Consider the following 56,826-nt stretch of genomic DNA (forward strand, 5'->3'; position numbering starts at 1 on the left):
GTCCAGCAGTTCTTCGACGGTAACGGCGCCAGCAAGCCCCGGACGAAGTCACGCACCCGACGGCGAGGCTCCGGCCTGCGGAAACGCTGCCCGACCGTCAACATCAGGTCGTCGAACAACACCCGCCACCGCTGGGCGTCTACCCTGTATCCGGCAGCCACCGCTGCATCATGGTCAGTCCACACAACCGTCCATGATCGACGGTGGCTGCCCTCGTTCCCGCATCGCATCGAACCGCAGCTCAGCCAAGGTCAACAACCCCGGCTGGAGTACTAGGTGCCTCACTCGATGACGGGACCTTCGTGACCATCGACACTTACCAGGACGACATTACATGGGGCCTGTGGCGGCGCCGAGCAGCTAGCGACTACTCGGCGGACTGGGCAGGTATGACGGGGATATATCGCATGCGGACCCTGTCGGAGTTGCCCACCGGCGAGGTCGACGGTGTCTCGACGTTCCTGGACGAAGGCGTCCTGGCCGAGGTGGTCTTGCACATTCAGGGCCAATCGCTGCTGTTGATGGCGGGCGAACTGTACGAGTATCCGCAGGAGCGATTGGTGTTCAAACGCTGCGACGAGTCCGTCCTGGTGTTCACTGAGCCCTCGGCGGCCGAATCGGTGGACTGGGTTCCCGAACGGCGAGAGCTAGCCCAAGGCTAAACCTGGTGAGGCCATGATTTCTCCGCGGCGCGCTGTGGAAGCGCATTCCTTCTGCCGCTGTCCGCTCGGGATAGGGCTTGGCACGCCCGTAACGGCGAGGCGTACCCGGACTCGGCCCGGCTCGAACGGGCTGCCACCCTCTTCTGATGCATCAAGGGCGCGGTCATCCGCACCCACCGCATCTTGGGCGAGGACGAAAAGAGTTTTCAACTCCTTCAACTTCTAGCTAGCGGCACTACGACGCCCGAACATGCGATTCCAGAACCGCGACCACTACCTCTGCCCGGACCTGACCGGGCCGGTCTCGTACGCCGTGATCACGGCCCGCACCCGATCGCGTAGGCCGAGCTTGGTGGACACGTTACCGACGTGCGCCTTCGCGGTGTGTTGCCATCATCGCGGCCGCGATCTTTGGATTCGACCCTGCTTCCGCGCGCATCCGCAGGGTTGTCCGCTCTCGGTTGGTCAACCCGGCCAGCCGCTCGATGGGCAGTAGGCGGGTGGCACTACGGCGAAGCCGACTCGTACCAGTTCCTGGTCGGCGACCCACCGCCCTGATCACAGTGGTAGCCGTGTCTCGAACTTCGATCGTCAGTTCCTGCTTCCGCCAGCTCATCCGGGGCGACGCCGGAATGGCGACGCCCCGGATGGCTGCTTCGCCGACCGTGCGGTTGCTGCGCGCTCAGCTGGCGGTGGGCTCCTTGTCGAGGAAGCCGTACACCGCGGAGAGCCGTCCGTCGTCGTCGGCCTTGACCACGTCGAAGCCCACGGCCACCGGCTCGGCTGCCCCGGCTGGGGCGAGGTGCCAGGTGAAGCGGGCAATGTCGTGATGGGTGTCGACCGGCCCGGCCAGGGTGAAGGTCATGCCCGGGAGCTGCGCCTGGACGGCACTGATAAACGCGTTGATCGCCTCGTGTCCCATGAGGCCTATCTTTGGATCCGTATAGGTCGCATTTTCGGTGCAGATATCGCGAACCTTATCGATCCGACGCAGGGGATCAGTCTCATTCCACATGTCGATGTAGTGCTGGACGGTGTTGGCAAGGTCGCTCATGGCTGCGGATCCTCTCGTCTCGGAGGCCACCTGGTGTCCCCGTGGTTCCTGGAGGTTCGCACCGCCGGCGGTGGAGTGTCCATTATCCGCCAGGTAATGGTTGGTCCCGGTGACCTGGTTGGGTTCCCCGTAGCCACGACGATCCGCGTCGCTCTCGGATTGATCGGGTCGGGTTCGCCCGGGGCGTGCGGATGTTGGTTCACGTCGACCGAGACTCGACATTGGGGTGACGTACGGGTCACCCGGACCGGCGCGGAGCCGAGGGGATGGTCCATCGCCGAGTGCCACGTCTACGGTACGCCGGCGCTGGACCGTGGCGGCTGGACCGTCTCGACGTCAGCCGCCGAAAGCGGCAGCCCGGCGAGGAACGCTGTTGACCCGAGCCAGACCACCCGGTGGAGCGCGGTGGCGGGACAAGCCCCCGGGCAGCACTTCCCGGTCGACCTGGGCGCGGCAACCCTTTCACCCGGCTGCTGCTCGACAGCAGCGGCTCCTCGGGGACGGCCCGCGCGGGTACCAGGTCCAGGTGTCATCCACGACCATCGCCACCGGATTCGGACCGGCCAGGTGACCACCGTCAACGTCCCCAGCACCCAAGCCCGGTACCTGCGGCTCCGGCTGACGGGTGGGATGCCAAAACTGGTGGTCCCTGGTCGGCTACTGCTCGTCGAGGAGGGCGCGCAGCTCACGCAACGCCTCGCGGAGCCGGTCGGCGAACGTGTGCATCATCTCGGCGACCGGGCGTGGAGTGCTGAGGTACAGCTGGAACCGGTCCGGCAGCAGCACGTAGGCGATTCCGATGCAACGGCTGCTGGTGGCCCCGAATCCGAAGTAGCGGATCTTCGTCGACGGCGCCGAGCTGGTGCTCAGGTAGTCGTCGCGCATCGTGCGCCACCCCGGCGTTTCGTAGAGTCGGGGCGACTCCGGCACGCCGAGTTCGGCCCCCCGCCGCTGCTGGATGAGCTGTAGCTCCCAGAGGTGCTGCTCCGGTGCGGCACCGGCCTGGCACTGCTTCGCCCGTTCGACATGTTTGTCGGCCGCGGCACGAAACGCCGCCCGGCGCTCCTCCCGGGCTGCGGCGGGATCGTCCATGACCGCGACGAACCGCAGCACTTCGGGCGTGACGACGCGCATCGCCTCGGTTCGCCCCCGCGAGTACTGGCGGGTGGCGATGGACTCGTACGTGGCACCGGTGAACCCCTTGGCGCGTTTGTGCGCGAGCTGGTATCCCAGCTGTACGAAGGCGTCCGGTGACATTCGGAGCCGCTTGACCTCGTCCACCCCGAACTCGTCGATGGGTAGGGTCACGGTGGCGGTGTCCGCGCCGAACTGGGCGAAGGATTGTGCCGCGGTGCCGATCTCGGCTTGCAGCCCGTCATCGAGCACGAAGGTGACCGGCTCGATCGCTGGCACGCCCTGTGCCACCGCACCGGACTGCGCGGCGTGCTCCTCCGGTGTTCCGGCGAGGATCGTGTCGACGAAGCTGAGGATGGTGGTGCCGTCCAGCTCGCAGTGTTCGACGTTGATGCCGGCGGTGCCATCCGCGAAGACTATGAGCGACACCGCCTTGTCGAACCACCGGTTGCCGCTGTCGCCGTGCAGGAGTTGGTCGCAGGCCGCCAGATCGTCGGCGGGGGTCAGGTCCTCCAGGCAGACGCAGAACAGCGCCGTCTCGATGGCCTCCAGCGCCGCGGCGTTGCTGGGGTCGAGCGCGACCAGTCGCTGTCGGGCGGCCGCCCACTCGGCACGGGCCATGGTGGTGAGGTGGCCGGCCGCGGTGGTCATCGCCGCCGGCACGAGGCCGGCCTTCTGCAGCTCCCGCAGGCCCGCCGCCAGGTCATCGAGGGAGTAGGGGCGCCCGTCCGGACCGAGTACGTCCATCCGGAAGGCGTTGCCGTGGCAGAACACCACGATGTGCCGTGCGGTTGCGGGGCCCGGCATCTCGGCGCTGTACGGTGCTCGGACGCTGTCCTGCGTCGGCCCCGGGATACGGGTGGTGGAGAAGAGAAATTTGTTCTGTTCCATCGACAGCGGCTGCCCGCGGGTCACGGCAGGTGGGATGCGCTCCGCGTCGAGCTGGACCTTGTAGTTGACGGTGGCGGCGATGAGCCGCACCGCGCGCTCCACCTGTGGATCGGCGAACCCGCGCAGCGGCGTGTCACGAAACAGGAAGAAGAAGTTGGCGTTCAACGCGATGCGGTCGCGCCGGCCGAGGTAGCGGGCCGGCCAGAAGTAGTCCAGCCAGCTGTGGGTAGCGGTGTCCTCGTTGTACCGCACCAGGTCGGCGTGGAGCTTCGGACCCGGACCGTCGGCCTGCTCGAACTCCCGCACCGCGGCCTCGGTGTCGGCGAACTCCTGCGCTGTCAGCAGCGGCCCGGACCACTCGAGGAAGCGGGCACAGGTCTCCTCCAGCGTGGGTAGCGGTACCGAGGGCAACTTGCCCTCGTTCTCGAACGTACTCACTCGGCCTCCTGGAATGTGCTGCTCGTCGGGCCGCCTTCTGGGCCAGTGGTTGCGGTCAAAGGGTATGCCGTCGGAAGTCCGCCGGGCTGGTTGAAACGCATGGGGTTATCTTCGTGAGCGCTAGTCCAGCAGCTGGTCGACTCGGGTGGCATGACGTTCGGCATCGCGGTGCGTGGGTAGGACCCGGCCGAAGAGCTGCTGCGTACGGGTGACACTGCCCGTCACGCCGGGGCGTTGGGAGTAGGCGAAGATCGCTGTGTGCCGGGCGGTGTCCCCGTGCACGGCACTCACCCGGTGTAGCGCGTACCGCCCCTTGAACAGTTGGAGGTCACCGGGACGCAGAGTCTGGGCTCGTACCGGTGCTCGATCGGCACCGGTGAGCACCGCACGGACCGCGTCGAAGTTCTCCGCACCCGCAGAACGGATGTTCGGGCAGTACTCGAATACGCCCCCGTCCTCCGGCTCCTGGGTCAGTAGGCTGACGGTGAACTCGTTGAGGTCGAAGTGCCACGGATGGTCCATACCGGGCTGCACGACATTGAGTACCAGGCCGGAGAGCGGGTCGGCGAGTTCGTGGAGTGCGGGGAGTTCGAAACAGGCGGCGACGAAGCGTACGAACGACGGGTCGCGGTAGAGCCGGTGGATGACACTGTCGGCGGGGATCAGATCGCGCGGGACGAACGCGTTGCCGCGGCGCATGAGGATGCGACCCGGGTGCTCCGCCGGTAGGTCGGCGTCGAGTTTCGTATTGTAGACGTTGGTTTCCGTAACGTCGTAGTATGCCGACGGGGCAACTGTGGCGCCTTCTCGTCGTAGCGTCTCCCAGCTGGTCGGTCGAATGAACTCCGGCAGCACACTGCAACCGTGGTCCCGCAGTTCGGCGCGGGTTTTTGTGACGACGCGTTCCCATACGTCGCTTCCTGGAGCGGCCAGTGGATAACGCACGGTGTCCACGTCATGCATTCAGATGGTTCCCTTCTTCAATGGCGGCGACATGAAGAATTGCGGAATCCTAACAGGAGTTACCGACCGGCAGCCTCATGTTGGTTACCTTTTTCACAGCCGCACGTGCCGGGCTTCACCGCATCCCGGATCCTGCTGCGCCGGCGGTCATGAGCTCGTTGCTGGGGCGGGCGAAGGCGCCCGCGCGGGCGGCGACGCTCACCTGGTGGGCCGAGCGTGCGGCGAGGCCGCTGTCGGCGGGAGACCGGAGTAGGACGAGGGTGTGGTACAGCGGTGCGGTCGCCGCGATGATCACGGCGCGTGGGTCGGTGTCGGCTGGGACCTCGCCGCGGTCAATGGCGCGTCGCACGATGGCAGCACAGCGCGCGTAGCGATCGGCCCAAAAGGTCCGCAGCGCCTCCGCTGCCTGGGGGGAGCGAAACGAGGCGGCGATCAGCGCGGTGCTGATCGATGAGTCGGTGGTCAGCGCCGCGTGGACCTCACAGTTGACTGCGGCGAGGTCTGTCTCCAGCGAACCGGTCTGTGGCGGGCGCCAGTCGTCGCCGGTCGCGTCGGTCAGGACATCAGCCAGTAGGCCGCCGACGTCCCGCCAGCGCCGGTAGACCGTGGTCCGGTGTACGCCCGACCGGTCGGCCACGGCGTCCATGGTCAGTAGGTCGAAGCCGCCCTCAACCAGCTGCGCGCGGACGGCGTCAAGCACCTTGCGGCGGACGCGCGCACTGCGTCCATTGGGGCGGCGGGGGGATTTATCGGTTGGCGGCGGGGGCTGGGCCATGTCAGCATCTTATCGCTACATCCATAGCTTTAGGGAGGCGTGATGCTCCGCTGAGTGTTCCCCGTGTCCGACCTCCCGCCCCGGCGGGTTCCCGACCTTGACACTTCGGAGCATCCACATGCCCACCCAGATCAGCGTCCAGAGCGTGACCAAGGCGTACGGTGATCGACTTCTGCTTGACGGCGTCACCTTCGCCGTCACCCCCAACCGGCGTACGGGGATCATCGGCGAGAACGGCTCCGGCAAGTCGACGCTGCTGCGCCTGCTCGCCGGCCGAGAGGAGCCGGACGATGGGCAGGTGATTGTCACCGCGGACGGCGGTGTCGGGTACCTCGCCCAGGACATGTACCTGCCGGGGCAGCTGACCGTTCAGCAGGCGATCGATGCCGCCCTGGCCGACCTGCGCGCGATGGAGGCGCGGTTACGGGAACTGGAGCCACGGCTCGCCGGCGGCAACCAGAACGACCTGACCGAGTACGGGAACCTGGCGACCACCTTCGAGCTGCGGGGAGGGTACGAGGCCGACGCCCGGGTCGAGCAGGCGTTGCACGGGCTGGGGCTGACCGCGGTGGAGCGGCACCGTCCGCTTGGCGGCCTCTCCGGCGGGGAGCAGGCGCGCGTGCACCTGGCCTCGGTGCTGGCCGCCAACAGTGAGGTGCTGCTGCTCGACGAACCGACCAACCATCTTGACGACACCGCGTTGAGCTGGCTGGAGGGGTACCTCGGCTCCCGGCGTGGCACCACGGTCGTGGTCTCCCATGACCGGGTCTTCCTGGAGCAGGTTGCCACCGGCCTGATCGAGGTGGACGCGGATCGGCGCACCCTGGTCCGCTACGGCGCCGGGTACGCCGGCTACCTGGTCGAGCGGGCGGCGGCCCGGCAACGCTGGCAGCAGGCGTACGAACAGTGGCAGGCGGAGTCGGACCGGCTGCGGGAGGTTGCGGCGACCACGGCCCGACAGGTGGCGCCCGGCCGGGCGATGAAGGATTGCAACAAGATCGCCTATGACCGCAACGCCGGCCGGGTGCAGCAGTCGGTCGCGAGCCGCGTCCGCAATGCGGAGCTACGACTGCGCCGCCTCCAGGCGGATCCGGTGCCGCCGCCGCCCGACCCGCTTCGGTTCGAGCCGCCCAGGCATCCGGCAGCCGTCGCCGGGGTGCTACTGGCCGCCCGGGAGGTGACGTTCGCCGGTCGGCTCAAGCCCACCACGCTGACCGTCGCGACGGGACAACGCCTGCTGATCCGGGGGCCGAACGGCGCCGGGAAGAGCACGCTGTTGCGGATCCTCGCCGGTGACCTCGCCCCGGACGGTGGTCAGGTGACCCGTTCTGGCCGGATCGGGTACCTCCCACAGGAGGTTTCCACCGCCGAGCCGGAGCGGACCCTGCTGGCCGCCTTCGCGCACGGACGGCCCGGTCCGGCCGAGGAGTACATCTCCAGTCTGCTTTCGCTCGGGCTGTTCACCCCGGAGAGCCTCACCGTGCCGATCGGCCGGCTCTCCACCGGGCAACGCCAACGGCTGGCGGTGGCCCGGCTGTTCAGCGAGCCCGTCGACCTACTGCTGCTGGATGAGCCCACCAACCATCTCTCGCTGGGCCTGGTCGAGGAGTTGGAGGCCGCTCTGGCGGAATACCAGGGTGCCGTCGTGGTGGTCAGTCACGACCGCCGGCTGTGCCGGCGCTGGTCCGGCGAGGCCCGGGAGGTGGCCTGAGGGCACCCCCGGCTGGTAGGGCGAGCGCCACGACGGCGACGAGGGCCAGGATGAGGGCGGTGAACGCGAACGCCTGCGCGTAGCCGTTGACGAGCTCGGCTTTGGTGGACGAATGCTGGCTGGTCAGCGCGATGAGTGCGGTCAGGCCCAGGACGCCACCAAACTGTTTGGCGGCGTTCGCCAACCCGGAGACCGCCCCGGCGTCGGGGCCGGAGACACCGGAGGTCACCACGGCGGTCAGCGGCACGATGAGTAGCCCGCCGCCGACCGACATCACGACGGCCGGACCGAGCACGCCGGACAGGTAGGTGCTGTGGACGGTGAGCTGACTCTGCCACCAGAACCCGGCCGCGGCGATGGCGGTTCCGACGATGACCAGGCTCCGCGCGGCTACGTGTCGCATCAGCCACGGGGTCACGCGCATTCCGACCAGCATCATCAGCAGGGTGTGTGGTAGGAACCCGGCGCCGGCCTGCAATGGGGTGAGTTCGAGTACCTGCTGTAGGTACAGGGTCAGGAAATACCACAGCGGAATCTGGAAGCCCGCCCCGACCAGCAGCATCAGCAGGTTGCCCAGCCAGACTGCCCTGGTTCGCAGCAGCCGCGGTGGCAGGAGTCGTGGCTCCGCGCCGCGTGCCTCGACCACGACGAAGGCGGCCAGGCAGATCAGGCCGACGACCAACGCCACGGCGGCGGTTGGCCCTCGCTGGCTGTGCGGGTAGCTGGCCGTGACGGCGTAGGTCACCGCGATCAGGGCGGTGGTGATCAGGGCAGCACCCTTGACGTCGAGCTGGACCAGTCGGTCGCGTGGTCGCCCTCCGGCCAGCGTGACAGCTGCCAGGGCAATGCAGAACGCGCCGATCGGTACGTTGATCAGCAAGGTTGACCGCCAGGTCAGGTACGCGGTGAGGGCGCCGCTGAGGAGGTTGCCGGCCGCGCCGCCAGCCAGGCTGACCGCGGTCCAGACAGCCAATGCGCGGTTGCGCGCGGAACCAGGCGGAAATGTCGTGGTGAGGATCGTCAGGGTGGCGGGTGCCAGCGTGGCGGCACCCAGGCCCTGGAACGCGCGGGCCCCGATGAGCGCACCGGCGGTGGTGGCGAGCCCGCCGACGAGGCTCGCGGCCGTGAACAGCCCCAGCCCGGAGATCAAGACCAGCTTGCAGCCATACACATCGGCCAGTCGGCCGCCCAGGAGGAGGAAGCCTCCGAACACCAGCGCGTAGGCGTTGGCGACCCAGGGTAGGCCGGACGGAGAAAGGGAGAGGGCCCGTTGGATGGACGGAAGTGCGACGTTGACCACGGATACATCGAGCACCACCAGGAACTGTGCGGTGCAGGCCAGCAGGAGCGCGGCCCGGCCGGAGGGCGCGTCCGAGGTGCGGCGCCGAGCGCGCCGCGTGCCCGGCTTGTCCCCATCCCACCACCTCACGACGCCCCCGATCAAATCAGTGTAACCACATTGCTATACCGCAGACCGTAGTCATGAAGTAGCGTCTGGGCAACCTGGATGGGGAAGGGGGAAGGGGTTGGCGACCGGTCGAACCCGCGGAGTGGGCTTCGAGCATGAGCATCGGCGCAACGAGATCGCCGATGCGGTACTGGCTGTCGTCGCCGAACGTGGTCTGGCGGCCGTGTCCCTGGTCGTGGTGGCCGCGCAGGCCGGCGTGTCGCCCGGCCGGGTGCAGCACTACTTTCCCACCAAGCGAGAACTGGTCGAGGCTGCCTTCGAGCGGGGCAACGCCCTCTCCAGCGATCGGATAGCCGCCAAGGCCAAACCCGATGACCAGGACGTCAGCCGACGACGCCTACTTACCGTGGTGCTCACCGAGCTGATTCCGTACGACGCCGTCACCCGTGCCCACCTGCGGGTACGCCAGTCATTCACCGCGGTGGCGTTGGCCGATGAGGCCATCGCCGCCCGCCTCCGCGTCGACTACGCCAAACTCCACGGCCAACTCGCCGAACTGCTCCGCTGCGACCAGGCCGCTGGCCACCTTCGCGCCGGGACCGATCCCGCGGAGGTGGCCGTAACCCTGGTGGCGCTCGCTGAGGGGCTGGCCTACTACGTGCTTATCGGTGTCTGTCCGGCCGCGGCCGCTCGGGATCAGGTGCTCGCTGCGATCTCCGGGGTCTACGCCGTGGGGTGAGGCGCGGGCACCAGGTCAGTCCGACTCGGGGTGAGTGGAACGCGCGACGCGGAAACCCACGTCGTCCACACGAAACGTCGGGTGGCTCCGGCGCCGTACGGAGGCCCGGCAACTCCAGTGCTCGTCGAACCAGCCGCAACCACGGAGGACCCGGTAGCTGCCGTAGACCTCCGGGTCGTAGTGATCCCAGCACCAGTCCCAGACGTTGCCCAGCATGTCGTGCAGGCCCCAGGCGTTCGGTTGCCGGCCGCCCACCGGGTGGATTCGTTCCCGCGAGTTGCCGCGGTACCAGGCGATCTCGTCCAGCGGTCCGTAGCGGGGGCCGGTCGTACCGGCGCGGCACGCGTGCTCCCACTCGGCTTCGGTCGGCAACCGGTACCCGTCGGCGGAGTGGTCCCACTCGATTTTCCCGTCGCCGGAGATCCGATAGGCGGGCAGTAGCCCGTCCCGTCGAGACCAGGCGTTGCAGCACCGGACGGCATCCCACCAGGAGACCCCCTCGACCGGCAGTTGACCTCCGCGAGCCGTGCTCGGATGGGCGCCGGTGATCGCGGCATACTGCGCCTGTGTGACCGGGAAGCGGGCGAGCTCGTACGGCTTCAGGTCGACTGACCATCGGCGCTGTGTGCGGCGGTCAGAGAGCATAACCTGCCCCGCCGGGACAGCGATCATCAGTTTCTGCTGGCTTCCGTCCACGGGGCGTGGATCGTACCTGCGGTCAAGGCTGCTGTCGTCGGGTTTCCGGCGCGGCCGAAGCCCACCCCGCTGACGTCCGGTCCCGTCCCGTTGGCAGGGCCGCTAGGCTGGGCGGCGCGTGGGACCCATCGGCGGTTGCGCGCTTCGGGTGTTGGTGGTTGGTCTTTGTTGGGGGATTGTGGTGGAAAAAGGGACAATTGTTCGGTTCGATGACGTTCGCGGCTACGGGTTCATCGCACCGTTCGGTGGCGGCGACGACGTCTTCGTGCACGCCAATGACTTCGGTGATCAGCGGCATCAGGTCACCGCCGGCATGCGGGTGAGCTACGAGGTGGTGCAGTCCGAACGGGGCCTGAAGGTCGCGAGCGTGGTGCTGGAGGCGGCCCCGGCGGTGTCGAGCCGTAGTGTGCCGAGTCGCCCGCAGCCGCTGTCCGACGAGGACGGTGAGTGCGATGTGTTGGCGGTCGAGCAGTTCGACAGCGCCGTGACCGAGCTGCTGCTGGCGAACGTGCCCACGATGACCGGTGCGCAGATCGTCGAGGCCCGTCGGGCGCTGGTCGCCATGGCGCGCCAGTACGGCTGGGTCGAGGACTGACCGCTCCGCGCGTGGCAACCCGGGGCCCGCGTCCTCCGACCCTGAGGGCGGGCCCCGGCATGTCGCCGCGCTCTCCCGGGGGCGGGTAGCGGCTCGCCGCGCGCGGCGAGGTAGTCGTCTGGTGATCGATTGGCTGGGACAATCCGGGGATGGATGACAGCGATCAGGGCATCGATCGTGCCGTTGCGGGCGCTGACTTCGTGGAGTGGAACTTCTCGATCATGGCGGATGGTTCGCCGTGGCGCATCGAGGAGGGAATGACGCAGCTGCTCGCCCATCAGGGTGCGGAGGGAGTCGGGCCATCCCTGGCTGTCGCCGCGCGCGAGGATGCCCGGGTCATTCAGGAGTTGGGTCGGCGGGAGACGCCGACGGCGGTGGCGGCGCTGCGGGCGTTCCAGGCGATGAGCCCGGTCGACACGCAGCGGGAACTGGCCGGGCTACACGCCGACCGGCTCATCCGGCAGGGCGTTCCCGACGCCTCCTGGGCGTCCACGATCGGTCGGGTGCGGGTGGAGGGCTGCTGGTGGGCGCACGACCCCTTCGACGAGACCGCCTTCCTGCTGTGCGTCTTCTCCTACGACGGAGACGATGAGCACGGCCTCCTGGCCATGATTGACCTTGCCGTCGATGGTGGCCTGTTTCGGGAGCTGACCCTCGGCATGGACGTGGAGGTGTTGCAGGATGTCCTGCGCCGTGCCGACGGAGTCGATGGTCTGGTCACCGAGCCGGTCGACCCGGCGTATGCCCGGCGGCTGTTCGAGGACGCCGTCGTCACCTCGGATGAGGTGCTGGAAGATCGGGACTACCAGCCGAACCCGGCACCGGCTGCGTACCGGAAGATGCGGGCGCTGACCCTGGCCCGGGCCCGGGCCCTGAGCGTCGCCGCCGCACCACCGGACCCGCTGCCCGACAGCGTGGATGTCGAACTCATGAAGCGGGCGTTCCTCGCCTCCAGCATCGGCTCCAAGCTGCCCGGGGGCGGTGCGACGAGCCAGGCGGTGGACCTCTTCGTGGAGCAGCTCACCGAGCGGGCCTGCTGCCATCCGATGCGGGTCGGCCCGCGCCGGGTGATGGCTGCCCTGGGTCTGCCAGGTCTGACCCGGGACGCCATCGGTGATCCGGAGGTGAGTGGCGTCCTCCCGGACGTTGTCCAGGCCTGGGCGTCCTGGACCGCGGCCGAACGTGGCCTGTCCCGCGACGCCACGGAACGACTTGAACGGGCGTGCGAGCAGGCGTGTGCGCGCCTTCGCTCCACTGATTCGGAGGGTCCGCCGCCCACCTGACCTGTGCTGGGTGGCTGGCCGCGACCGCCGTTCAGCGCTGACGTACGCCCAGGCTACGCGTTGCCGTCGCGAAGGTTGCTAGGGCGAGCAGGAGCGAGGAGTACAGCAGCACGGTCGGGACGGCATCGAGCCACTGGACGAGGACGCCGGCGAGCGCGGGGGCTATCGGTAGCAGGCTTCCGCCGAGGAGGTGCACGGCGGCACTCACCCGTCCCTGGAGGGCGGGCTCGGCGCGGGTGAGGATGTAGCCGATGATCGCGGCGTTGGCCGCGGGGCCGAGAAAGAAGACCAGCGCACCGAGGACACCGATGAGATACGCGGAGTGGGCCACCGCCAACAGCGGAGTCACCATCGCCGCGACCCACCCGAACGCCATGATCAGCGTCCGGGGCGAGAAGCGCGCGACCAGCCGGGGCGCCGCCAACGCGCCCACCAACCCACCGGTGCTGGTAATCGAGAACAGCAGCCCCATGGCAACCGGCCCGGCGCCGTGGCGCTCGGCCAGGAGGACGCAGACCAGCCCGATCGACTGAAAAACGAAGGTGACACCGGCGAACCAGAGCACCGCGCCCCGGGCGAACTGCTCCTGCCACAGCCACCGCAGACCCGCGTTGACGAAACCGCGGCCTCGGCGCGGCCGGTGCTCCCGGGTGTGGTTGTGCAGGGGGCGCCGGATCAGGGCCAGTCCCATCGCGGAGATGAGGTAGGAGACGGCATCCACCAGGAACGGCGCCATCCGGCCGGCGCTGAAGAGTATCCCGCCGAGGGCAGGTCCGACCAGCGTCGCAAGCTGCGTACGGGATTCGTTTCGGGCGGCAGCCTGGGTCACCTGCGCTCGCGCCACGACAAACCGAAGGGCTGCCGTCTCCGCGGGTTGGAAGCAACTGGCCAGGGCTGCCTCCGTGGCTACCACAACCGCAATGTGGACGAATGTGATCTCGTCGACGATGATTGCGATTACCAGGCTGCCCAGCGCCAGCGCGCGTCCCAGATCTGCCGCGATCATGAGAAGTCGCCGGTCGTGTCGGTCCGCCAGGGAGCCCGCTGGGAGTCGACACACCACAGCGGTGATGGCGGCGATTGACGCGACAGCTCCCGCGTGCACTGCCGATCCGGTGATGGCCAGAGTCAGCAGGACGAAGCTAACCGAGGAGACGGCGCTACCCAGCGCGGAAATTGACTGGCTCACCCAGAGGATGACGAAGTCACGGTTCTGGGAGAGTGGGCGTACCGGCGGCCCGGAGGTCGGCGGTGCTTGACTTTCGATCGACGGATCAGCCACGTCCCCCGACGCTAGGCACGGTTTTGATCGGAAGCGTGCGTGATCTGCGTCACTGGACCCGCGAGCCAGTCCGATGTGGAGCTGCCATAGACTGCGCGCGATGATCAAGACGAGACGATTGGCGGTAGCCCTCGTCGGGCTGCTGGCGACGAGCGTGATGATTGGTCCGGCACCGGCCCTCGCGGATCGCGATACCCCGGTCGAGCCACCCAAGGTCGAGCTGGTCCTTGATGTCAGCGGGTCGATGCGGGCCACCGACATCGACGGGCGAAGCCGAATCTCGGTTGCCCAGCAGGCGTTCAACGAGGTGGTGGACGCGCTGCCGGACGAGACTGAACTGGGCATCCGGGTCCTCGGTGCCACCTATCCCGGTGATGACAAGGAGCAGGGCTGCCAGGACACCCAGCAGATCGTGCCGGTCGGACCGGTCGACCGGGTGCAGGCGAAGGCGGCGGTGGCGACGCTTCGGCCGACCGGGTACACCCCGGTCGGGCTGGCGCTGCGCTTGGCCGCCGAGGATCTCGGCACCGGTAGCACCGCCCGGCGGATCGTGCTGATCACCGACGGGGAGGACACCTGCGCCCCACCGGACCCCTGTGAGGTGGCCCGAGAGTTGGCTGCGCAGGGGACGAAGCTGGTCGTGGACACCCTCGGTCTGGCCCCGGACGAGAAGGTACGCCAGCAGCTACTCTGCATCGCCGCGGCCACTGGTGGCACGTACACCGCGGCGCAGAGCGCGGACGAACTGACCGGGCGGATCAAGCAACTGGTCGACCGGGCGCAGGACACGCACACGGTCACGCCGGCCGTGGTCGCCGGCACCTCGGCCTGCGCCGACGCCCCGCTGCTCGGCGCCGGCGTCTACAGCGATCGGGAGAAGTTCTCGGAGCACCGTTGGTATCGGGTACCGGTGCATCCCGGGCAGGAGCTGCGTGCCTCGGTCAGCGTCGCGTTGGACCGGCCGGTCAACCCCGACCATGCGGTGCTGCTGCGGGCGGTGGCCATCGACGGTCGGGAACTGGTGCGTGGCGTGGACGCCGGTAGCGGCCGGACCGACGTCGTCTCCGCCGGTCTGCGCTGGTCGGCCGGGGAGGAGCCGGAGGATGGGCCCTCCCCAACCCCGTCCACCACGATCGAGGCCGAAGCCACCATCGTCTGTCTCGTGGTGAGTAACGCCTTCGCACCCCAGCCGGGGACCCAGACCACGCCGGGGATGCCGGTCGAGTTGACCGTGGACATGGTCGCCTCCTCGCCCGCTCCGGCTGCTCCGGATCTCGGTCGTGGCGTGGTGCTGCTCGTCCTGCTGACGGTGACTGGTCTGCTGGCCGGACTGGCGTCCGGGGTACTCACCCGGTGGTGGGTGGCGACCTGGAGGGAGAAGTGATGCCGGTCCGTTCAATGCGGGGCGGAGCCGTCCTGGCCGCTGTCGGCCTGGCCCTGCTGGTCTCGCCCGGGGTGGCCCGGGCGACCCCGACACCGTCACCGGGGGCGGCCCCGGTGACCCGGGCGGGGACCTCCTTCCTGACCGCCACCGAAATCACCGCCGGGCAGCCGGTGCAGGTGGACGCCGCCACCGGTGACTACCTGTACTGGTCGTTCCCGGCGGTGGCCGGCGAGCGCCACGAGGTCACCGCGACCGTGTCGTTCCCCAAGCAGCGCAGTGGCGAGTCGACGTGGACCGTGGAGGTCTTCGACGGGCTGCGGCGGCGTCAGGCCTGCACCGCTGGTGCCCAGGCCCCGACGGCTACCGCCGAGGCCGAGAGCGTCTCGCTCGGGTGCGCCCTGCGGCAGGTTCGCTCCTGGGCGGAGCCATGGTCGGCCGATCCGCTGCCGGGGACCTACTACGTCCGGCTCTCCGTGGCCGACCTGCCGGAAGAGGACCTTGGCCTGCCGATCGAGGTTGACCTACTGGTCGGCGCGCTGGGTGAGGGGTCCCGCGACGACGGCGTGCTGGCGGAGCCCCTGGTGTTGCCCACCGAGGCCGGCACGATACTCGATGCGGCTCCGACGGAGCCGGTCGAGGGCGACGACGACGGCTTCTTCGGTTGGCTGCCCGAGCTCGGTTCGCGCTGGGCCTGGAGCACGGTCGGCGGCATCCTCGCTGCGGTGGCTGGAGTCGTCGGCTTCGGTCTGACCCGGCGGCCCCGTCGTCGCTGACGGTGCGGGTGTAGGCCGGGAGGGCGCCGCGGACGCGGGCGCCCTCCCGGGCGGTTGGTCACAACGGGCCGGCCCAAGACCCGTACGGGCTGGGCAGGGCGAGCCGGTGGCGAGGGACCACCCCGGTCAGTCCTACGGCAGCAGCTCGTTGATCCGCGCGCGGGGTGGGAAGGCGAGCGCCAGGGTCAGGTCGAGCACGGTGGCGGGGTCAGTGAGCCGCTCCCCGTACAGTTCGCGCAGCTGGCCCATTCGGTAGCGCACGGTCTGCGGGTGCACGAAGAGGTCGGCGGCGACATCGTCGCGGCGGCCGTGGTGCAGCAGCCAGGAGCGCAGCGTCTCGGTCAGTCGTTCGGCGGTGGTGGGTGGCAGCGCCGCCAGCGGCGCCAGCACCCGTGCCCGCAGGTCCGCCAGGCCTTCCGGGTCGTGGCTGAGTAACAGCTCGGCCAGGTGCGCCTCGGTGTCCAGTGGTGCGCCGGCGTCGTCCGGACGCAGCCCCAGGGCGAGCGCCCGGGTGGTCCGCTGCCAGGAGTGGGCGACCTGGGTCCACGGCCGGGGCGGACCGAGCACCGCCCGCCGGTCGTGTAGCAGTCGGGCGAGCTGCCGTCGCCGGTCGCCGTGGGCATCCGGGACGAGTAGTCCGGCGGTCTCGTCGCCGGGCCCATTGCCGGGCAGGTCGTCGGCGCTCTCCAGCGTCTGGCCGGGCAGCAGCTTGAGCACCGGGCGCAGGTTCGACCGGGGCAGCAGCACGGCGGTGAGGGTCTGCGGCGGTGGCCAGTCGGCCCGCTCCGCGCTGCGCAGCAGTACCTCCTCGTCGGCTGCGGTGAGCAGTTGCTGGGTGAGTCGTTCCAGGTTTCGGCGGCGGATGAGGCCGGTACTGGCCAACTCGTCGGCGTGCCCGGCGACGCTGGCGGCGGAGAGCTCGTCGATGTAGGCGAACATCAGCTCGGCGAACTCGGCGACCGTGGCGGCCGGCAGCTGTCCGCGCACGGCGATGGCGGACATCTCCCGCCAGGAAACCCGGGCGCCCACCCGGTACGCGGCGAGTAACGCGTCCACGCTGCGGCCGGAGCGGGCCTCTCCGCTGCCGAGCGCGTACGCGGCCTCAACGGCGGGGGCGAGTGGGGTGCTGGGGTCGGCTCCGTGGGAGCGTTCGACGAGTTGCAGGAAGGTGCCGAGGGCGATCCGTACGGCATTCTCGATCTTGTCCCGCATCTGCCCGGTGAGGGTGCCGGAGTAGCTGGGTACCTCGGCGGTGATCGCGGTGACGGTGTGCTCGGCGAGTAGGGCGAGCCGGTTGCGGAGCTCCGCGGCAACCTGGTCATCCAGGTCCAGCCGGGCCGCCCGCCGGGTTGCCTCGGACCGTTCGGCCACAACCTTGTTCCCTTCGTATAAATTTCTGGGTCGGGTTCACCTTCCCAGGTCAAGATTTTATGCCAGTGTGCCGCCACGATCGGGAGATGACCACCACCGTCCAGCGCCCGTCCGCGCCGGCGTCCCTGCGTCGCGGGCTGCTGCGACTCGCCGCGGCGGTCACCACCCCGCTGCTGCCCGACGACTACCTTGACCTGGTCGCCCCGCTGCGTGCCGGCGCCGACCTACGGGGCCGGATCGTCGAGGTGCGTCCGGAGACCCCGGACGCCGCCACCGTCGTGATCCAGCCGGGGCGAGACTGGCAGGGGCACCGCCCCGGGCAGTACCTCCGGCTCGGCGTGGATGTCAACGGCGTGCGGCAGTGGCGGGCCTACTCGGTGACCTCCGCTCCCGGCGACCGCCACGACCCGATCACGATCACCGTCAAGGCGATACCGGACGGCCTGGTCAGCAACCATCTGGTGCGGCACGCTCATCCCGGCATGATTGTGCAGCTTGACCAGGCGCAGGGCGACTTCGTGCCACCGGCCACCCCGCCGGCGCGGGTGCTGCTGGTGACCGCGGGCAGCGGAATCACCCCCGTTATGGGGATGCTGCGCAGCGGGGCCCTCACCGGGGCGGACGTCACGCTGGTGCACTCGGCGCCCACCGCGGCGGACGTGATCTTCGGTGCGGCGCTGCGGGACCTCGCCGCCGCCGGCTCGCTCCGGCTGGTGGAGCGGCACACCCGGAATGTCGGCCAGCTCAGCCTCGCCGACCTGGCCGCGCTGGTGCCGGACCATCTCGAGCGGGAGACGTGGGCGTGCGGCCCGGCCGGGCTCCTCGACGCCCTTACCGCGCACTGGACCGCTGCCGGCTTCGGCGAACGACTGCACACCGAGCAGTTCCGCCCGACCATCATCGCGCCGGGCGAGGGCGGCACCGTCACCTTCGGTCGCAGCGGGGTGACCGTCGCCGCCGACGGCAGCACCCCGCTGCTGGAGGCGGGGGAAGCGGCCGGTGTGCTGATGCCGTCCGGCTGCCGCATGGGCATCTGCTACGGCTGCGTCCTGCCGCTGCGCCAGGGTGCCGTCCGTGACCTACGTAACGGGTCGCTCACCACGGCGGTTCCCGGTGACGGTGTCCTCGTCCAAACCTGCGTGTCGGCCGCTGCCGGCCCCTGCGACCTCGAACACTGATTCCGGAGTACCGACGTGACCGTCATGCAACGCAAGCCCGTCAACCCGATCGATCACCTCAGTGCCGAAGACATTGAGGTGATCGGAAAGGAACTGGACGCGATCCGGGACCGGGTGCTGGCCGATCTGGGGGAACGGGACGCCCGCTACATCCGCCGGCTGATCCGGACGCAGCGGCGCCTGGAGTTGGGCAGTCGGGCGGTGCTGCTCTTCTCGCTGTTCCCGCCGGCGTGGATCATCGGCACGGCCGGTCTGTCGGTCGCCAAGATCCTGGAGAACATGGAGATCGGGCACAACATCCTGCACGGCCAGTGGGACTGGATGCGGGACCCGAAGATCCATTCCACGACCTGGGAGTGGGACCACGTCTCTCCGGCCGAGCAGTGGAAGCACTCCCACAACGAGCTGCACCACCGCTACACCAACGTGATCGGCAAGGACAACGACCTCGGGTACGGCATCATGCGCGTTGACGAGGACCAGCGGTGGCACCCGCTCCACCTGGGGCAGCCGGTGTGGAACCTGATCAACGCCTGCTTCTTCGAGTACGGCATCGCCGCGTACGACCTGGAGCTGGGGCGTAACCTGAAGAAGGGCCGGCACCGGGATCCGGCGTTCCGGGCTCGGGCCCGAGCCGTCGGCCGTAAGATCCGCCGTCAGGTCCTGAAGGACTACGTGCTGCACCCACTGCTGTCCGGGCCATCGTTTCTGAGCACGCTCGCCGCGACCTTCACCGCGAACCTGGTCCGGAACCTGTGGAGCCACTCCGTGATCATGTGCGGGCACTTCCCGGAGGGCGTGGAGACCTTCGAGAAGACCTCGATCGAGGGGGAGACCCGCGGCGAGTGGTACCTGCGGCAGATGCTCGGCTCGGCGAACATCAGTGGTAGCCGGTTGCTACACATCATGTCCGGCAACCTCTCCCACCAGATCGAGCACCACCTCTTCCCGGACCTGCCGAGCAACCGCTACCGGGAGGTCGCTCCGGAGGTCCGGGCGCTGTTCGACCGGTACGGCCTGAAGTACACCACCGGATCGCTGCCCCGGCAGGTCTTCTCCGCCTGGAAGAAGGTCATCCGGCTGTCGCTGCCCAACCGTCGGCCCCGCGACCGGGCCAGCAACCGGCCGGCGCCGGCGCTGCGTACCTCTGGTGCCTGAACTGGCGTAGGTGAGTGAGCCCGGGCCGCCAAGGCGGCCCGGGCTCACCTGTTCCCCACTGGCCGGGTGTCCCGCTGGCCGACGGCCCCGGGTCGGCCGAGCTCCCGCGACCTGGGCGTGGCTCGGCCCGGGGCCCCGGTCAGGTGGCGAGCAGCCGGTCGCGGACCTCCCGGCGCAGCACCTTGCCGATCTGGGAGCGGGGCAGGTCGTCAACCACCACCACCCGGCGCGGCACCTTGTACGCGGTCAGCTGCTCCCGGCACCTTGCCCGGATGCCCGCCTCGTCGGTGGTGCAGTCGGCGTGCAGCACCACCACGGCGACAACCTCCTCGCCGCCAGCGGCACCGGGCAGGCCGACCGCGGCGGCGTTGCGGATCCCGGGGATCTGCCGCAGCGCCTCCTCCACCTCGGACGGGTAGACGTTGAACCCACCAGTGATGATCAGTTCTTTGATCCGGTCAACGACCCGTACGAAGCCGTCCGAGTTCATCTCCACGATGTCCCCGGTTCGGAGCCAACCGCCGGGCAGCAGCACCGCCGCCGTCTCCTCCGGCCGGCACCAGTACCCGGCGAAGACCTGCGGCCCGCTGATCAGCAACTCGCCCGCCTCGCCGGGGGCGCGGTCCCGGGTCGGGTCCTCCGGGTCAACGATGCGGATGTTGGTGGCGGGGAACGGAATGCCCACGGTGCCGGGCTGCCGGGCCGTCGACACCGGATTCCCCAAGGCCACCGGGGAGGTCTCGGTCATCCCGTACCCCTCGACCAGCAGCCCGCCGGTCACCGACTCCCACAGGCCCACGGTGGCCGGGGGCAGCGACATCGCCCCGGAGATGGCATACCGGACGGAGGTCAGGTCGACGCCGCGTTCCCGGGCGGCGACGGCGAGCTTCTCGTAGATCGGCGGTACTGCCGGCAGGAACGTCGGCGGGCGGCGACGTATCGCCTGGAGGGTCTCGTTCACGTCGAAGCGGGGCAGCAGTACCAGGGTCGCGCCGATGCTGACCGAGAAGGTCAGGCAGAGCGTCAGCCCGTAGGCGTGGAACAGGGGTAGCACGCCGTACACGGTCTCGGCACCGTCGCGGAGTCCCGGCACCCACGCGCGGCCCTGCGCGGCGTTGACACGCAGGTTGCGGTGGGTGAGGATCGCTCCCTTCGGGGTCCCGGTGGTGCCGCCGGTGTACTGCAACAGCGCGGTGTCGTCCGGCTCCGGCGCGGGATGGTCGGCGGCCAACGGTCCGCTGCCGGCCAGCAGGCGTTCCCAGGCCAGGGCGCCCGGTGCGGGGGCGGTGATCGCGGCGCGGGCGGTCCGGGCTCGGGACACCGGTAGCCGCAGCGCCCAGCGCTTGAGCGGGGGTAGGGCCGCGCTGAGATCGACTGCGATGACCGTTTCGACCTTGGTGGTGCCGGCGGTGCGTTGCACCAGTGGCGCGACCTTGTTCCAGACCACGGCGACTCGGGCGCCGTGGTCGGCGAGTTGGTGGGCGAGTTCCTGCTCGGTATAGAGCGGGTTGTGCTCGACCACGATCGCACCGAGTCGCAGCACCGCGTAGAAGGCCACCACGTGTTGCGGGCAGTTTGGCAGGACCAGTGCGACCCGGTCGCCTTGGCCGACGCCGAGGCGGCGGAGCGCCTCAGCGGCCCGGTCCACCTGTGCCGCCAGCTCACGGTAGCTGGTGGTGGCGCCGAAGAAGTCCAGGGCGGTCCGGTCACCGAACCGGTGAACGGCCTCCCGCAGCAGGTCGACCAGGGACTCGTCGGTCGGGGTGATGGTCGTCGGCACCCCCGGTGCGTAGCTACGAAGCCACGGCCGTTCGGCGCTCAGGTTCATGGTGGCCATCCTCCCCACGGTCGTCTACCGGACCGTAACCTACGGTCTGGTAGGAAACCCGGCGAGGTACCTGTCGTCGCACCGCCGATCGAGTGCCCGTGGTCAGTGTCGTCGTTGCGATTGCCGAGTCATCTGGCGCACCTTGACCACCGCCATGATGATCACGACCACCAGCGCGATCGCACCGATAACCATCAGCCATTGGGCCGCCTGCCAGAGCAGTCCCAGCAGGATGAGTGCGGCAGCGACGATGCCGATGACCCAAAGTACTACCCGCATGTCGACCTCCGTCCCGCCCCCGTTGGCGGGGGACGCTCCGCCGCCTTCCCGGCCTGGCCGGCAACATGCCGGATGGGAACCGGCGAGTTCCTGCCCGCGTGGTCAGCGCTCCGTCTGGTGATCCTGCGCGGCGCGGTGCGCTGACCCGGTCGTCCCGGCGGGTCTGCGGCGGCGGCCGGCGACCAGCAGCGCCACCGCCGCGAGGGCGCCGGTGAGGGCGGCTACCAGGATTTTGACCCGGCCATCTCCGGGCACCTGCTGGACCAGGACGAACACGCCCGCGACCACCACGAATCCGCCGAAGGTCCGGCGGAGCACGACCTCGGGCACACGGCCGGCCAGTCGGGCACCGGCGAGGCTGCCGGCGACGGCGGCGGTGGTGACCGCGGCGGCCAGGCCCCAGTCGATGCTGACGCTGGACAGGTATCCGGTCAGACCCGCGAACGACTTCATCGCTATCACGACCAGTGAGGTGCCGGCCGCGACCGGCATCGGCAGACCACCGAGCAGCGTGAGCGCGGGCACCACCAGGAAGCCGCCACCCGCGCCGACCATGCCGGTTACCAGGCCGACCACGACGCCGTCCAGCAGGACCCGCCGCACCGGGAGCTCGCGTGGCACCATACGGCCGTCGGTGCCACGACGACCGCGGATCATCGCGGCCGCCGTGGCGAGCATCATCACCGCGAAGCCGGTGAGCAGGATCGTCGCCGGGACGAACGCGGCCAGCCGGCCACCGACGTAGGCCCCGGCCATGCCGGCGGCCCCGAAGAGCAGGCCGCTACGCCAGCGGATCCGTCCGGCACGGGCATGCGGTAGTACACCGACCGCGCTGGTCACGCCGACCACCAGCAGCGAGGTGGCGATCGCCTCCTTCGGCGGCAGGTCGGCGACGTAGACCAACAGTGGTACGGCGAGGATGGAGCCGCCCCCGCCGAGCAGGCCGAGGCTGAGCCCGATCAGGACGGCCAGCCCGACGGTCAGGGCCAGGGTGAGGCTGATCACGACCGCCGTCCGGTCGGTGTGGCGTCGCGGGTGGGGCTGCTCATGCTCTCCTCGTTCCTGGGCACGCCGATGGGGTGGGCGGGGTCGCCGCTCGTCGCCGGGCGGGGCGGCCGGCTCAGGTACGGGTGGTTTCCCCGCCGATCAGGGGGATTCCGGCCGCCTCGGCCGCTGCGAATCGGTCGTCGATGACGACCACGTCGCGGCCGGCGTTCGCCAACAGCGACCCGGCGGCGGTGGCCCGATAGCCGGAGCCGCAGTGCACCCAGACCGCACCGGTGGGCAGGTCGGCGAGGCGCCGGGGCAGCTCGGGTAGGGGCAGGTGTACGGCGTCGGCGATGTGCCCTGCGGTCCACTCGTTGGCCATTCGCACGTCGAGCACCACGTCGGGGGTGGGCAGCCCGGTGGGGAGCCGCCCGGCACGGGCGGCAGCCAGCGCGGCGAAGTCGGCCAGCGGTAGCTTCCGTAGCTGTTCGCGGTCGGCGGCCCACCGCTCGGCCTCGCCGGTGGCCTGGCCGGCCGGCCGGTCGATGCCGATGCGGGCCAGTTCGCGCTGTGCCTCGGCGATCTGCGCAGAGGTCTCGGCGAGCAGGGTGACCGGTGCGCCCCAGCTAATGAGCCAGCCGAGCCAGGTGGACATCGCTCCGTCCAGGCCGAGGCTGACCGTACCGGCCAGATGGGAGGCGGCGTACGCCCTGCGGTGACGTAGGTCAACAACCCACTCCCCGGCATTGACCCGCCGACGCAACGCGGCGGCGTCGGCGCGGGCGACCGGGGTGAGGTTCACCGGTGCCGGACCGTTGAGGTTGGTGACGCCCATGTGGGCGTAGTAGGCGGGGTAGGCGTCCAACCCGGAGAGGGCTTTGGTAATGAAGTCGTCGGCGGCCAGCCGGAGTACCGGGTTAACCCCCTTCTCCCGGCCGATGGTCGATTCTGGGGCGTCGGTCTGGCTCGCGGAGCAGAAGCTGCCGAACCCGTGGGTCGGCCACACCTCGGCGCCGTCGGGCAGTAGGTCTGCCAGCCGTCGGGCCGAGGTGTGCTGGTGGTGGGCCAGTTCGTGGGCGTGTTGCTGGCCGAGCAGGTCGGTGCGGCCGGTGGTGCCGAAGAGGAGCGAGCCGCCGGTGAAGACTCCCGCCGGTCGCCAGTCGCCGTCGTTCGCGTGGTCCAGAATGTAGGACAGGTGGTGGAAGGTGTGGCCGGGGGTGGCGGCCACCCGTAGGCGCATCGTGTCGGAGACCGTCAGGGTGTCGCCGTCGGTGACCGGCAGGTGTTCGAATTCGGCCCGCTCGGCCGCGGCGACCAGGTAGTGGGCACCGGTGACCCGAGCCAGATCGAGCCCACCGGAGACGTAGTCGTTGTGAATATGCGTCTCGACCACGTGGGTGATTCGGACCTTTGCCGCTCCGGCAAGGTACAGGATTCGGTCGATGTCACGCTGTGGGTCAACGACGACCGCTACCTGACCGTCGGAGGCCAGGTAACTGCGGTCACCCAGTGATGAGGTCGCGAGGACCGACACGTTGAACGTCACCGTCGTGCTCCTTCCAGGGCAGAAACCTATACCGCCGGGGGGTATGTGGCGGGCAGGTCGGTGCCTTTCAATTGGCGTGCGGTTACCCCCTCCGGTCGCCGGGATGCGGCCGGAGGGTTGGTTCTTCGGTTGACTCAGGCCAGGGCCAGGAAGAGCTTCTCCAACTCCTTCTCGGTCATCTCGGGTGTCTCGCCCTGTTGCCGGGCGCTGGTGCAGTGCCGCATGCCCGACGCGATGATTTTGTAGCCAGCCCGGTCGACGGCCTTCGACACCGCGGCGAGCTGGGTCAGCACCTCCCGGCAGTCCTGACCGTCTTCCATCATGTCGATCACGGCGTTTAGTTGGCCTCGGGCTCGCTTGAGCCGGGTCAGCGCGTCACCAGTCATCTCGGGTCGAAGCTTCACCTGGCACCTCCGGTACCCACAATACCCCCGGGGGTATCTCGCGTGCTGTGGTCTTCGTCAAGCTGCCGAGGCCCCCGCTGGGGTGTGGCGGAGGATTCCTGAGGCCGTACCGGGTCCACCGATCTCGGCCAGGGCCGTACCCCCGGTTCGCCGAACCTGGCGCGATGGGTGCTGGTCCAGAACGAGACAGTGAACCCGACCGGTTGCCACAGGATCGGTTCGTGGCGATGGCGGTGACCCACGCGAAGGCATCGGGCTACGAACGCGTCATCGCCGGCTCCTCCGGCAACGCTGGGTTGGCCGTTGCGGCCGTCGCCGGCGCCGTCGGGCTTCCGGCCGTGGTGGCGGGCTGCACCTGGCTGCCGGAAACGCCTGCGGGGCCGCTGCGGAAGCTCGGCGCCGACCTGCGAACCCTCGACACCGGCCCGGAGCGCGTACGGTTCGTTTACCTGGGTTTGGCCGAGCGGGTGTTGGTCGGTTCGAGGGGCTCATCTTGGTGGCCGTCGTGTTGCTGGCCCGTCGCCGGGCCATCCGACGACCGGTCGTATGAGGACCACCGGGTGGGGTGGCTGGTGTGGTCAGCGGTCGCCGCTACTCGCGGTGTCGAGGAGCTCGCGGAGGTGGGGCGAGTCGATGCTCTTCGCCCGGTACATCGCGGCGTCGGCCCGGTCCAACGCCTCGGAGAGCTGGGCGGGGCAGGTGACCGGCGCCAATCCGACGGAGGCTGTCACCCGCACGCTTGCGGAGTGCAGCCGGATTGGTGCGGCGAGGACATCGTGCAACCGGCGGGTGGCGTGCTCAAGCCACCGCCGCTCGACCTCGGGGGCGGTCAGCAGCCCGGCGAATTCATCCCCACCGAGTCGGGCGACCGGATCGCCTCCCGCAAAGTCGGCGAGCCGCTGGGCGACGTTGACCAGTACCTGGTCGCCGGCGGCGTGTCCGTACCGATCGTTGATCTGTTTGAAGTCGTCGAGATCGAGGACGACGGCGATCAGCGGTCGTCCGTCGGCTCGGGTCAGCAGGGCGGCGGCCAGCCGATGAAAGGCTCGTCGGTTGGGCAGGCCGGTGAGCGGGTCGTGGCTGGCGGCGTGGCGTTCGGCGGCGAGCTCGGCCTGGAGGACGGCGATCTCCGTCTCGGCCTGCACCGCTCGGCGGTGCAGCTGCCAGGAGGAGATGAGGGCGCCCGCGGCGCAGACGCCGGACGCGATCGTCAGCGGATCCGGCATGAGTCCTCCCGTCATGCCGATGCCCCGGCATTGCCGACGGTCACCGACCCCGTGTCTGCCCTGCTAGTCGCCCAGTAAAGGTGACTTACGGTGAGCGGATCGACACCGCTCCCGTCGGCTATCATGCTCGTTGTCCGATGCATATGCAATAGCAGATGCACGTGCAGGAGCCACTCTGTCCACACGTACCCGTCCGGGCTGCGGTATGGACGGATGCATGACGAGAAGGGCGCACATGCAGCCGCTATCGAATGGCGTTCCCGCTCCCGAGCTACCGCCGCTGCGGTGGCAGAAGAGCCGCCGCAGTAATCCCAGTGGCAACTGCGTAGAGCTGGCCGAGCTTCCGGACGGTGCGGGCATCGCCGTGCGCAACTCGCGGCATCCCGACGGCCCCGCTCTGATCTACACCGTGGACGAGATCGCAGCCTTCGTGCTTGGCGCCAGGGACGGTGATTTCGATCACCTGATCCACTGATCCACTGATCCGCGCCGCGCCGCCGGGACCGATTCCCCTCACCGACGGGCCATGGCATGCTGACTCGGCGACCGGGCCAGGTTCGGCCCGGGCGCGTCCAGTAAACGGAGGGGCGGCAGTGGCGACGAGACCCGTTGAGGGGGGGTCATCGGCTGGCCCAACCGTCCTACGGATGATGCTCGGCGCGCAGCTGCGCCGGCTACGCGAGTCCTGCGGGGTTAGTCGGGAGGGTGCGGGCTGGGAGATTCGGGCCTCCGAGTCGAAGATCAGCAGGATGGAGCTGGGACGGGTCGGGTTCAAGGAACGCGACGTCGCGGATCTGCTGACCCTCTACGGCATCACCGACCCAACGGAGCGGGACGCCCTGCTCCACCTTGCCCGGGAGGCGAACAGCCCCGGTTGGTGGCACCGGTACGGGGACGTGCTGCCGTCCTGGTTCCAGGCTTACCTCGGGTTGGAGGCTGCGGCTACCCGGATCCGCACGTACGAGCTCCAGTTCGTACCCGGCCTGCTCCAGACCGAGGAGTACGCCCGAGCCGTCGTGCTTCTCGGTCACAGCCGCGCCGGGTCGGCGGAGATCGACCGTCGGGTCACGCTGCGGATGCGGCGGCAGCAGGTGCTGCACGGGGAGGATCCGCCGCAGCTGTGGGCCGTGGTGGACGAAGCGGCCCTGCGCCGGCCGATCGGCGGCACGGCGGTCATGCGGCAGCAGGTTTCGGCGCTGATCGAGGCGACAACATTGCCGAACGTGCGGCTCCAGGTCGTACCGTTCGCCGCTGGCGGGCACGCGGCCGCGGGCGGCGCCTTCACCATTCTCCGCTTCAGTGACCAGGAACTGCCCGACGTGGTCTACATTGAGCAGCTCACCAGCGCCCTCTACCTCGACAAGCGGGAAGATCTGGAGTTCTACGCGTTGGCGATGGAACAGCTCTGCGTGGAGGCGGAGCCGCCCGAGCGTACGCCGGAACTGCTCGGCCGGATCCTGGCCGAACTACCCTCGGGCTGACTCGGTGGGGCTGGCCTGATCTCGTCGCCGGGTGGGCGCCGCCCGGCTGGGTGCGCTCTCAGGCGGAGTTCGTACCGTATAGCCCATGCCTCGAACCGTGCACGCCCTCCTCGCCGCCAGTACCACCGCCAGCCAGGCCGAACCTCCTCAGGACGGCCTGGTCGGGCACGTGATCGGTCTGGTGGAGCAGCTGGGCGGGCCCGGCGCCGGCCTGGCCGTGGCGCTGGAGAACCTCTTCCCGCCGATCCCCAGCGAGGTGATCCTTCCGCTGGCCGGGTTCGTCGCCGGCCAGGGACGGATGAGCGTCATCAGCGCGATCTTCTGGACCACGTTGGGCTCGCTGGTGGGTGCGCTCGCCCTGTACTACATCGGTGCGGCATTGGGGCGGGACCGGATGCGGGCCATCGCCGCCCGGCTTCCGCTGGTGAAGCTGAGCGACGTCGACAAGACCGAGGAGTGGTTTCTCCGGCACGGCGTCAAAGCGGTGTTCTTCGGCCGGATGATTCCGATCTTCCGAAGCATGATCTCGATCCCGGCCGGGGTGGAGCGCATGCCGGTGTGGACCTTCGTCGTCTACACCACTTTGGGCAGTCTGATCTGGAACACCACCTTCGTCATGGCCGGCTACCTGCTCGGGGACAACTGGCATCTGGTCGAGGAGTACGCCGGTGTGCTCCAGAACATCGTCATCCTGGCCTGCGTGGCGGGGCTCGTCTGGTTCGTCGTCACCCGGCTCCGCCGGTCCCGGACGACCGGGGGAGTGCAGCCCAACGGGCCGGGGGACGAGTTCCCCGCGCCGCTGCCGCCCATCGATGGTGTCCCCGACCCGCAGGGCCGGGGAACCCTCTACCGGAGTAGCTGGTCCGAGGACACCACCGTGAGCTGACAAGTCCGATCGAGGCGCCGGCGGGTTAGCCGAGGTCGATGGCGGGGTAGAGGGGGAAGCCGGTGAGCAGGTCGCTGGCCTGCTTGCTGACCCGGTCGGCAACGCCCGGGTCCAGCACGTACTTCGCCTTCGACGCGGTGCCGTCGGCGTTCGTGCCGGGTGCGGTCCGGCTCAGGACGGTGTGGATCAGCTCGGCTGTGGCGTCCAGCTCGGCGGTGCCGAAGCCGCGGGTGGTCAACGCCGGTGTGCCGACCCGGATCCCGGAGGTGTACCAGGCACCGTTCGGGTCCTGCGGGATCGCGTTGCGGTTGGTGACGATGCCTGAGTCGAGGAGCGCCTGCTCGGCCTGCCGGCCGGTGAGCCCATACCCGGTCACGTCGATCAGTGCCAGGTGGTTGTCGGTCCCGCCGGTGACCAGCTTCGTGCCCCGACGCTGCAACCCGTCGGCCAGGGCCTGCGCGTTGGCGACGATTCGCCCGGCGTAGTCGACGAAGTCAGGCCGTCGGGCCTCGGCGAGCGCGACCGCCTTGGCGGCCATCACCTGCGGCAGCGGGCCGCCGAGCACCATCGGGCAGCCCCGGTCGACCTGCTCGGCGAGCTCTGGACCGCAGAGCACCAGGCCGCCGCGGGGCCCACGTAGCGACTTGTGCGTGGTGGAGGTCACGATGTGCGCGTGCGGAACCGGGTCGAAGTCACCGGTGAAGATCTTGCCGGCGACCAACCCGGCGAAGTGGGCCATGTCCACCATGAAGGTGGCACCGACCGAGTCGGCGATCTCCCGCAGGATGCGGAAATTGACCTTCCGTGGGTACGCCGAGTAGCCGCCGACGAGGATCAGCGGCTTGAACTCGCGGGCCGCCTCGGCGACCCGGTCGTAGTCGATCAGCCCGGTCTCCGGGTCGGTGCCGTAGCTGCGCTGGTCGAACATCTTGCCGGAGATGTTCGGCCGGAACCCGTGGGTCAGGTGACCCCCCGCGTCCAGCGACATGCCCAGCATCCGCTGGTTGCCCAACTCACGGCGCAGGGCGAACCAGTCGGCCTCGGTGAGGTCGTTGACATGCCGGGCCTGGGCGCGCCTGAGCGCGGGCGACTCGACCCGGTCGGCCAGGACCGCCCAGAAGGCGACCAGGTTGGCGTCGATCCCCGAGTGCGGCTGCACGTAGGCGTACGGCGCTCCGAACAACTCCCGGGCGTGCTCGGCGGCGAGCGCCTCGACGGTGTCGACGTTCTGGCAGCCGGCGTAGAAGCGACGGCCGACCGTACCTTCGGCGTACTTGTCGCTGAACCAGTTGCCCATGGCCAGCAGCGTCGCGGGGGAGGCGTAGTTCTCGCTGGCGATCAGCTTGAGCGACTCACGCTGGTCGGCCAACTCGGCGCGGATGGCGGTGGCCACCCGCGGCTCGACGGCACCGATCACCTCGAGTGCGCTGCGATAGGCGGTGGACTCGGCGTTACCCGACATGTGACCTCCTGGTGAACGTTCCCGGTGGACGTGTGGAGGCCCAGGCGCTCGGCTTGCGTCCGTGTAAGGGCCGTTCCCCGATGGTGCTCCATCCCAAATCGCGCCAGTCCCGACCCGAGGGGATCCTACCGGGTTCGCGGTGCAGCGCCCGGCCGACGTTCCTCCGCCGTGCGCGCCGGGGCCGCGCCGGGTCGAAGATCGACGGCGATGGGGAGCGCGGCTAGGATCGGAACATGACGGGGCCGGGTGATCGGGCGGACGGTCGGGGGAGTCTGCTCGCAATCAGTGATCTGCACGTGCGGCACGCGGAGAACCGGACGGTCGTCGAGCAGCTGCGTCCGGAGTCGCCGGCGGACTGGCTACTGGTCGCCGGCGACGTGGGAGACACGGTCGCACAGGTCGAATGGGCGCTGCGGCTGCTGGCCGCCCGGTTCGCGAAGGTGCTCTGGTCGCCCGGCAACCACGAGCTGTGGAGCCTGCCAGCCGACCCGGTGCCCCTGCGCGGCGCCGCCCGCTACGCCCACCTGGTCGAACTCTGCCGGGAGCTCGGCGTCGTCACGCCGGAGGACCCATACCCGGTGTGGGAGGGGCTCGGCGGCCCGGTCACCGTGGCACCGCTGTTCCTGCTCTATGACTACAGCTGGCGCCCCGAGGGCCTCGACACGTCGCAGGCGGCGCTCGCCGAGGCGTACCGGACCGGGATCGTCTGCACCGATGAGTACCTGCTGCACCCTGACCCGTACGAGAGCCGGTCGGCCTGGTGCGCCGCCCGGGTCGCCGGGACGGCCCGGCGGCTGGCGGAGCGGGACCCGGCGCTGCCGACGGTCCTGATGAACCACTGGCCGCTGCGTCGTGAGCCCACCCGCATTCTTCGCTATCCGATCTTCGCGCAGTGGTGCGGCACCGAGGCGACGGCCGACTGGCATCGGCGTTTCGACGCCGCCGCGGTGGTCTATGGCCACCTCCACATCCCGCGCACCACCTGGTACGACGGGGTGCGCTTCGAGGAGGTGTCGGTGGGCTACCCCCGGGAGTGGCGGCGTCGGGGCGGGCCGCCGGGGCAGCCGCGCCGGATCCTGCCGGCGCCGGCCGGGTCGCCACCGACCGCCTGGTAGCCCGTTCCTTCGCCGGGGGCTACCGGATCCGTGCGGCTGGCGATGCGCGTCCGACCCGGTGCGCGCGGCGGATCACGGCTACGGTGTGGGCGTGGCGACGCCGGCCGAGCAGCTCCGGGTGGGACGGCGGCTGGTCCGCGTCTCCAACCCGGACAAGCCCTACTTCGCTGAGTTGGGGCTGACCAAGCTCGATGTGGTGCGCTACTTCCTGGCCGTCGGCGAGGGCATCCTGCGCGCCCTGCGGGACCGGCCGACGATGCTCGAGCGGTGGCCGCGCGGCGTCTTCGCCGGTGCCAGGATCGCGACGCGGGCGGACAACCGCGGGGACGCCTTTTACCAGAAGCGGCTGCCGGCGGGCGCTCCCGACTGGGTTCGCACCGCGCACCTGACGTTCCCGAGCGGTCGGAGCGCGGACGAACTCGCGCCCAGTGAGCTGGCCGTGGTGGCCTGGGCGGTCAACCTCGGCACGCTCCGGTTCCACCCGTGGCCGGTGTCCCGACCTGACGTCGAGCGACCAGACCAGCTACGCATCGACCTGGATCCGCTACCCGGGGTCGGGTTCGACCAGGTGGTCCCGGTGGCGCACGAGGTCCGCGCGTTCCTCGACGAGCTCGGGCTGGTTGGCTACCCGAAGACCACCGGGGGGCGAGGGCTGCACGTCTACCTCACCATCGAGCCACGGTGGGGCTTCGGGGACTGCCGCCGGGCGGTGCTGGCGTTGGGTCGGGAGATCCAGCGCCGTCGGCCCGACCTGGTCACCACCACCTGGTGGCGGGAACAGCGGGATCGGCCGGTCTTCGTCGACTACAACCAGATGGCCCGGGATCACACGATGGCCTCGGCGTACTCGATCCGGCCCACCCCGGCGGCGCTGGTCTCCGCCCCGGTGGCCTGGACCGAGCTGGACGATGCCCAGCCGGAGGACTTCGACATCACCACGATGCCGGCCCGCTTCGCCGAGCACGGCGATCCGCACGCGGGCCTGGACGAACGGGCATATTCGCTGGAGCCGTTGCTGGAGCTGGCCGACCGGGAGAAGCTGGCGGCGCCTCCGGAGCGTTCAGGGCCCCGGGCGCCTGGGCCCGGGAGACGGAGGGGACGCGGCCGGGCTCCAGGGTGACGTCTCGCCGTCGAACTCGTGGAAGACCAGCCAGGTGCGGCTGGAGAGCACTCCGGGGATGCTCTGCACCCGGGTCAGCACCACGTCTCGCAGCGTGGCGTTGTCCGGGGCCCGGATCAGCGCGAGTACGTCGTGCTCGCCGCCGATCAGCGCGGCGTGCTCCAGGTAGCGCACCTGGGCCAGCTCCGCCGAGACCTCCCGCCAGGTGTTCTGTTCGATGGTGATGGCGATGTACGCCGAGGTGCCCAAGCCGGCGGCCTCCGGTGCCACCCGGGCCCGAAAGCCGGTGACCACACCGTCACGCAGCAACCGCTCCATCCGGGCGTACGCGTTGGTTCGGGAGATGTGCAGGCGCGCGGCGAGCGTCCGCACCGATGTGCGTCCGTCCCGGACCAACTCGGCCAGGATGCGGCGGTCCACATCGTCCAACGGCCGGGCCGATCGTCCCGGCCCGGTCGCCGCGGCCCGGTCTGGGCGGGACTCTTGGCTCATCACAGTACCTCCCTTAGACCAATCATCTTGCGTTTTCGCCGGTTCTTGAGTCAATCATCCGACCACAGGAGCATGGGCGCACCAGATGTCCAGGAGGTACCCGCCGTGACGACCACATCCCGGGCGGTTCGCCGAAAGTCTCGGCCGGCCGCGCCGCCGGACCCGGCCCGCCCGTTCCTGCCCACCACCGAGCAGATTCGCCTGCTCGACCCCGCTGGCACTCCGCTACCGGCGCACCCCGACTACCCGGCGCCCCCGGTGGAGACGCTGGTCGAGCTGTATCGCCGGATGGTGCTCGGCCGTCGCTTTGACCTGCAGGCCACCGCCCTGACCAAACAGGGTCGGCTCGCCGTCTACCCGTCGGCTCGGGGCCAGGAGGCATGTCAGGTCGGCGCGATCCTCGCGCTGCGCGACGAGGACTGGGTGTTCCCGACCTATCGCGAGTCGATGGCGTTGACCGCCCGGGGGATCGACCCCGTCGAGGTGCTGACCCTGCTCCGCGGCGACTGGCACTGTGGTTACGATCCGGCCGTCCGGCGCACCGCCCCGCAGTGCACCCCGTTGGCCACCCAGTGTGTGCACGCCGCCGGCCTCGCCTACGGCGAGGCGTACCAGGGCCGGGACACGGTGGCACTGGCCTTTCTTGGCGACGGCGCCACCAGCGAGGGTGACTTCCACGAGGGGGTCAACTTCGCCGCCGTCTTCAAGGCGCCGGTCGTCTACTTCATCCAGAACAACGAGTACGCGATCAGCGTGCCGCTGTCCCGGCAGACCGCCGCACCCAGTCTCGCGTACAAGGGCGTCGGGTACGGCGTGCCCAGTGAGCGGGTCGACGGCAACGACCCGGCCGCCGTCCTCGCGGTGCTCACCCGGGCCGTGGCGCACGCCCGTGCCGGCCACGGCCCCTTCCTGGTGGAGGCGCACACCTACCGGATGGAGCCGCACACCAACGCCGACGACGCCGCCCGCTACCGGGACGCCGATGAGGTGGCGAGCTGGCAGGACCGGGACCCGGTCGTTCGGCTGGAGACCTACCTGCGGGACCGGGGGGCGTTGGACGACACCACCGTGGCGCGGGTGGCCGCGCAGGCCGAGGAGTACGCGGCCGCCCTACGCGAGCGGATGCACGACAAGCCGACCGTTGACCCGTTGACGCTCTTCGACCACGTCTACGCCGAACCAACGCCGCAGCTGGTCGAACAGCGGGAGCAGGTTCGCGCCGAGTTGGCCGCCGATCAGGAGGGAGCCGGGTGATGGCAGGCATGACCATGGCGAAGGCGCTCAACGCCGCGCTCGCCGACGCGATGCTCGACGACGATCGGGTGGTCGTCTTCGGCGAGGACGTCGGCCAGCTCGGCGGCGTCTTCCGGATCACCGACGGGCTGGCGGCCCGCTTCGGCGACAAGCGCTGCTTCGACACTCCGCTCGCCGAGGCCGGCATCGTCGGCTTTGCAGTCGGCCTCGCCATGTCCGGGCTCCGGCCGGTGGTGGAGCTGCAGTTCGACGCGTTCGGGTACCCGGCCTTCGAGCAGATCGCCTCGCACGTGGCGAAGCTGCGCAACCGTACCCGAAGCGCACTGACCGCGCCGATCGTCATCCGGATCCCGTACGCCGGTGGCATCGGCGGGGTGGAGCACCACTGTGACTCCTCGGAGGCGTACTACGCGCACACCCCCGGTCTGAAGGTCGTCACCCCGGCCACCGTGGCTGATGCCTACTCGCTGCTGCGTTCGGCGATCGACGATCCGGACCCGGTTATCTTCCTGGAGCCGAAGAAGCTCTACTTCGCCAGCGCCGAGGCGCAGCTACCGGCCCGGACCGAGCCGTTCGGCCGCGCCGTCGTGCGCCGTCCGGGCACTGACGCCACCCTGGTCGCGTACGGGCCGGCGGTGCCGGTGGCCCTGGCTGCCGCCGAGGCAGCCCAGGCGGAGGGCCGGGACCTTGAAGTCGTTGACGTACGGACGATCGTGCCGTTCGACGACAGCACGATCGCGGCCTCGGTGCGGAAGACGGGTCGGTGCGTGGTGGTCCACGAGGCACAGGGCTTTGCCGGCGTCGGCGCGGAGATCGCCGCGCGGGTGCAGGAGCGATGCTTCCACTCCCTGCACGCGCCGGTGCTGCGGGTTGCGGGATTGGACATCCCGTACCCGGCGCCGATGCTGGAGCACACCCACCTGCCGTCGGTGGATCGGGTGCTCGACACGGTGGCCCGCCTCCAGTGGGACGACCAGCCCGACGAGCGGTGGGTGACGGTCGGATGAGTGAGCGAGTCTTCCTCCTACCGGATCTCGGGGAAGGGCTGAGCGAGGCGGAGATCGTCGAGTGGCGGGTCGCCGTGGGCGACACGGTGACGGTGGACCAGGCCGTCGTGGAAGTGGAGACCGCCAAGGCGGTGGTCGACGTGCCCTGCCCGTACGCCGGACGGGTGGTGGCCCTGCACGGCACGGCGGGCGAGGTGCGGCCGGTCGGCCAGCCCCTGATCACCATCGCGTCGCTGGAGGCGGTCGAGGCGGATGGTGCCCCTGGGGGCTCCGGCGCGCCCGTGGTCAACCGTGAGGCGGAGCAGGATGGCTCCGGGAACGTCTTGATCGGGTATGGGACCGGCCACGGCGGAGCGGCTCGCCGACGCCGGCCTCGGGTTGCTCGGGCCGCACCGACCAGTGTCGTGTCGAGTGGCGCCGTACCGCCCGGTGCTGCCCCGAGTGGCGCCGCCCCGACCGGCACTGCCCCGGGTGGCGGCCTCGGGCCAGCGGGCGAGAGCGTTCGGGTCATCTCGCCGATCGTGCGGCGGCTGGCGAAGCAGCGCGGCGTTGATTTGGCCGCCCTGCGTGGTAGCGGCCGCGGTGGCGTGATTCGCCGGGCTGATGTGGAGGCCGCCACCCCGGCTCCGGGCACTGCGCCCGCCGCGAGCGCCGCGCCGGCGGCGGATGCCGTGCCCGCCGACGGGGATGTGATCGTGCCGTTGACCGGCATCCGCAAGGTCATCGCCGATAAGCTCTCCCGCAGCCGGCGGGAGATTCCCGAGGTGACGATCTGGGTGGATGCCGACGCGACCGCCCTGCTGGAGACCCGCGCAGCGATCAACGCGGCCACCCCGGCCGAACCGGTGAGCATCTTGGCGTTGCTCGCCCGGATCTGCCTCTCTGGGTTGCGGAGATTTCCCCAGCTCAATGCTCGGGTAGATAGTGGGGCGCAGCGGATCGTCCAGTCCGCCGGGGTGCACCTGGGCATCGCGGCCCAGACCGACCGAGGGCTCGTGGTTCCGGTGCTGCGCGACGCGCAGCGGCTCACCACCGCCGGGCTGGCCGCCGCGCTGGCCGAGACCACGGCGGCGGCGCGGGCTGGCACGCTGCCACCGACGCGGCTTACCGGCGGGACGTTCACGCTGAACAACTACGGCGTGTTCGGGGTGGACGGCTCCACGCCGATCATCAACCATCCGGAGGCGGCGCTGCTCGGCGTCGGGCGGATCGTGGACAAGCCGTGGGTGGTGGACGGGCAGCTTGCGGTACGGAAGGTGACGCAGCTCAGCCTTACTTTCGATCATCGGGTCTGCGACGGCGGGGTGGCGGGCGGCTTCCTGCGGCATGTCGCGGACTGTGTCGAGCGGCCAGCGGTGCTGATCGCGAACCTCTGACCAGGACGCGGGGCCCGTAAGCCCCGCGTTCCGGTCTCCGCCGCACATTAGGGTGCATTTTGGACAAACGGCCCCGAGTGGCTCGGATATCGACAGTGCACCTGATCGGGGCAGTCTCGGAACAGATAGCACAAAGGTGGAAATAAGGGAGGTATTGCGCCGCCGAATTTGTCGAAAATTGCGTTCCCCGGTTGGTGTGGCGGAGAGAATGTGGCGGAGGAGGCGACCAACGGGGGGTGCGCACATGACATTCAGGCGGCGAATGACGCTGCTCGCGGTAACTGTCGCGGCCGTATCGGTGGCGCTCGGCGGGTGCACCGTCGGCAAGCGCGAGGAGGCCCGACCGGCTCCGCCGGAACTGACCGTGACGCCGGCCGACCGAGCGACGGACGTTCCGATCAGCGCCGAGGTCGGCACCGCGGTCAAGGGCGGGACAATTACCGCGGTCCGCGTCATCGACGACACGGGGGCCGAGGTGAAGGGGGAGCCCCGGGAGGATGGCTCGACCTGGGTGCCGAGCACGCCGCTGACGCCAGAACGGACATACACGGCTGAAATTACCGCTACCGGTGATTCCGGTAAAACAACTACGACTCGGAAGACCACCTTCACTACCGGGCCAAAGTCCACGAAACCGACAATTACCAGCACGCTGTACTTCGCGGGTGACCGGACGTACGGAACCGCTATGCCGGTGACCGTCGCGTTCGATCCGCCGATTCCGGAGGAGGCCCGGGCGGCCGTTCAGCGGCGTTTGTTTGTGCGGACCAATCCGTCCCAGCCGGGGGCGTGGTCCTGGGTGTCCGACGGCAGCCAGGTCTACTACCGGGCACCGGACTTCTGGCGACCGGGTACGACGATCAGCTTCCGTGCCGGTCTGGAGGGTCTGCCGATCGGTGAGGAGTACGTGGGCGACGCCGACCGGCGGGCGACGTCGAAGATCGGTCGCCAGGTCTCTTTGGAGATCGACAACGAGACCAAGCAGATGTCGGTGTTCCAGGACGGAAAGCTGCTGCGGGAGCTACCGGTGAGCCTCGGTAAGCCGAGCACGCCGACCTCCAGCGGGAAGATGGTGATCATGGAGAAGCATGAGTTCACCACCTTCGACACCCGCGGCTCGGCGGACCCGTACGTGGTGGATGTCGAGGATGCGCAGCGGCTGACCTGGCAGGGTGAGTTCCTCCACGGCGCGCCCTGGTCGGAGGGCGTCCAGGGGTACCGCAACGTCTCCCATGGCTGTACCAACCTCTCGGCCGGCAGCGCCGACTGGCTGATGGGCGTCACCCAGGTCGGCGACCTGGTGACCATCAAGGGCACCGAGGTGACGTTGGGTGAGGGCAACGGCTGGACCGCCTGGAACGTGAGCTGGGAGGAGTACGTCAAGGGCAGCGCCCTGCCGGTGCCGGCCAGCCTGAAGCCAAGTCCGGCCGCCCCGAACCCGGGTGCGGTGGCCGGCGGCTCCCCCGCACCGGTGCCGTCCGAGGGTAGCGGTTCCCCTGCTCCGGAGCCCTCCGTGAGCGGCGGCTGACCGTCAGCGCTGAGGTGACAAGTGTTCCCGGGCGTTTCCTCCGGCTCACCGGAGGGAACGCCCGGGCCCGGTTGGTCGGACTGGTCAGCGGAGGCCGACCAGGTCAACGACGAAAACCAGCGTCTCGCCCGGCCGAATGACGCCACCGGCGCCGCGGTCGCCGTAGGCGAGGTGCGGCGGAATGGTCAGTCGCCGTCGACCGCCGATCCGCATGCCGACCACACCCTGGTCCCAGCCGGCGATGACCCGCCCGCCGCCGAGAGGGAACTCGAGCGGCTCGCCACGGTTCCACGATGCGTCGAACTCACGGCCCGTGGAGTGGGCGACACCGACGTAGTGGACGCGGGCGACCTGCCCGGCCTGCGCCTCCGCGCCCTCGCCGACGGTGATCTCCTCGACGAGGAGGTCGCTCGGCGGGGCGCCCTCGATCGGTCCCACCTCGGGCTTCGTTGCCTGGTTCACCAGCGTCTCCTGTTCTTCGTCGTCCTGCCTGACCTGCCCGATCCTGCCGGATCGCCGCTGGCCGACCTGCAGGGGGCGGTAACCACGCGGGGCGGGCGTCACCATCGGTGATGCCCGCCCCGCGTGGTTACCGAGATCGTCAACGGAGCCAGGGCATCCGCCGCACGATCGGGAGTCCGGCCCAGGCTCGACCGAGACCCCAGGTGTCACCGGCGTTGAGTAGGGCGATCACCGCCAGTACCGCGGCGTAGATCAGGTGATCGTCCATGAACGGGTTGTTCGACGGCGGTAGGACGGCCGTCCACATCAGGACCATGAGTAGTCCGCCGGTCGCGGCGGCGACCCGGATGCCGATCCCGAGCAGTAGGGCGGCGCCGATGGCCGCCAGACCGATCATGAACAGCCAGTCGGCCCAGGCCGCGCCCGCGATGCTGTTGTAGAAGCCCTGGAACGGGCCGGTCGCGCCGAAGCTCAGGAAGCCCTTCGTCGGGCTGCCGCCATTGATCCAGGCGCTGTCGGTCTCGGTCGCCCGCCCCAGCCCGAACAGCTTGTCGAGAAAGGCCCAGAGGAAGATCCAGCCCAGCGCGAGGCGGGTGCCGGCCAGTACGTAGCGGGCGGCTCGCCCCTGCCCGGTTTCGACCTGGTTCAGGTCGCTGGTGGTCTCGGCGGCGTTCCGCTTGGTCGTTGCGGTCATCGTCTCCACGCCCCTTCGTGCTGGTGCCTCGGATCGCACTGCCTGTGGCGCTTCAATTGGATCGCAGCGCAACGGGTGCGAACAGGGTCAAGTGGGCTCGCCAGCCGGGACCTTGGGCCTGTGGGTCAACCCGCCGGGTGGGACACCGGTGCCGCCAGCTGGGCGGCCAGGACGGCGGGCGCCTCCACCAGAGACGGGCCGTACCACGTCAGGTGGCGACCGGAGACGAGGGCGCACGGTAGCCCGGGGAATGCCTCCGGCCCATCATCCACAGCGAAACGGTATGGCTCGTCGGGCAACACGACCAGCGTGGGATCCCGGCCGCGTAACTCGTCCAAGGACGGCCGAGGATACCGCTCGGCGTGGTCGGCGTACAGATTGGTCAGTCCCAGCCGGCGGAGCACGTCCCCGGCGAACGTGTCCCGGCCCAGCGCCACCCACGGGCGCCGCCAGACCGGCACCACGGCTCGGCGCGGCGGCCGTTCCTCGGGCAGTTCCGCCCAGGCGCGGCGGGCGGAGACCAGCCATTCGGGCTCACCCGGCGAACCCAACTCGGTGAGGAGCTCGGCCAGCTCGGTGAGGGCCCCATCGACGGTACGAGGGTAGGTGACCCGCACCGGCACCCCCGCCGCCACCAGAGCGTCCGCGTCCTCGCGCCGGTTCTCCTCGACGTTGAGCAGGACCAGATCCGGCCGGAGCGCGCGTACCCGGTTTAGGTCCGGGTACTTGCTGCCGCCTACCCTGGGCACCTCCAGCCCCACCGGGTGGGTACACCAGTCGGTGGCACCGACCAGCGCTCCGGGCAGCGTCAACGCCACCGCCTCGGTCAGCGACGGCACCAGGGACACCACCCGCATCTGCTCCGCCTCCTGTCGGCCGTTGCGTCGATCATGCCGGCGCGGGAGTGGCCACCGCCACCCGGGCGGCCGACAATGGCCGGATGTCGCCGAACCGTGCTGAGCAACCCCCCGCCGTCCGACCGCTCTCCGACTACGGCGTGCCGCCTGCGGCGGCGCTGGCTCGGGCGCGTGGGTTCGCCGATGCGATGGTCCGGCGCCGTACCGTGCGGGACTTCAGCGAGAAGCCGGTCCCGGAGGGGGTGCTCGAGCAGGCCCTCCGGGCGGCGGCCTCGGCGCCGAGTGGCGCGAACCGCCAGCCGTGGCGGTTCGTGGTGGTAACCGAACCGGAGCTCAAGCGGCGGCTGCGCATCGCCGCTGAGGCCGAGGAGCGGGTGTTCTACGAGCAGCGCGCGCCGCAGGAGTGGCTGTCGGCGCTGGCGCCGCTGGGAACGGACGCGAGCAAGCCGTTCCTGGAGACCGCCCCAGCGGTGATCGTCGTCTTCGAGGTCCACCGCGGCCCACAGAGTCCCCGTCCCTACTACGTCAAGGAGTCGGTGGGGATCGCGGTCGGGCTACTGCTCGCCGGGCTGCACCAGGCTGGCCTCGCCACCCTGACCCATACCCCGAGTCCGATGCGCTTCCTCAACGAGTTGTTGGACCGGCCGGCGGAGGAGCGGGGAAATTTGATCATTCCGGTCGGCTACCCGGCGGAGGGAGCGACCGTGCCGGACATCTCCCGCAAGCCGCTGGACGAGGTGGTGGTGTGGCGCTGACCTGCGGCGCGGCTTCACCGTCCCCGCGACCGCAGCGGCTGTAGGTCAGCTCGCCGGCGGTGCGGCCGCTGCGGCCCGGCCGGCTGGGCCGCAGCGGAGGTGGGCAGATCCACTCGCCGACGCAACGGGCTCGCGCCGAGGATCGCCCAACAGGACACGAGTAGGAGTATCATGGTCCACATAGTGGGACGAAGGCCGATCATGGAAGCAAGGGTGCCGCCCAGCAATGCGCCGAGGGGGATCGTGCCGTAGTTGACGAACATGGTGGTGGACACGACGCGGCTGAGCAGGTGCGGCGGGGTGTAGGTCTGGCGGAAGCTCGCCGAGACCACGCTACAGACCATCACGCCGGTGGCGAGCAGAAGCGAACCGACGACGAAGAGCACGAGCGTCCAGTCATTGCCAACCATCGGTATGAGTAGTCCGAACGGGGAGGCGGCGAGGTGGCTGAGCAGGATGCTGCGCGCTGTGCCCAGTCGCGTGCAGAGTGGCCGGGCGAGGGTGGCGCCGAGGAGGCCGCCGAGGGCGCCGGTGCTGAGGAGTAGACCGGTGAGCCCGGGTGCGACCCCCACCTCTCGGACGAGGAAGAGCACGAGTACGGACTGGTAGCCGATCAGGGCAAGGTTGGCTGCGGACCCGAACGCTGTGAGGGTGCGTAGGTACGGGTCTCGTAGCGTGAAGCGAAGGCCCTCGAGTACGTCCCGCCGCAGCGACCGACGTGTGGTCAGCCGTGGTTCCGGCGGCTGCCCAGGGGCCCGGATCAGGGCGAGCATGAGGGTGGCCAGCAGGAAGGTGGCGGCGTTGACCAGTAGGCCGGCGGCTGCGCCGAGCCACTGGGCCAGCAGACCCCCGACGCCGGGACCGGCGACCTGGGCAGCGGATGCGCTGCCCTGGAGCCTGGCATTGCCCTCGACGAGGTGACTCGGTCCGACCAGTTCCGGCAGATAGACCTGGTAGGCGGTTGTGAAGAAGACCGACGCCACCCCGGCAAGCAGTCCGACCGCCAACAGGTGCGCGACGGTCAACACGTCGAGCACCACCGCGAGGGGGATGCTGGCGAACGCCCCAGCCGACCCGACGTTGCAGGCCAGCATGACCGTCCGGCGAGGTAGCTGCCCCACCCAGACCCCGGCCGGCAGGCCAAGCACCAGCCAGGGCAGCCACACTGAGGCGGTTAGCAAAGCGACGGTGAGCGCGCTCACCTGCAACTCAACGACGCCGATCAGGGGCAGGGCGACCGTGGTGACGCTACTGCCGAACTTGCTGGCCGTCTCTCCCAGGAACAACAGCCGGAAGTCTCGATCCGCGAGCAGGCCCCAGCGGCCAGGTGGGCGCGCTGGCATGGACCTCACGGAGTCGCGGGGACGGTGTGGGCGACAGCCAACACCGATTCCCGCTGCTGTCCGTCCTGCGGAACTTCTCGGTTCGCCCAGCGGGTGAGCACCTCGGTCAGCTCGTGGGCTACCTGGCGGGTCTCATCGGCGGTCAGCCGTAGCCACGTCTCGGCGGAGACAGCGCACCCCTCGTGCCAGGCGGCGTCATAGTTGCCTCGGTCGGAGAGCCATTGCCGGAAGAACGCCGCCTGACGGTCGAACACCATGGTACCCACCGCGTGTGCCACCGCTTCAGACAAGGCGTCGGTGTCGAAGTCAACCCGGCTCCAGCGCATGTCCGCTGAGACAAGGCGCCACCACCGCTCCCGGCGGTTCTTGGCCAACTCCGGCGCTTCCTCGATCAGCTCGGCCGAGGCCAGTACGCGTAGGTGGTGGCTCACGTTGCCGACCGCCTGGTTGGTCGCCGCAGACAGCGTGCCGACGGTGGCGGGCCCCTCCAGCTTGAGCAGATCGAGCAGGCGCTGTCGGACCGGATGGGCCAGCGCGCCGAGGGCCTGGATGTTTCTGATGTGTCGCGTCGGTCGAGAGTCCATGCCTCGGAGACTAACAAGGATTCTTGTTAAAGAGGGGTTGTGCAATGACCGTGGTGGAAGACCGGCCCGGACTGCGTCGATCCGCGTGCCGACCGAACGGAGGAGCGCAGCTGTCCACGGTCGCTGGTCGACCGGCGGGCTCGTCCGCCCCGCTGCGGGTGGAGTGGCGAAACCAAGGCCGGTGGGACTCGCCGACGGTGCGTCGTAATAGCCTGCCGCGCTGCCTTCCGCTAACCCGCTAACCCGCGTGGTCCGGCAGTGACCTGGTAAACCCCGGGGGCGATGCGGAGGGCGACGAGGAAGGAGGGATTTTAGCCCCGATCGGGCGGGAGGCTCGGTCTGCCCGGGGGCTGATCCGGCCGTCGACATCTTTGCTCTCGGTGTTGATTGCTGCTTGCGCAGCATTTGGAGCATATCACTCATCATCGATCGAGTCGGACGGGCGGCATCACTGTCGACCATCAACAACGATCTCGCTATCGCCGATGCGGACAGTCGGCTTGCCGCGTCCATCGTTGGGCCGGTAACTGACTGGCCCGGACCGACCGCGGCCAAGTCGAGCCGTGGACTGGGGGTGGACCCCGAAACTCGGTCCCGGCCGAATGCTGGCGAGCTCGGATCAATTCAGCTACCCGAGTGCTCGTCGGGGGGCCGATGGTTCCGTTCCAGAAGGAGGGCTTTGTTGGTCGGCGGCGAAACGCTTGGTCATCGTTGTGCATGGGGGCTCCCCCTGCCCGGCGCCCGCGCGGTCGATTCCGCAACGGTGGTGGGGCGCTCCCGGTCGGGCGGACGCCACAGTCATGACGAGGACTGCGGGGCACGTCACTGGCGGCGGGGCTGCTGGTCGGCGCTAAGAACGACGGGGCCGTGCCGATTCGGCACGGCCCCGGTCGGGTGGGTACCCGGACGCTCAGCGCTTCTTGTACGCCTCGACGACCTCCACCGGGATGCGACCGCGCTCCGAAATCTTGTAGCCGTTCTGCGCGGCCCATTCCCGGATCGCACGGTTCTGCTCCCGGTCTATTCCGGTGCTGGTGCCCCGTCGCAGTGCCCGCGACGTGTCCACGCCGCCCCGGCCGATCCTGCGGCCGGCGCTCAGATACGGATCCAGCGTCTTCCGGAGGATGCCCGCATTCTCGTCGGAGACGTCGATGGTGTACGCCACGCCGTCCAGGCTGAACTCGACGGTCCGATCGGCTTTTCCGCCGTCGAGGTCGTCGGTCAGAACCGTGATTACTTTTCTTGCCATGGCCGGTTACTCCCTGTGTGGGGGCGGGGTGTGGGTCAAAGTTTGACCTATCGCCGGGCATTTTCGCAACAAGACGCGTCGACTTCATTTCGAGTGCGGCGAAATCTGGTGCCGAATCGCCATGGTGGCAACCGAAAACACCTCGGGCGCACCAATGCCGACCATCGTCGGCCGGCTGGTGCGCCCGGAGCTTGGTAGCACGCGTGGCGTGGCGCCGATCGCCGCCCCGAGGGCAGAAACAGACCCTCGTCAATGCCGGACGGAGGCGACCGCGCGCCCGCTCAACGGTGCTGCCGGCGGCGGTCACCCCCGTCGGTGTCCCGGTCGCGGCGAACGGTTGCCCGGCGTCCCTTGATGGTGCTGCCGCGCAGGCCCGAGATCACCTCGTCGGCCAGCCCCGCCGGCACCTCCACCAACGAGAAGCGGTCCGCGATCTCGATCGAGCCGATGTCCCGTCCGTTCATGCCGGTCTCGCCGGTGATCGCGCCGACCAGGTCCTGCGGTCGGACCCCGGCCCGCCGGCCCAGCCCGACGAAGACCTGGGTGGTGCCGGCGCTCCGGGGCCGTCCCGGCCGACGCTCCCCCCGACTCTCCTGTCCCGGTCGGCCGGTCCGGGGTGGGCGAACCGCGATCTGCGGAATCTCCTCTTCCTCCTCCAGCGCGCCGGGCAGGGTGGCCTCGTGGGCCAGGCGTACCGCGGCGAGGGCGACCTCCATCAGGTCGAACTCGTCGCTCAGCGACTCCACGATCACCCGGAACGGCTCCAGGTCGTCTTCCAGTAGGCTCTCCCGCAGCGCGGCCTGGGTGAGTTCCAGGCGACGATTGCGCAGGTCCGCCACGGTGGGGATCTTGTCGATGGTGATCCGTTGGCCGGTGACCCGCTCGATGGTCTTGAGCATCCGGTGTGCCCGCGGCTCGGCGAGAGTGATCGCCACTCCCTCCCGGCCGGCTCGCCCCACCCGGCCGATCCGGTGCACGTACGACTCGGGCGCCGAGGGGACGTCGTAGTTGACGACGTGGCTGAGCTGCTCGACATCCAGGCCCCGCGCTGCCACGTCGGTGGCGACCAGCAAGTCGGCGGTGCCGGCGCGCAGCCGACCCATCACCCGGTCCCGCTGTTCCTGACTCATCCCGCCGTGCAGCGCCTCGGCCCGGTAGCCGCGACCGTTCATCGTCTCGGTGAGCCGGTCGACCTCTTCCCGGCTGCGGCAGAAGACGATCGCCGCGGTGGGGGACTCGACGTCCAGCACCCGGCCCAGCGCGGCGGGTTTGTGCGCCCGGGCCACCAGGTACGCGCTCTGCCGTACCCGGGGTGCCTCACCCGCTACCGGCTTCTCCCGCGCGATGAGGATGCGGACCGGGTCGGTCAGATAGGCCCGGGCCATGCCGTCGATGCGGGCCGGCATGGTCGCCGAGAACAGCACGGTCTGCCGCTGTTCCGGCGCGTGTTCCAGGATCGCCTCGATGTCCTCGGCGAAGCCCATGTCCAGCATCTCGTCAGCCTCGTCCAGCACGACGGTGCCGACATCACCCAGGCGGAGGGTGCCACGAGCGATGTGGTCGAGCGCTCGCCCGGGGGTGGCCACCACGATGTCCACGCCGGCGTCCAGGGCCCGAAGTTGCCGACCGATGGGCTGGCCGCCGTAGATCGGCAGCACCCGGGTGCCAAGTTCCTTGCCGTACCGATGGAACGCCTCCGAGACCTGCACTGCCAGCTCTCGGGTGGGCACCAGCACCAGCGCCACTGGATCGGCGGTCGACCGGTCGGCGGGCATCCGTTGCAGCAACGGTAGGGCGAATGCGGCCGTCTTGCCGGTGCCCGTGGCGGCCTGGCCGAGTAGGTCCCGTCCGGCGAGCAGGGGAGGGATCGCCTCCCGCTGGATCGGCGTCGGCTCCTCGTAGCCGAGCGCGGCGAGCGCGGCGAGGAGTTCGTCGCGCAGGCCCAGGTCGACGAAGGCGGTCGCCTCGTCGGCAGTGGACGGTTCGGCAGTCGGATCTGGCCTAACGGGTGCGGAACTCATGCGTCAAGCCTTTCATCACGACTCGGGGCCCGCTTCGCCGACCGGCACATCATTGCGCGGGCCGATGCTGCCGCGGGTGGCGGCGCGGTCGCGAACCCGGGTCGCGGGGCGGCGGGCCCCGCCGGATCTCTGGCCAGCTGTCCGCCTGCTGGTGCTTCCATCCTGTCCGAGTTGTTTGGCTTCTTCACGGGGAAATGGGAGGAATATTCGACCTCATCCCCGCTAGAGGTGATTATGATCTCACGCAGAGTGACGCTTCCTGGAGTGTGGTGACGGGAGAGGGGACCGACGATGCGTGTGCCCAGCCGAAGCCCGGGCCAGCAGCCCGGCCCGTCCATCCCGGCCGCTCCCGCCCGCCGCGCGGTGGCAGACGCCTCCCGTCGGCCATCGACTGGCGAGCCGGACCTGGACGCGTACCGAGCGGCCGTTGCCGACCTGCTGATCGAGGTGGGTGCGCTCGCTGGGGCCGCCAGCACCGTAGCCCGGCAGGTGCTGATCGACCAGCGGCTGCGCGAGCCAGCCATCGCGGCGGTGCTGGATGCCACTCCATCAGGCCTGGTTGGCGCGCGCGAGACGCTGCTGCTGGAGATGGCTCGTTACCAGCCGAGCGAGCGCAGTTCCGCGGCCGACCTTACCGCCCTGGTCCGGATCTATTTGCTCTCGCGCATCGACGTCATGTGGTGGCGCGACGCGCTCACCTACCGCACCGACGAGCAGGTCAACCAGAGCACCGACCTGGTTGACCTGGAGTGGCTGCGCCGTCGGGACCTGCTGCGCTTCCGCTACCAGGAACAGCCGGCCACGATCTTCGAGCGCGGAATGCGGGCGCTGCGGCACCGAATCCGCCCCTGCGCCGCTCCACAGACCGCCGGGTTGCTGTTCCGCCGGTCCCGCCGGGAGATGGTGGCACTACTCAACGACATCGCCCGCGAGTTCGCCGCCCACGCCCCCGCCGGCACCCCGTCGCTCTGGGTGACCAGCCTGGTACGCAGCGCGGAGCACCAGTACCGGCTGCGCCAGCTCGGGTACGCGGCAATGCTGCCCAGTGGGCACTGCCTCGGCTGGGCCGCGGATGTGGAGATGAACTGGTTCGACCGCTTCGGAGCCCGGGACATCCTCGCCGAACTGCTCCTCGCCCGGCAGCGGGCGGGCGAGGTCAACGTGGTTGACGAGGGGCAGGCCTGGCATCTGTGCCTGGCACCCGGGGCGCGCAGTCGACTGCGTTGGAGTTACGAAGCCGAGCTGGGGGTCTGAAAGCATGGGTGGGATCGCGGTGAGCCTCGGTCCGGAGGCAGATCCGGCTGTCTTCCGACAGATGCTCGCCACCCTGGAACCCCGCGGTGAGGTGACCGAGACCCGATCCGAGACGGGCCTGCTCACCGGGGTACGCCGGCTGCCGGTGGTGGACCGGAAGCGGGCGGTGCAACCCTGGGTCTCCGCCGACGAGCGGTGGGTGCTCTGCTACAACGGCGAGGTCTTCAACCACCATGAGCTGCGCGCGGAGCTGACCGCCGTGGGGTACCGCTTCCGTGGGGTGAGCGACACCGAGGTGGTACTCGCGGGGTACCTGCACTGGGGTGAGGCGATGGTCTCCCGGCTGCGCGGTGAGTACGCCTTCGTGCTCGTCGAACGGGCCAGCGGACGGGCGTACCTGGTGCGTGATCCGCTCGGGGTCAAGCCGCTGTACTGGACGCAGACCCCGGGCTGTGTACATGTGGCGAGCGAGGTCAAGGCTCTCGTCGGCTTCGGCGCGCCGGTCACCGAGGTGCCGCCCGGACACCACGGTTGGGTGCAGGCCGACGTCGCAGCCTGCCTGCGTCCGTACGTCAACCTGCTCGCCCTCGGTGCGGGGCTGCCAACCGTGGACGACCCGGACGAGGCCGCCCTGCTCGTCCGGGCCGCCCTCACCGACAGCATCCGGGCGCGGCTGGACACCGACCTCACCGTCGGCGTGGTCCTCTCCGGTGGCCTGGACAGTTCCCTCGCGTTGCTACACGCCCGCGAGCTGCATCCGGACTGCGTGGCGGTCACCGTCGGCGTGCCGGAGAGCCCCGACCTGCGTTACGCGCGTCGGCTGGCGAAGGATCTTGGGGTCCCGCACGAGGTGGTGGAGTTGCAGCCGCGAGACATTCGCCTGGCCCAGATCCGGGAGGCGATCCGGATTTCGGAACTCACCGAGTACGGCGACATCATCAACGCGGTGGTCTCGGTGCCGCTTTTCCGACGGCTGCGCGAGTTGGGCGTCAAGGTGGCGCTCACCGGCGACGGCTCGGACGAGTTGTTCGGCGGCTACCCGCTGTACCACCGGGTCGGGCCGCAGGCCGCCCATCGGCTCTTTCTGCACAAGATCAGTAATCTCGGCCGTACGGAGTTGCAACGCGTCGACCGCACCAGCATGGCGTACGGGGTGGAGGCCCGGTTGCCGTTCCTCGACCCGGGCGTGGTCGAGCTCGCGATGCGGTTGCCGATCGGGCTGAAGTTGCGCGCGGGGCAGGAGAAGTGGATCGTCCGGCGCGCCTTCGCCGATCTGTTGCCGGACTACATCCGGCGGCGACCGAAGAACCCGATGTCGTACTCCTCCGGTCTGCACGAGCGAGCCCGGCTCTACAAACCGGTCTTCGCCCGGCTGCACCGCTCCTTCCGTTACGACCTGGCCGAGCCGGTGCGCCGGGACTTCGGCCGCGTGCTGACCAGCTGCGGCAACGACCTGGACCGGGCCATCGCCGCCGGCCGAGCCCGCCCGGACCACACGGTGCTGGAGCACGCGCGGGACCTGGCCGGCGCGGCGAAGTGGAACGCGCTGCCGGTCGTGCGCCGGCTGGTCGGACCGCGGCGCAGCCGGGGGGACGACGTGCCGTCGCCCGGCTGAGGATGGTCCGGGGTTGACTCTGACATCGTGTCAGGGCCGACCGTGGAGGGACCATGTTCACTATCGGAGACTTCGCCAGGCTCGGCCGGGTATCAGTGCGGATGTTGCGACACTATGACCGCATCGGTCTGCTCCGGCCGGTCGCTGTTGACGCCCGCAGCGGCTACCGGTACTACACCGCCGACCAGCTGCGCCGGCTCAACCGGGTGATCGCGCTGAAGGACCTTGGTCTGACGCTGGCCCAGGTGCAGCAGGTCCTCGACGAAGCGTTGGATGTCGCGGAGTTGCGCGGCATGCTCCGGCTGCGTCGGGCCCAGCTGGCGGCGCAGCTTGCCGCGGACGCCGCGCGGTTGACCCGGATCGAGGCGAGGCTCCGGGCGATCGAAAGAGAGGGTCGGATGACCACGCAGGATGTCGTGCTCAAGGAACTACCGTCGCTCCGCGTCGCGGAGTTGACCGCGACAGCGGCCAGCTACGAGCCCGCTGATATCGGTCGGGCGATCCAGCCGCTCTACCCGGAGCTGTTCCGGCGGCTGGCCGTGGCGGAGGCGTCGCCGGCCGGGCCGGGCCTGGCCTATTACGAGCCGGCCGGGGACGGGGAGCAGGTTGTGGTGCACGCCGCCATCGAGGTCGCGGTCAGCCCGGATCCGGCGCGGGACTTCACCGTGGTTGACCTGCCGGCGGTGCCGGCAGCGGCCACGGTGATTCACCGCGGGCCGATGGATGAGGTCGCGGGAACCCTGCAGCTGTTGGCTCAGTGGATCGAGGAGAACGGCTGGCGGGCCGAGGGCTACGCCCGCGAGCTGTACGTGGAGTACTGTGCCGATGATCCCGCGGCCGGGGTGACGGAGCTACAGCAACCAGTGACGCGGGCCTGACCACGCCGGACCGCCGAGCGAGACGGGGGTCGGCTTCCAGATGGAAGCCGACCCCCGATGCATCCGGTCGGGACCGGGCTGCGCGGTTGCCCGTCGGCTACCAGCCGAAGCGACCGGTCTGGGTCTGTGCGTTCAGCTCCGGGTAGCGGACGAAGTTGGCCGTCCAGGTGCGCCAGTCGGTCAGCCGGAGAACGTCCAGGCCCTTGGTGATGTCGTTGGAGTAGATGTAGCCGTTGTACCAGTAGGCGGACCAGGAGCCGCCGGTGATGAGGTTCTCCTCGTCCAGCGGGCCCCGCTCCCAGTAGGCGATCTCGCGGGGGTTGGCCGAGTTGGTGAAGTCCCAGACCGAGACGCCGCCCTGGTACCACGCCTGGACCATGATGTCCCGCCCGAAAACCGGAATCAGCGAGCCGTTGTGTGCCACACAGTTCTCGGTGTCGGCGTTTTCCCGCGGGATCTTGAAGTAGCTGCCGAAGACCAGGGTGCGGTCGTCGCCGCGCCCCACGATGTCGTAGATCGCGTCGGCCCCCCGGTTGGGGCCGATGGTGTCGTTGCAGGTGGCGCCGCCGCCACCGCCCAGCTCGTCGGTGAAGATCACCTTAGTGCCGGCATTGTTGAAGGTGGCGGAGTGCCAGAAGGCGAAGTTCTCGGTGTCTCGGACCCGGTTGATGACCTGCGGCTCTGCCCGGTCCGAGATGTCCATCAGGATGCCGTCACCCATGCAGGCACCGGCGGCCAGGTTCTTCGACGGGTAGGCGGTGATGTCGTGGCAACCGCTGGTCGCCGACTTCTGCCCCGGCACGCCCTCGTAGCCGCCGTCGGGGAAGAGGTTCGGGGTGGCCACCACCGCCGCGTCGGTGGGCCGGTGTACCGGCACCTTGACGATGGAGATCGAGTCGTGCGGTGGCGGACAGCCGACGTACGTGTCCGACGGGCCGTACGACGAGACGTAGATGTACATCGTCGCCTTGTTTCGGCCGGGCACCAGCGTGTGGGTGTGTGAACCGCAGGCGGTCTGGACACTCTTCACGTAGCGGGGGTTGGCCTTGTCGCTGATGTCGAAGATCTTGATGCCCTCCCACTGGGTCTCGCTTGAGGGCACCCTGATGCTGTCGCACGAGTCGTCGCTGCGGGGCGAGTCGGTGGAGAGGAAGAGCAGGTCGCCGTGGACGGAGATGTCATTCTGCGAGCCCGGACAGAGTACGCGGGAGACGACCGTCGGTGCGGTCGGACGCGAGATGTCGTAGATAACGAAGCCGTTGTAGTTGCCGGCGAAGGCGTACCGGCCCTGGAAGGCGAGGTCGCTGTTCGTCGCGTCGAGCGGTGTTTCCAGTGGCAGGTTGGCGACCTGCTTCAGGTTGGGGCTGCTGCGGATCTCGTCAACCCCGGGGATGTCCGCGGTGGTGACGGCGCTGGACTTGGTGGTGGCCGCGCTGGCGTCAAGGGGCGCTGCGGCGACCACGCTCGTCAGGAGAAGGCCGGCCGCGGCCAGGCTCAGTGTGCCGAGCCAGCGGGACCGCGGCGTGCGGGATCTGCTCATCGGCGGGGCCCTTCGCGAGGTGTGAGGACTGGCCACACCCTACCGCCGCAATGGCAGGTGTCGATAGCTATTACGGTCGATCGGTGCCGGTTCGGGCCGGGTCTGGCTCTGGTTGCTCTCGGCGACGGCGAGGCCCTCGGGCTGCCGGTCGCCCGCTTCGCGGGACGAAGTGCGGTGACGCCCGTCACCTATACTCTCGGTTGTCGATGGCTACGATCATTGTGACCTTGACCGCCAGGGGGTGTCGAATGACCGTGCGGGGTAGGTGGGTGCTAGCCGCGGTGACGACGGTGGTTCTGTTGCTCGGCGTGGTGGTGTGGCAGGGGGCCGCCCAGGACCGGTCACGATCCGCGATGCCGGCGGCGACCGAGGTCGGCGACGGTCCCGGTCCGTCGGTCATCGTGCCCGGCCGGCCCGGAGAGCCGGCTCGGATCCGCCCTGCCGACGAGGTGCGGGCAATCGCCACCGGAGTGCACAACTCGCTGGATACCTGGTACGTCCAGATGATGATCCCGCATCATGAGCAGGCTCTGGAGATGTCGGAGTTGGTCCCGGGACGGGCCGCCGATCCACAGGTGGCGGCGTTGGCTGAGCGGATCCGGGCCAGTCAGGCGCCGGAGATCGAGGTATTGCGGGCCTGGCTCGCCGCCCGCGACCTACCGGTGGAGGTTCCCGAGCACGATCACAGCGAGATGCGTGGCATGCAGTCGCCGGAGGCGATGCGCCGTCTCGCCGAGTCTCGGGGGGCCGAGTTCGACCGACTCTTTGTGGAGATGATGAGCGATCACCACGCCGGGGCGGTCGAGATGTCCATCGATTTGTTGAAGGTCGGGTCGGAGCCGGTGCTGCTGGAGTTCGCGAACTCGGTCGCCGTCGAACAGAACGCCGAGATCGGCCGGATGCAGGAGCTGCTCGACCGTTGACCAGCCGACGCCGCTCCGGCGCTCCGGGTCACGCTCCTGCCTCGGGGGTGGTGGTCGAGGCCGGTGGCGTCGTCGTAGGGCCGTCGCTCGGATCGGACGGCCCTGGGTCTGGCGATGGGGGATCGGGCGTTTCGGAGGAGGTCGGCGGCTCGGTCGGGCTCGGCGATGGGTCCGCCGATGCCGATGCTGACACCGATGCGGATGCCGACGGGGTTGGTGCCGGTGCCGGCGGCGGCTTACTGGTGGACCCGTTCGGTTGCCGGGGGCGTTGCGGCACCGAACTGGTGGTCGCGACGGACGGCGGGGCTGCCCCGTCGTCACCGGTGGTGGTCGTCGGCGTCGTCGACGGCGCCTCGCCCGGCGGGTCCGCGGCGGCGCCGAGAGCCACCACCGTGGCCAGGCCGGCGACCGCTACCACCGCGGTGGCCACCGCCCCAACCAGCGGTCCGCGTCGGCTTGGGGGATGCGGGTCAACGACCGGATTGTCGGTGAGCGTCTTCGGCTCGGCGGTGCGCAGCGTCGCCGGATCCACCTGAGCCGCCGGTGCGGTCGCCGCGGTGGGGTCCGGCACCGCGGCGCGCGCGGCCGCTGCCATCGCAGACCCACTGCTGAACCGGCTCTCGGGGTGCTTCGCCAGGGCCCGGCGGACCAGCGTGCGCACCGCCTCCGGGATGTCGTGGGGTAGCTCGGGGGGGTCTTCGTCGAGGTGCGCGACGGCGACCTGCAGTGGGTTCTCACCGGTGAATGGCGGGCTGCCGCTGAGGCAGCAGTAGGCCACCGCCCCGAGCGCGTAGATGTCGGTGGCGCCGGAGACCGGTCGCCCGGCGGCCTGCTCCGGTGCCATGTAGAGCGCGGTTCCCGGTACGGCGTTGGTGCTGGTGATGCTCGTCACACCAGTCGAACGGGCGACCCCGAAGTCGACCAGCACAACGGCACCGTCTTCCTGCACCACCAGGTTGCTTGGCTTGATATCCCGGTGCACGACGCCACGGCGGTGCACTGCTTCCAGTGCCTCTGCGGCCTGCTCGACGATTGACATCGTCTCGGCCACGTCGAGCCGACCGGCGGCCTCGATCCGTCGGGACAGCGGCTCGCCGGTAACGAATTCCATAATCAGGTAGTTGGCCTGGTCGCCGTTGGGGAGCTCGTCCGCGCCGCAGTCGAAGACCTGCACCACCCCCGGGTGCCGCAGGGCGGCCATGATCCGCGCCTCGGACCGGAACCGGGTGATGAAATCGGGGTCACAGACGAGCGTTGGCAGCAGCACCTTCACCGCCACGGGGCGGTCCAGGACCAGATCGACGCCCCGCCAGACGTCCCCCATGCCGCCGGTGGCGATCCGTTCGTCCAGGCGGTATCGACCGCTGAGCACGACACCCGATGTCAACACGCCAACACCGTACCTACAGCGGGCGGGGGCGATGCGCCGCGGAGCCCCACCCGCCACGCGGGCGCTCCGGTATTCCGCCCGGATTCACGGAGTTCGTCTGCTAGACAGAGGGAGGCTGGCTCGCGGGCATCCACCTTCGTGGTGATCCGCGTTACGGTGGCACGGGTCGGACGTCGGCGCGGCGAAAGGGGCCGAACCATGGTGACGTCGCCGGAGGTGGACCACGGCACGGTCCTGACCTCCTCGGCCGCGGCTGCGAGCCACCTGTCGCGGATCTGTTTCAAGACTGGCCCGCCCCGATGGCTCGGCGTCGAGCTTGAATGGACCGTGCACGACGCGGTTGACCCCGCCCGTCCGGTCGGGGCCAACCGCCTGCGGGCAGCCCTCGGGCCGCACAGCCCCCGCACCCTGGATACGACGAGCCCCGCCCAGCCGCTGGGGCATGGCGGCTCCGTCACCGTCGAGCCCGGCGGGCAGGTGGAGATCTCCACCGCGACACATACCTCGGTCGTGGCCCTCGTTACCGCCACCGAAGCCGAGATCGCCGAACTCACCGCGCTACTCGAGCGAGCCGGGCTGGTCCTCGGCGCCGGTGGTATCGACGCCCACCGGTCACCCCACCCCGTGTTCGAGACCCCGCGGTACCGAGCGATGCGCCAGGTCTTCGATCGCCGTGGCCCGGCCGGGCGCCGGATGATGTACAGCACCGCCGGCCTCCAGGTCTGCCTCGATGTCGGCGAGGCGGATCAACTCGCCGACCGTTGGGCCACGGCACACGCGATTGGTCCACCCCTGATCGCCGCCTTCGCCACCGCCGGCCGGCATGCCGGGCGAGCGACCGGCTGGGTCTCGGCCCGGATGGCCGCCTGGCTGGCCATCGACCCGGCGCGGACCCGGGCGGTGTGGACTCCCGAGCAGGGCACGGCGGATCCGATCACCAGTTGGACGGCGTACGTCCTCGCTGCCCCGTTGCTCTGCGTGCGGGACGGGCCGGACTGGACGGCTCCGGTCGGCGTCACCTTCGCCGACTGGCTCGCTGGCGCGCTGCCCCGGCCCCCCACAGTCGACGATCTCGACTACCACGTCAGCACGCTCTTTCCGCCGGTGCGTCCCCGCGGTTACCTGGAGCTGCGCTACCTCGACGCCCAACCGGAGGACAGTTGGTCCGTGCCGGTGGCCGTGGTTGCCGCGTTGCTCTCCGAACCGGCCGTCACCCGGGCCGCCCGCGCGCTCGTCGGGGCGCAGGCGCAGCGGTGGATCGCCGCCGCCCGGTACGGCCTACACGACGATGCTCTCGCGGCGACGGCCGCCGACCTCTTTGATCTGGCGCTGACCGCGCTGCCCCGGCTGGGGCTGCCGTCCGCGCTGCACGACGACCTTGACCGAGGCGTACGACGGCGGCGGGAGGCCGCGGGAAGGAGGCGGCGGTGACCGAGACGACCGACCGGCCCGACGGGGTACGACTGCGGGAGCACATCGCGACGGAGCTGGCCCGGACCCGGGCCCGTACCGAGGTGTTGACCGACGCGGTTGACGACGCCGACCTGGTGCGACAGCATTCACCACTGATGTCGCCCCTGGTCTGGGACCTCGCCCACGTCGGCAACCAGGAAGAGCTATGGCTGGTCCGGGACGTTGGTGGCCGGGAGCCGGTCCGCCAGGACATCGATGAGCTCTATGACGCCTTCAAGCAACCTCGCCGGGACCGGCCGGCGCTGCCGTTGCTGCCGCCGCCGCAGGCGCGGGCATACGTGGCGACGGTCCGGGACAAGGTCTTTGACCTCCTCGACGGGGTGACCTTCACCGATCGGCGGCTGGTCGCCGACGGCTTTGCCTTCGGCATGATCGTCCAACACGAGCAGCAGCACGACGAGACCATGCTCGCGACTCACCAGTTGCGCTCCGGTCCAGCTGTCTTCGACGCGCCGCCGCCGCCGGAGCCCCGGGTCTGGGTGGGCGGGGAGGTACTGGTTCCGGCCGGGGAGTTCACCATGGGTACCGACACCGACCCCTGGGCGCTGGACAACGAGCGCCCCGCCCACCGGGTGCACCTGCCGGCGTACGTCATCGACGCGGCGCCGGTCACCAATGGTGCGTACGCGGCCTTCATCGCCGAGGGCGGGTACCGCGACTCACGTTGGTGGAGCGCTGCGGGGTGGGCGCACCGGCAGGAGGCGGGCCTGACGGCACCGTTGCACTGGCACCCGGATGGAGACGGCTGGGCCTACCGCCGCTTCGGCCGGTGGGCACCGGTACGCGACGACGAGCCGGTGGTGCACGTCAGCTGGTACGAGGCGCAGGCCTACGCCACCTGGGCGGGAAAGCGGTTGCCGACCGAGGCGGAGTGGGAGAAGGCAGCCCGCTGGGACCCGGCGACCGGTCGGTCCCGCCGCTACCCGTGGGGCGACGGGGACCCGACGACCAGCCACACCAACCTCGGCCAGCAGCACCTCTGGCCGGCACCGGTCGGGGCCTACCCGGCGGGTGCGTCGCCGCTCGGTGTCCACCAGCTGATCGGCGACGTGTGGGAGTGGACCTCGACGACCTTCCGCGGCCATCCCGGCTTCACGGCTTTTCCGTACCGGGAGTACTCCGAGGTCTTCTTCGGCGACGACTACCGGGTGTTGCGTGGCGGATCGTTCGGTACCGACCGAGCGGCCTGCCGGGGCACCTTCCGTAACTGGGACTACCCCATTCGGCGGCAGATCTTCAGTGGCTTCCGCTGCGCCCGGGACGTCGCCTCCGAAGAGGCACCCGAGTGAGGGCCTGCTGATGTGCCGTCACCTGGTCTATCTCGGGCCGCCGGTCACCCTGCGGGAGTTGCTCTTCGATCCGCCGGCGTCGCTGGTCCAGCAGTCTTGGGCGCCGAAGGACATGCGTCGCGGCGGGTGTATCAATGCTGACGGCTTCGGTGTCGGTTGGTACTCCGCCGACGGCGACCCGGTCCGCTACCGGCGGGCCCAGCCGATCTGGACCGACCCGACGATCGCCCAGCTGGCCGGCGTCACCCGTGCGGGCGCGATCCTCGCGGCGGTCCGGTCCGCGACCGTCGGCATGCCGGTGCTCGAGACGGCCGCCGCGCCGTTTCTGGAGGGGCGGTGGCTGTTCAGCCACAACGGGGCGGTGCGCGGCTGGCCGGATAGCATGGCCCCGCTCGCTGCTGCGTTGCCGGTGCGTGACCTGCTCACCCTCGACGCGCCCACCGATGCTGCGCTGCTCTGGGCGCTGGTCCGGCACCGGCTGCGCGCCGGGGTCGAGCCGGCCCGTGCCGTGGCGGAGACGGTTGTGGCGGTGGCCCGGGCGGCCCCCGAGTCCCGGCTCAACCTGCTGCTGACCGATGGGCACACGGCGGTGGCGAGTGTCGCCGGGCACAGCCTGTCGATCCGTCGGACGCCGAACTCGGTGCTGCTGGCGTCCGAGCCGCACGATGACGATCCCGACTGGCAGGCGGTGCCAGAGGGGCAACTGGTGGTGGCGACCGCCGCCGGGGTGCGGACCAGTGCCCTGCTGGCGGAGTGACCGTCAGGCGATCTTGATACCGCCGGAGACGTCGATGAGGAAGGGACAGACATGACCGCAGAGCCGCTGGAGATCCACCTCGAAGAGCAGGACGTGGGACGTAACCTGCGGCAGGAGGTCCGCGCCGGGTTGACCGCCGAGGAGAAGTGGTTGTCCCCGAAGTGGTTCTACGACGCTCGGGGCAGTCAGCTCTTCGAGGAGATCACCCGGCTGGCGGAGTACTACCAGACCGGGGCCGAACGGGCCGTGTTGCTGG

52 protein-coding genes, 1 pseudogene and 1 riboswitch (1 of these 54 only partly in view) are annotated in these 56,826 nt (G+C 69.8%); of the genes and pseudogenes, 27 read left to right on the plus strand and 26 right to left on the minus strand.

Going from position 1 to position 56,826, the window contains the following annotated elements:
- Positions 1 to 161: pseudogene (locus tag B118_RS33795) on the minus strand (IS701 family transposase); the annotation flags it as partial.
- Between the two features lie 246 nt (positions 162 to 407).
- Here B118_RS33795 and B118_RS33370 point away from each other — a divergent pair.
- Positions 408 to 662: a hypothetical protein gene (locus B118_RS33370; protein ID WP_019032521.1), complete on the plus strand. Its 255-nt coding sequence runs from the start codon at positions 408 to 410 to the stop codon at positions 660 to 662.
- Between the two features lie 682 nt (positions 663 to 1,344).
- Here B118_RS33370 and B118_RS0124945 read toward each other — a convergent pair.
- The 4 genes from B118_RS0124945 to B118_RS0124960 form a co-directional block, all read right to left on the minus strand.
- Positions 1,345 to 1,716, minus strand: coding sequence for a nuclear transport factor 2 family protein (locus B118_RS0124945; protein WP_018219987.1), 372 nt, complete (start codon positions 1,714 to 1,716; stop codon positions 1,345 to 1,347).
- Between the two features lie 657 nt (positions 1,717 to 2,373).
- Entirely contained in the window at positions 2,374 to 4,179 is a 1,806-nt protein-coding gene (locus B118_RS0124950) for a choline/carnitine O-acyltransferase (protein ID WP_018811390.1), read from the minus strand.
- Positions 4,180 to 4,299: 120 nt separating this feature from the next.
- Positions 4,300 to 5,142 carry a HalD/BesD family halogenase gene (locus tag B118_RS0124955; protein WP_027645557.1) on the minus strand — a complete coding sequence of 281 codons (843 nt, stop codon included), beginning with the start codon at positions 5,140 to 5,142 and terminating at the stop codon, positions 4,300 to 4,302.
- 115 nt (positions 5,143 to 5,257) lie between these two features.
- Positions 5,258 to 5,842 (minus strand): TetR/AcrR family transcriptional regulator, encoded by a 585-nt coding sequence (locus B118_RS0124960; RefSeq protein ID WP_018811388.1) that lies wholly within the window; start codon positions 5,840 to 5,842, stop codon positions 5,258 to 5,260.
- A 193-nt stretch (positions 5,843 to 6,035) separates the two neighbouring features.
- Between B118_RS0124960 and abc-f the strand changes: the two genes are divergently transcribed.
- The gene (abc-f, locus tag B118_RS0124965; protein ID WP_028193675.1) at positions 6,036 to 7,628 is read left to right on the plus strand and encodes a ribosomal protection-like ABC-F family protein; all 1,593 of its coding nucleotides are present in this window, start codon (positions 6,036 to 6,038) and stop codon (positions 7,626 to 7,628) included.
- On the opposite strand, the gene B118_RS0124970 is transcribed toward abc-f, so the two are convergent.
- The gene (locus B118_RS0124970; protein WP_018811386.1) at positions 7,570 to 9,057 is read right to left on the minus strand and encodes an MFS transporter; all 1,488 of its coding nucleotides are present in this window, start codon (positions 9,055 to 9,057) and stop codon (positions 7,570 to 7,572) included. The genes abc-f and B118_RS0124970 overlap by 59 nt on opposite strands.
- Before the next feature lie 121 nt (positions 9,058 to 9,178).
- Here B118_RS0124970 and B118_RS0124975 point away from each other — a divergent pair, with 121 nt between their 5' ends.
- On the plus strand, positions 9,179 to 9,775 hold the full coding sequence (locus tag B118_RS0124975; protein WP_018219981.1) for a TetR/AcrR family transcriptional regulator: 597 nt from the start codon (positions 9,179 to 9,181) through the stop codon (positions 9,773 to 9,775).
- A 15-nt stretch (positions 9,776 to 9,790) separates the two neighbouring features.
- Here the strand turns inward: B118_RS0124975 and B118_RS0124980 are convergent, their stop codons facing one another.
- Positions 9,791 to 10,471: a formylglycine-generating enzyme family protein gene (locus B118_RS0124980; RefSeq protein ID WP_028193676.1), complete on the minus strand. Its 681-nt coding sequence runs from the start codon at positions 10,469 to 10,471 to the stop codon at positions 9,791 to 9,793.
- 181 nt (positions 10,472 to 10,652) lie between these two features.
- Here B118_RS0124980 and B118_RS0124985 point away from each other — a divergent pair, with 181 nt between their 5' ends.
- Together B118_RS0124985 and B118_RS0124990 are read left to right on the plus strand one after the other, a co-directional pair.
- Positions 10,653 to 11,066, plus strand: coding sequence for a cold-shock protein (locus B118_RS0124985; RefSeq protein ID WP_018820949.1), 414 nt, complete (start codon positions 10,653 to 10,655; stop codon positions 11,064 to 11,066).
- 149 nt (positions 11,067 to 11,215) lie between these two features.
- Positions 11,216 to 12,349: a beta clamp domain-containing protein gene (locus tag B118_RS0124990; protein WP_018826835.1), complete on the plus strand. Its 1,134-nt coding sequence runs from the start codon at positions 11,216 to 11,218 to the stop codon at positions 12,347 to 12,349.
- 31 nt (positions 12,350 to 12,380) lie between these two features.
- On the opposite strand, the gene B118_RS0124995 is transcribed toward B118_RS0124990, so the two are convergent.
- Positions 12,381 to 13,631, minus strand: a complete 1,251-nt coding sequence (locus B118_RS0124995) for an MFS transporter (protein WP_028185844.1) — start codon at positions 13,629 to 13,631, stop codon at positions 12,381 to 12,383.
- Positions 13,632 to 13,731: 100 nt separating this feature from the next.
- On the opposite strand from B118_RS0124995, the gene B118_RS0125000 reads away from it, so the two are divergent.
- The gene (locus tag B118_RS0125000) at positions 13,732 to 15,015 is read left to right on the plus strand and encodes a VWA domain-containing protein (protein WP_018219976.1); all 1,284 of its coding nucleotides are present in this window, start codon (positions 13,732 to 13,734) and stop codon (positions 15,013 to 15,015) included.
- Positions 15,015 to 15,788 (plus strand): hypothetical protein, encoded by a 774-nt coding sequence (locus tag B118_RS0125005; protein ID WP_033660539.1) that lies wholly within the window; start codon positions 15,015 to 15,017, stop codon positions 15,786 to 15,788. The genes B118_RS0125000 and B118_RS0125005 overlap by 1 nt, the downstream gene beginning before the upstream one ends.
- Before the next feature lie 132 nt (positions 15,789 to 15,920).
- Here the strand turns inward: B118_RS0125005 and B118_RS0125010 are convergent, their stop codons facing one another.
- Positions 15,921 to 17,159: a PucR family transcriptional regulator gene (locus B118_RS0125010; RefSeq protein WP_018811381.1), complete on the minus strand. Its 1,239-nt coding sequence runs from the start codon at positions 17,157 to 17,159 to the stop codon at positions 15,921 to 15,923.
- A gap of 86 nt (positions 17,160 to 17,245) precedes the next feature.
- On the opposite strand from B118_RS0125010, the gene B118_RS0125015 reads away from it, so the two are divergent.
- Together B118_RS0125015 and B118_RS0125020 are read left to right on the plus strand one after the other, a co-directional pair.
- Positions 17,246 to 18,337 (plus strand): ferredoxin reductase, encoded by a 1,092-nt coding sequence (locus B118_RS0125015; protein ID WP_018811380.1) that lies wholly within the window; start codon positions 17,246 to 17,248, stop codon positions 18,335 to 18,337.
- Positions 18,338 to 18,352: 15 nt separating this feature from the next.
- On the plus strand, positions 18,353 to 19,495 hold the full coding sequence (locus B118_RS0125020; protein WP_018219972.1) for a fatty acid desaturase family protein: 1,143 nt from the start codon (positions 18,353 to 18,355) through the stop codon (positions 19,493 to 19,495).
- Between the two features lie 139 nt (positions 19,496 to 19,634).
- Here B118_RS0125020 and B118_RS0125025 read toward each other — a convergent pair whose 3' ends face one another.
- From B118_RS0125025 to B118_RS0125050, 6 genes are all read right to left on the minus strand, one after another.
- Entirely contained in the window at positions 19,635 to 21,323 is a 1,689-nt protein-coding gene (locus B118_RS0125025; protein ID WP_028193677.1) for a long-chain-fatty-acid--CoA ligase, read from the minus strand.
- Between the two features lie 102 nt (positions 21,324 to 21,425).
- Positions 21,426 to 21,602 (minus strand): hypothetical protein, encoded by a 177-nt coding sequence (locus B118_RS32585; RefSeq protein ID WP_018219970.1) that lies wholly within the window; start codon positions 21,600 to 21,602, stop codon positions 21,426 to 21,428.
- 102 nt (positions 21,603 to 21,704) lie between these two features.
- Positions 21,705 to 22,604 (minus strand): sulfite exporter TauE/SafE family protein, encoded by a 900-nt coding sequence (locus B118_RS0125035; RefSeq protein ID WP_026274125.1) that lies wholly within the window; start codon positions 22,602 to 22,604, stop codon positions 21,705 to 21,707.
- Between the two features lie 118 nt (positions 22,605 to 22,722).
- Positions 22,723 to 24,135 (minus strand): MBL fold metallo-hydrolase, encoded by a 1,413-nt coding sequence (locus B118_RS0125040; RefSeq protein ID WP_028193678.1) that lies wholly within the window; start codon positions 24,133 to 24,135, stop codon positions 22,723 to 22,725.
- A 134-nt stretch (positions 24,136 to 24,269) separates the two neighbouring features.
- On the minus strand, positions 24,270 to 24,539 hold the full coding sequence (locus tag B118_RS0125045) for a metal-sensitive transcriptional regulator (protein ID WP_018219967.1): 270 nt from the start codon (positions 24,537 to 24,539) through the stop codon (positions 24,270 to 24,272).
- Positions 24,540 to 25,117: 578 nt separating this feature from the next.
- A complete protein-coding gene (locus B118_RS0125050; RefSeq protein ID WP_018219966.1) occupies positions 25,118 to 25,765 on the minus strand; it encodes a GGDEF domain-containing protein in 648 nt (215 codons plus the stop codon).
- Between the two features lie 235 nt (positions 25,766 to 26,000).
- On the opposite strand from B118_RS0125050, the gene B118_RS0125055 reads away from it, so the two are divergent.
- The 3 genes from B118_RS0125055 to B118_RS0125065 all read left to right on the plus strand — a co-directional run bounded on the left by B118_RS0125055 (position 26,001) and on the right by B118_RS0125065 (position 28,132).
- Positions 26,001 to 26,240, plus strand: a complete 240-nt coding sequence (locus tag B118_RS0125055) for a DUF397 domain-containing protein (RefSeq protein ID WP_018215227.1) — start codon at positions 26,001 to 26,003, stop codon at positions 26,238 to 26,240.
- Positions 26,241 to 26,412: 172 nt separating this feature from the next.
- Complete coding sequence (locus tag B118_RS0125060; protein WP_018219965.1) at positions 26,413 to 27,246, plus strand: helix-turn-helix domain-containing protein; 834 nt, start codon at positions 26,413 to 26,415, stop codon at positions 27,244 to 27,246.
- An 85-nt stretch (positions 27,247 to 27,331) separates the two neighbouring features.
- Entirely contained in the window at positions 27,332 to 28,132 is an 801-nt protein-coding gene (locus B118_RS0125065) for a DedA family protein (protein ID WP_018826845.1), read from the plus strand.
- A 25-nt stretch (positions 28,133 to 28,157) separates the two neighbouring features.
- On the opposite strand, the gene B118_RS0125070 is transcribed toward B118_RS0125065, so the two are convergent.
- Positions 28,158 to 29,594: a glycine hydroxymethyltransferase gene (locus B118_RS0125070; RefSeq protein WP_018811374.1), complete on the minus strand. Its 1,437-nt coding sequence runs from the start codon at positions 29,592 to 29,594 to the stop codon at positions 28,158 to 28,160.
- A 31-nt stretch (positions 29,595 to 29,625) separates the two neighbouring features.
- Positions 29,626 to 29,715: riboswitch (ZMP/ZTP riboswitch) on the minus strand.
- A gap of 112 nt (positions 29,716 to 29,827) precedes the next feature.
- Here B118_RS0125070 and B118_RS0125075 point away from each other — a divergent pair.
- Positions 29,828 to 30,709 (plus strand): metallophosphoesterase family protein, encoded by an 882-nt coding sequence (locus B118_RS0125075; RefSeq protein WP_018826846.1) that lies wholly within the window; start codon positions 29,828 to 29,830, stop codon positions 30,707 to 30,709.
- Positions 30,710 to 30,800: 91 nt separating this feature from the next.
- Entirely contained in the window at positions 30,801 to 31,829 is a 1,029-nt protein-coding gene (locus tag B118_RS0125080; protein ID WP_050563725.1) for a DNA polymerase domain-containing protein, read from the plus strand.
- Here the strand turns inward: B118_RS0125080 and B118_RS0125085 are convergent.
- Positions 31,770 to 32,321: an Lrp/AsnC family transcriptional regulator gene (locus B118_RS0125085; protein WP_018219960.1), complete on the minus strand. Its 552-nt coding sequence runs from the start codon at positions 32,319 to 32,321 to the stop codon at positions 31,770 to 31,772. The genes B118_RS0125080 and B118_RS0125085 overlap by 60 nt on opposite strands.
- 72 nt (positions 32,322 to 32,393) lie before the next feature.
- Here B118_RS0125085 and pdhA point away from each other — a divergent pair, with 72 nt between their 5' ends.
- From pdhA to B118_RS0125105, 4 genes are all read left to right on the plus strand, one after another.
- Positions 32,394 to 33,575, plus strand: coding sequence for a pyruvate dehydrogenase (acetyl-transferring) E1 component subunit alpha (gene pdhA / locus B118_RS0125090; RefSeq protein ID WP_028193679.1), 1,182 nt, complete (start codon positions 32,394 to 32,396; stop codon positions 33,573 to 33,575).
- A complete protein-coding gene (locus B118_RS0125095) occupies positions 33,575 to 34,582 on the plus strand; it encodes an alpha-ketoacid dehydrogenase subunit beta (RefSeq protein ID WP_026270693.1) in 1,008 nt (335 codons plus the stop codon). The genes pdhA and B118_RS0125095 overlap by 1 nt, the downstream gene beginning before the upstream one ends.
- On the plus strand, positions 34,564 to 35,958 hold the full coding sequence (locus B118_RS0125100; protein ID WP_026274129.1) for a dihydrolipoamide acetyltransferase family protein: 1,395 nt from the start codon (positions 34,564 to 34,566) through the stop codon (positions 35,956 to 35,958). The genes B118_RS0125095 and B118_RS0125100 overlap by 19 nt, the downstream gene beginning before the upstream one ends.
- Positions 35,959 to 36,220: 262 nt before the next feature.
- Complete coding sequence (locus B118_RS0125105; protein ID WP_018811371.1) at positions 36,221 to 37,486, plus strand: L,D-transpeptidase; 1,266 nt, start codon at positions 36,221 to 36,223, stop codon at positions 37,484 to 37,486.
- Positions 37,487 to 37,570: 84 nt separating this feature from the next.
- On the opposite strand, the gene B118_RS0125110 is transcribed toward B118_RS0125105, so the two are convergent.
- From B118_RS0125110 to B118_RS0125120, 3 genes are all read right to left on the minus strand, one after another.
- Positions 37,571 to 37,948, minus strand: a complete 378-nt coding sequence (locus B118_RS0125110) for an FKBP-type peptidyl-prolyl cis-trans isomerase (RefSeq protein ID WP_026185207.1) — start codon at positions 37,946 to 37,948, stop codon at positions 37,571 to 37,573.
- Between the two features lie 139 nt (positions 37,949 to 38,087).
- A complete protein-coding gene (locus tag B118_RS0125115) occupies positions 38,088 to 38,651 on the minus strand; it encodes a DoxX family membrane protein (protein WP_028193680.1) in 564 nt (187 codons plus the stop codon).
- 116 nt (positions 38,652 to 38,767) lie between these two features.
- Entirely contained in the window at positions 38,768 to 39,499 is a 732-nt protein-coding gene (locus tag B118_RS0125120) for a helical backbone metal receptor (protein ID WP_018219953.1), read from the minus strand.
- Between the two features lie 47 nt (positions 39,500 to 39,546).
- On the opposite strand from B118_RS0125120, the gene B118_RS0125125 reads away from it, so the two are divergent.
- Complete coding sequence (locus B118_RS0125125) at positions 39,547 to 40,254, plus strand: nitroreductase family protein (RefSeq protein ID WP_018219952.1); 708 nt, start codon at positions 39,547 to 39,549, stop codon at positions 40,252 to 40,254.
- A gap of 14 nt (positions 40,255 to 40,268) precedes the next feature.
- Here the strand turns inward: B118_RS0125125 and B118_RS0125130 are convergent, their stop codons facing one another.
- The 4 genes from B118_RS0125130 to B118_RS0125145 form a co-directional block, all read right to left on the minus strand.
- A complete protein-coding gene (locus tag B118_RS0125130) occupies positions 40,269 to 41,597 on the minus strand; it encodes an MFS transporter (protein ID WP_018811369.1) in 1,329 nt (442 codons plus the stop codon).
- Positions 41,598 to 41,602: 5 nt separating this feature from the next.
- Entirely contained in the window at positions 41,603 to 42,181 is a 579-nt protein-coding gene (locus B118_RS0125135; RefSeq protein ID WP_018811368.1) for an ArsR/SmtB family transcription factor, read from the minus strand.
- Between the two features lie 910 nt (positions 42,182 to 43,091).
- Entirely contained in the window at positions 43,092 to 43,430 is a 339-nt protein-coding gene (locus B118_RS0125140) for a histone-like nucleoid-structuring protein Lsr2 (protein ID WP_018219950.1), read from the minus strand.
- 281 nt (positions 43,431 to 43,711) lie between these two features.
- The gene (locus tag B118_RS0125145) at positions 43,712 to 45,451 is read right to left on the minus strand and encodes a DEAD/DEAH box helicase (protein ID WP_018219949.1); all 1,740 of its coding nucleotides are present in this window, start codon (positions 45,449 to 45,451) and stop codon (positions 43,712 to 43,714) included.
- Positions 45,452 to 45,742: 291 nt separating this feature from the next.
- Here B118_RS0125145 and B118_RS0125150 point away from each other — a divergent pair, with 291 nt between their 5' ends.
- From B118_RS0125150 to B118_RS0125160, 3 genes are read left to right on the plus strand one after another with little or no spacing between them, the layout of a single operon-like run.
- Positions 45,743 to 46,705: a DUF5715 family protein gene (locus B118_RS0125150; RefSeq protein ID WP_018219948.1), complete on the plus strand. Its 963-nt coding sequence runs from the start codon at positions 45,743 to 45,745 to the stop codon at positions 46,703 to 46,705.
- A gap of 4 nt (positions 46,706 to 46,709) precedes the next feature.
- On the plus strand, positions 46,710 to 48,320 hold the full coding sequence (locus B118_RS0125155) for an asparagine synthetase B family protein (protein ID WP_018811367.1): 1,611 nt from the start codon (positions 46,710 to 46,712) through the stop codon (positions 48,318 to 48,320).
- Between the two features lie 53 nt (positions 48,321 to 48,373).
- Complete coding sequence (locus tag B118_RS0125160; protein WP_018219946.1) at positions 48,374 to 49,198, plus strand: MerR family transcriptional regulator; 825 nt, start codon at positions 48,374 to 48,376, stop codon at positions 49,196 to 49,198.
- Positions 49,199 to 49,295: 97 nt separating this feature from the next.
- On the opposite strand, the gene B118_RS0125165 is transcribed toward B118_RS0125160, so the two are convergent.
- Positions 49,296 to 50,738 (minus strand): LVIVD repeat-containing protein, encoded by a 1,443-nt coding sequence (locus tag B118_RS0125165; RefSeq protein ID WP_018219945.1) that lies wholly within the window; start codon positions 50,736 to 50,738, stop codon positions 49,296 to 49,298.
- Between the two features lie 248 nt (positions 50,739 to 50,986).
- Here B118_RS0125165 and B118_RS0125170 point away from each other — a divergent pair, with 248 nt between their 5' ends.
- Positions 50,987 to 51,661 (plus strand): DUF305 domain-containing protein, encoded by a 675-nt coding sequence (locus tag B118_RS0125170; protein WP_018811365.1) that lies wholly within the window; start codon positions 50,987 to 50,989, stop codon positions 51,659 to 51,661.
- Between the two features lie 28 nt (positions 51,662 to 51,689).
- Here B118_RS0125170 and B118_RS0125175 read toward each other — a convergent pair whose 3' ends face one another.
- A complete protein-coding gene (locus B118_RS0125175; protein ID WP_018811364.1) occupies positions 51,690 to 53,033 on the minus strand; it encodes a serine/threonine-protein kinase in 1,344 nt (447 codons plus the stop codon).
- A 216-nt stretch (positions 53,034 to 53,249) separates the two neighbouring features.
- Here B118_RS0125175 and B118_RS0125180 point away from each other — a divergent pair, with 216 nt between their 5' ends.
- The 4 genes in view from B118_RS0125180 to egtD are tightly spaced (at most 51 nt apart) and all read left to right on the plus strand, a layout consistent with a single transcriptional unit that may run on beyond the window.
- A complete protein-coding gene (locus B118_RS0125180) occupies positions 53,250 to 54,482 on the plus strand; it encodes a glutamate-cysteine ligase family protein (RefSeq protein ID WP_018219942.1) in 1,233 nt (410 codons plus the stop codon).
- Positions 54,479 to 55,813 (plus strand): ergothioneine biosynthesis protein EgtB, encoded by a 1,335-nt coding sequence (gene egtB, locus B118_RS0125185; RefSeq protein ID WP_028193681.1) that lies wholly within the window; start codon positions 54,479 to 54,481, stop codon positions 55,811 to 55,813. Before B118_RS0125180 ends, egtB begins: the two co-directional genes overlap by 4 nt.
- Positions 55,814 to 55,823: 10 nt before the next feature.
- A complete protein-coding gene (egtC, locus tag B118_RS0125190; protein WP_018219940.1) occupies positions 55,824 to 56,570 on the plus strand; it encodes an ergothioneine biosynthesis protein EgtC in 747 nt (248 codons plus the stop codon).
- Between the two features lie 51 nt (positions 56,571 to 56,621).
- Positions 56,622 to 56,826, plus strand: partial view of an L-histidine N(alpha)-methyltransferase gene (egtD, locus tag B118_RS0125195; protein ID WP_018820986.1) — the beginning only. Its footprint extends 761 nt past the window's final position; 205 of the gene's 966 nt are visible here — the first part of the coding sequence; it begins with the start codon at positions 56,622 to 56,624; the stop codon falls past the right edge of the window.

The organism is Salinispora pacifica CNR114 (assembly GCF_000514775.1).
Taxonomy (GTDB): Bacteria; Actinomycetota; Actinomycetes; order Mycobacteriales; family Micromonosporaceae; genus Micromonospora; species Micromonospora pacifica.

Coding starts and splice junctions, on each gene's coding strand:
- B118_RS33370 (WP_019032521.1), top strand. CDS start 408: ATGCGGACCCTGTCGGAGTTGCCCACCGGCGAGGTCGACGGTGTCTCG.
- B118_RS0124945 (WP_018219987.1), bottom strand. CDS start 1,716: ATGAGCGACCTTGCCAACACCGTCCAGCACTACATCGACATGTGGAAT.
- B118_RS0124955 (WP_027645557.1), bottom strand. CDS start 5,142: ATGCATGACGTGGACACCGTGCGTTATCCACTGGCCGCTCCAGGAAGC.
- abc-f (WP_028193675.1), top strand. CDS start 6,036: ATGCCCACCCAGATCAGCGTCCAGAGCGTGACCAAGGCGTACGGTGAT.
- B118_RS0124990 (WP_018826835.1), top strand. CDS start 11,216: ATGGATGACAGCGATCAGGGCATCGATCGTGCCGTTGCGGGCGCTGAC.
- B118_RS0125000 (WP_018219976.1), top strand. CDS start 13,732: ATGATCAAGACGAGACGATTGGCGGTAGCCCTCGTCGGGCTGCTGGCG.
- B118_RS0125005 (WP_033660539.1), top strand. CDS start 15,015: ATGCCGGTCCGTTCAATGCGGGGCGGAGCCGTCCTGGCCGCTGTCGGC.
- B118_RS0125015 (WP_018811380.1), top strand. CDS start 17,246: ATGACCACCACCGTCCAGCGCCCGTCCGCGCCGGCGTCCCTGCGTCGC.
- B118_RS0125025 (WP_028193677.1), bottom strand. CDS start 21,323: ATGAACCTGAGCGCCGAACGGCCGTGGCTTCGTAGCTACGCACCGGGG.
- B118_RS32585 (WP_018219970.1), bottom strand. CDS start 21,602: ATGCGGGTAGTACTTTGGGTCATCGGCATCGTCGCTGCCGCACTCATC.
- B118_RS0125050 (WP_018219966.1), bottom strand. CDS start 25,765: ATGCCGGATCCGCTGACGATCGCGTCCGGCGTCTGCGCCGCGGGCGCC.
- B118_RS0125055 (WP_018215227.1), top strand. CDS start 26,001: ATGCAGCCGCTATCGAATGGCGTTCCCGCTCCCGAGCTACCGCCGCTG.
- B118_RS0125060 (WP_018219965.1), top strand. CDS start 26,413: ATGATGCTCGGCGCGCAGCTGCGCCGGCTACGCGAGTCCTGCGGGGTT.
- B118_RS0125065 (WP_018826845.1), top strand. CDS start 27,332: ATGCCTCGAACCGTGCACGCCCTCCTCGCCGCCAGTACCACCGCCAGC.
- B118_RS0125070 (WP_018811374.1), bottom strand. CDS start 29,594: ATGTCGGGTAACGCCGAGTCCACCGCCTATCGCAGCGCACTCGAGGTG.
- B118_RS0125075 (WP_018826846.1), top strand. CDS start 29,828: ATGACGGGGCCGGGTGATCGGGCGGACGGTCGGGGGAGTCTGCTCGCA.
- B118_RS0125085 (WP_018219960.1), bottom strand. CDS start 32,321: ATGAGCCAAGAGTCCCGCCCAGACCGGGCCGCGGCGACCGGGCCGGGA.
- pdhA (WP_028193679.1), top strand. CDS start 32,394: ATGGGCGCACCAGATGTCCAGGAGGTACCCGCCGTGACGACCACATCC.
- B118_RS0125095 (WP_026270693.1), top strand. CDS start 33,575: ATGGCAGGCATGACCATGGCGAAGGCGCTCAACGCCGCGCTCGCCGAC.
- B118_RS0125105 (WP_018811371.1), top strand. CDS start 36,221: ATGACGCTGCTCGCGGTAACTGTCGCGGCCGTATCGGTGGCGCTCGGC.
- B118_RS0125120 (WP_018219953.1), bottom strand. CDS start 39,499: ATGCGGGTGGTGTCCCTGGTGCCGTCGCTGACCGAGGCGGTGGCGTTG.
- B118_RS0125130 (WP_018811369.1), bottom strand. CDS start 41,597: ATGCCAGCGCGCCCACCTGGCCGCTGGGGCCTGCTCGCGGATCGAGAC.
- B118_RS0125135 (WP_018811368.1), bottom strand. CDS start 42,181: ATGGACTCTCGACCGACGCGACACATCAGAAACATCCAGGCCCTCGGC.
- B118_RS0125140 (WP_018219950.1), bottom strand. CDS start 43,430: ATGGCAAGAAAAGTAATCACGGTTCTGACCGACGACCTCGACGGCGGA.
- B118_RS0125145 (WP_018219949.1), bottom strand. CDS start 45,451: ATGAGTTCCGCACCCGTTAGGCCAGATCCGACTGCCGAACCGTCCACT.
- B118_RS0125150 (WP_018219948.1), top strand. CDS start 45,743: ATGCGTGTGCCCAGCCGAAGCCCGGGCCAGCAGCCCGGCCCGTCCATC.
- B118_RS0125155 (WP_018811367.1), top strand. CDS start 46,710: ATGGGTGGGATCGCGGTGAGCCTCGGTCCGGAGGCAGATCCGGCTGTC.
- B118_RS0125160 (WP_018219946.1), top strand. CDS start 48,374: ATGTTCACTATCGGAGACTTCGCCAGGCTCGGCCGGGTATCAGTGCGG.
- B118_RS0125165 (WP_018219945.1), bottom strand. CDS start 50,738: ATGAGCAGATCCCGCACGCCGCGGTCCCGCTGGCTCGGCACACTGAGC.
- B118_RS0125170 (WP_018811365.1), top strand. CDS start 50,987: ATGACCGTGCGGGGTAGGTGGGTGCTAGCCGCGGTGACGACGGTGGTT.
- B118_RS0125180 (WP_018219942.1), top strand. CDS start 53,250: ATGGTGACGTCGCCGGAGGTGGACCACGGCACGGTCCTGACCTCCTCG.
- egtC (WP_018219940.1), top strand. CDS start 55,824: ATGTGCCGTCACCTGGTCTATCTCGGGCCGCCGGTCACCCTGCGGGAG.